At 65.3% G+C, this 57208-nt stretch carries 54 protein-coding genes (2 of these 54 only partly in view); 31 read left to right on the top strand and 23 right to left on the bottom strand.

Annotated elements, in window-relative coordinates; genetic code table 11:
- Positions 1 to 222, top strand: partial view of a dihydroxyacetone kinase family protein gene (locus FA89_RS09710; protein ID WP_036140405.1) — the end only. 1467 nt of this gene lie to the left of the window's left edge; 222 of the gene's 1689 nt are visible here — the last part of the coding sequence; its start codon lies off the left edge, out of view; it ends in the stop codon at positions 220 to 222.
- Positions 223 to 338: 116 nt separating this feature from the next.
- Here FA89_RS09710 and FA89_RS09705 read toward each other — a convergent pair whose 3' ends face one another.
- Positions 339 to 2432 (bottom strand): alpha/beta hydrolase family protein, encoded by a 2094-nt coding sequence (locus FA89_RS09705; protein WP_036140404.1) that lies wholly within the window; start codon positions 2430 to 2432, stop codon positions 339 to 341.
- A 171-nt stretch (positions 2433 to 2603) separates the two neighbouring features.
- Between FA89_RS09705 and FA89_RS09700 the strand changes: the two genes are divergently transcribed.
- From FA89_RS09700 to FA89_RS20150, 7 genes are all read left to right on the top strand, one after another.
- On the top strand, positions 2604 to 3965 hold the full coding sequence (locus FA89_RS09700) for a hypothetical protein (protein WP_036140401.1): 1362 nt from the start codon (positions 2604 to 2606) through the stop codon (positions 3963 to 3965).
- Positions 3962 to 5293 carry an ArnT family glycosyltransferase gene (locus FA89_RS09695; RefSeq protein WP_036140399.1) on the top strand — a complete coding sequence of 444 codons (1332 nt, stop codon included), beginning with the start codon at positions 3962 to 3964 and terminating at the stop codon, positions 5291 to 5293. Before FA89_RS09700 ends, FA89_RS09695 begins: the two co-directional genes overlap by 4 nt.
- Positions 5294 to 5381: 88 nt before the next feature.
- Positions 5382 to 5822, top strand: a complete 441-nt coding sequence (locus tag FA89_RS19615; RefSeq protein WP_036140396.1) for a pilin — start codon at positions 5382 to 5384, stop codon at positions 5820 to 5822.
- Positions 5823 to 6124: 302 nt separating this feature from the next.
- On the top strand, positions 6125 to 6568 hold the full coding sequence (locus FA89_RS09685) for a pilin (RefSeq protein ID WP_036140394.1): 444 nt from the start codon (positions 6125 to 6127) through the stop codon (positions 6566 to 6568).
- Positions 6537 to 8597 carry a hypothetical protein gene (locus FA89_RS09680; protein WP_051938658.1) on the top strand — a complete coding sequence of 687 codons (2061 nt, stop codon included), beginning with the start codon at positions 6537 to 6539 and terminating at the stop codon, positions 8595 to 8597. The genes FA89_RS09685 and FA89_RS09680 overlap by 32 nt, the downstream gene beginning before the upstream one ends.
- A 41-nt stretch (positions 8598 to 8638) precedes the next feature.
- Entirely contained in the window at positions 8639 to 10555 is a 1917-nt protein-coding gene (locus FA89_RS09675) for a hypothetical protein (protein ID WP_343123033.1), read from the top strand.
- 1 nt (position 10556) lies between these two features.
- Positions 10557 to 11780, top strand: a complete 1224-nt coding sequence (locus tag FA89_RS20150; protein ID WP_255349637.1) for a lipopolysaccharide biosynthesis protein — start codon at positions 10557 to 10559, stop codon at positions 11778 to 11780.
- 24 nt (positions 11781 to 11804) lie between these two features.
- Here the strand turns inward: FA89_RS20150 and FA89_RS20940 are convergent, their stop codons facing one another.
- From FA89_RS20940 to FA89_RS09640, 6 genes are all read right to left on the bottom strand, one after another.
- On the bottom strand, positions 11805 to 12650 hold the full coding sequence (locus FA89_RS20940; protein ID WP_441295047.1) for a glycosyltransferase: 846 nt from the start codon (positions 12648 to 12650) through the stop codon (positions 11805 to 11807).
- A gap of 10 nt (positions 12651 to 12660) precedes the next feature.
- A complete protein-coding gene (locus tag FA89_RS19605) occupies positions 12661 to 13629 on the bottom strand; it encodes a glycosyltransferase family 4 protein (protein WP_185754290.1) in 969 nt (322 codons plus the stop codon).
- A gap of 61 nt (positions 13630 to 13690) precedes the next feature.
- On the bottom strand, positions 13691 to 14719 hold the full coding sequence (locus FA89_RS19600) for a class I SAM-dependent methyltransferase (RefSeq protein WP_185754289.1): 1029 nt from the start codon (positions 14717 to 14719) through the stop codon (positions 13691 to 13693).
- A 101-nt stretch (positions 14720 to 14820) separates the two neighbouring features.
- Entirely contained in the window at positions 14821 to 15564 is a 744-nt protein-coding gene (locus tag FA89_RS09655) for a class I SAM-dependent methyltransferase (RefSeq protein WP_081916420.1), read from the bottom strand.
- The gene (locus FA89_RS19595; RefSeq protein ID WP_221174290.1) at positions 15557 to 16678 is read right to left on the bottom strand and encodes a glycosyltransferase family 4 protein; all 1122 of its coding nucleotides are present in this window, start codon (positions 16676 to 16678) and stop codon (positions 15557 to 15559) included. The genes FA89_RS09655 and FA89_RS19595 overlap by 8 nt, the downstream gene beginning before the upstream one ends.
- A gap of 26 nt (positions 16679 to 16704) precedes the next feature.
- A complete protein-coding gene (locus tag FA89_RS09640; RefSeq protein ID WP_036140382.1) occupies positions 16705 to 17565 on the bottom strand; it encodes a glycosyltransferase family 2 protein in 861 nt (286 codons plus the stop codon).
- A gap of 172 nt (positions 17566 to 17737) precedes the next feature.
- Here FA89_RS09640 and pilB point away from each other — a divergent pair, with 172 nt between their 5' ends.
- The 4 genes from pilB (at position 17738) to coaE (ending at position 22454) form a co-directional block, all read left to right on the top strand.
- Positions 17738 to 19465 (top strand): type IV-A pilus assembly ATPase PilB, encoded by a 1728-nt coding sequence (gene pilB, locus FA89_RS09635; RefSeq protein ID WP_036140379.1) that lies wholly within the window; start codon positions 17738 to 17740, stop codon positions 19463 to 19465.
- Positions 19466 to 19609: 144 nt separating this feature from the next.
- On the top strand, positions 19610 to 20875 hold the full coding sequence (locus FA89_RS09630; RefSeq protein ID WP_036140378.1) for a type II secretion system F family protein: 1266 nt from the start codon (positions 19610 to 19612) through the stop codon (positions 20873 to 20875).
- 80 nt (positions 20876 to 20955) lie between these two features.
- A complete protein-coding gene (locus FA89_RS09625; RefSeq protein ID WP_036140377.1) occupies positions 20956 to 21825 on the top strand; it encodes a prepilin peptidase in 870 nt (289 codons plus the stop codon).
- Positions 21822 to 22454 (top strand): dephospho-CoA kinase, encoded by a 633-nt coding sequence (gene coaE, locus FA89_RS09620; protein ID WP_036140376.1) that lies wholly within the window; start codon positions 21822 to 21824, stop codon positions 22452 to 22454. Before FA89_RS09625 ends, coaE begins: the two co-directional genes overlap by 4 nt.
- 15 nt (positions 22455 to 22469) lie before the next feature.
- Here coaE and FA89_RS09615 read toward each other — a convergent pair whose 3' ends face one another.
- Both FA89_RS09615 and FA89_RS09610 read right to left on the bottom strand, forming a co-directional pair.
- Positions 22470 to 23720: a putative bifunctional diguanylate cyclase/phosphodiesterase gene (locus FA89_RS09615; protein WP_036140372.1), complete on the bottom strand. Its 1251-nt coding sequence runs from the start codon at positions 23718 to 23720 to the stop codon at positions 22470 to 22472.
- The gene (locus tag FA89_RS09610) at positions 23717 to 24964 is read right to left on the bottom strand and encodes an HD-GYP domain-containing protein (protein ID WP_036140370.1); all 1248 of its coding nucleotides are present in this window, start codon (positions 24962 to 24964) and stop codon (positions 23717 to 23719) included. Before FA89_RS09610 ends, FA89_RS09615 begins: the two co-directional genes overlap by 4 nt.
- A 225-nt stretch (positions 24965 to 25189) precedes the next feature.
- On the opposite strand from FA89_RS09610, the gene msrA reads away from it, so the two are divergent.
- The gene (gene msrA, locus FA89_RS09605; protein WP_036140367.1) at positions 25190 to 25864 is read left to right on the top strand and encodes a peptide-methionine (S)-S-oxide reductase MsrA; all 675 of its coding nucleotides are present in this window, start codon (positions 25190 to 25192) and stop codon (positions 25862 to 25864) included.
- Here msrA and hutU read toward each other — a convergent pair whose 3' ends face one another.
- Both hutU and FA89_RS09595 read right to left on the bottom strand, forming a co-directional pair.
- Entirely contained in the window at positions 25865 to 27535 is a 1671-nt protein-coding gene (gene hutU, locus FA89_RS09600; RefSeq protein WP_036140365.1) for a urocanate hydratase, read from the bottom strand. It abuts the gene before it with no gap.
- 110 nt (positions 27536 to 27645) lie between these two features.
- Complete coding sequence (locus FA89_RS09595) at positions 27646 to 28056, bottom strand: hypothetical protein (RefSeq protein WP_036140364.1); 411 nt, start codon at positions 28054 to 28056, stop codon at positions 27646 to 27648.
- Between the two features lie 53 nt (positions 28057 to 28109).
- Here FA89_RS09595 and FA89_RS09590 point away from each other — a divergent pair, with 53 nt between their 5' ends.
- The 8 genes from FA89_RS09590 to FA89_RS09555 all read left to right on the top strand — a co-directional run bounded on the left by FA89_RS09590 (position 28110) and on the right by FA89_RS09555 (position 36190).
- Positions 28110 to 29360: an alkaline phosphatase family protein gene (locus tag FA89_RS09590; RefSeq protein ID WP_036140360.1), complete on the top strand. Its 1251-nt coding sequence runs from the start codon at positions 28110 to 28112 to the stop codon at positions 29358 to 29360.
- Between the two features lie 36 nt (positions 29361 to 29396).
- Positions 29397 to 29789, top strand: a complete 393-nt coding sequence (locus FA89_RS09585) for a hypothetical protein (protein WP_036140358.1) — start codon at positions 29397 to 29399, stop codon at positions 29787 to 29789.
- The gene (locus tag FA89_RS09580) at positions 29790 to 30506 is read left to right on the top strand and encodes a biliverdin-producing heme oxygenase (protein ID WP_036140356.1); all 717 of its coding nucleotides are present in this window, start codon (positions 29790 to 29792) and stop codon (positions 30504 to 30506) included.
- The gene (locus FA89_RS09575) at positions 30499 to 32385 is read left to right on the top strand and encodes a PAS domain-containing sensor histidine kinase (RefSeq protein WP_036140354.1); all 1887 of its coding nucleotides are present in this window, start codon (positions 30499 to 30501) and stop codon (positions 32383 to 32385) included. The genes FA89_RS09580 and FA89_RS09575 overlap by 8 nt, the downstream gene beginning before the upstream one ends.
- A gap of 41 nt (positions 32386 to 32426) precedes the next feature.
- A complete protein-coding gene (locus FA89_RS09570; RefSeq protein WP_036140352.1) occupies positions 32427 to 33128 on the top strand; it encodes an arginyltransferase in 702 nt (233 codons plus the stop codon).
- A gap of 65 nt (positions 33129 to 33193) precedes the next feature.
- On the top strand, positions 33194 to 33988 hold the full coding sequence (locus FA89_RS09565; protein ID WP_036140350.1) for a cobalamin-binding protein: 795 nt from the start codon (positions 33194 to 33196) through the stop codon (positions 33986 to 33988).
- Positions 33981 to 35567, top strand: a complete 1587-nt coding sequence (locus tag FA89_RS19185) for a sensor histidine kinase (RefSeq protein ID WP_051938656.1) — start codon at positions 33981 to 33983, stop codon at positions 35565 to 35567. Before FA89_RS09565 ends, FA89_RS19185 begins: the two co-directional genes overlap by 8 nt.
- Complete coding sequence (locus FA89_RS09555) at positions 35537 to 36190, top strand: response regulator (RefSeq protein ID WP_081916417.1); 654 nt, start codon at positions 35537 to 35539, stop codon at positions 36188 to 36190. Before FA89_RS19185 ends, FA89_RS09555 begins: the two co-directional genes overlap by 31 nt.
- Before the next feature lie 19 nt (positions 36191 to 36209).
- Here FA89_RS09555 and pdxH read toward each other — a convergent pair whose 3' ends face one another.
- Complete coding sequence (gene pdxH, locus FA89_RS09550) at positions 36210 to 36797, bottom strand: pyridoxamine 5'-phosphate oxidase (protein ID WP_036140348.1); 588 nt, start codon at positions 36795 to 36797, stop codon at positions 36210 to 36212.
- 77 nt (positions 36798 to 36874) lie between these two features.
- Positions 36875 to 37723, bottom strand: a complete 849-nt coding sequence (locus FA89_RS09545) for an NAD-dependent epimerase/dehydratase family protein (protein WP_036140347.1) — start codon at positions 37721 to 37723, stop codon at positions 36875 to 36877.
- Between the two features lie 7 nt (positions 37724 to 37730).
- Here FA89_RS09545 and FA89_RS09540 point away from each other — a divergent pair, with 7 nt between their 5' ends.
- Genes FA89_RS09540 through hemE form a run of 4 tightly spaced genes read left to right on the top strand, consistent with a single transcriptional unit; the run spans position 37731 to position 40697 of the window.
- Entirely contained in the window at positions 37731 to 38261 is a 531-nt protein-coding gene (locus FA89_RS09540; RefSeq protein WP_036140345.1) for a shikimate kinase, read from the top strand.
- Complete coding sequence (gene aroB, locus FA89_RS09535; RefSeq protein ID WP_036140343.1) at positions 38261 to 39328, top strand: 3-dehydroquinate synthase; 1068 nt, start codon at positions 38261 to 38263, stop codon at positions 39326 to 39328. Before FA89_RS09540 ends, aroB begins: the two co-directional genes overlap by 1 nt.
- 42 nt (positions 39329 to 39370) lie before the next feature.
- The gene (locus FA89_RS09530; RefSeq protein ID WP_036140341.1) at positions 39371 to 39634 is read left to right on the top strand and encodes a WGR domain-containing protein; all 264 of its coding nucleotides are present in this window, start codon (positions 39371 to 39373) and stop codon (positions 39632 to 39634) included.
- On the top strand, positions 39624 to 40697 hold the full coding sequence (gene hemE, locus FA89_RS09525; RefSeq protein ID WP_036140338.1) for a uroporphyrinogen decarboxylase: 1074 nt from the start codon (positions 39624 to 39626) through the stop codon (positions 40695 to 40697). The genes FA89_RS09530 and hemE overlap by 11 nt, the downstream gene beginning before the upstream one ends.
- A gap of 144 nt (positions 40698 to 40841) precedes the next feature.
- Here the strand turns inward: hemE and FA89_RS09520 are convergent, their stop codons facing one another.
- From FA89_RS09520 to FA89_RS09495, 6 genes are all read right to left on the bottom strand, one after another.
- Entirely contained in the window at positions 40842 to 41354 is a 513-nt protein-coding gene (locus FA89_RS09520) for a hypothetical protein (RefSeq protein ID WP_036140336.1), read from the bottom strand.
- Positions 41355 to 41358: 4 nt separating this feature from the next.
- A complete protein-coding gene (mrcB, locus tag FA89_RS09515; RefSeq protein ID WP_036140335.1) occupies positions 41359 to 43692 on the bottom strand; it encodes a penicillin-binding protein 1B in 2334 nt (777 codons plus the stop codon).
- Between the two features lie 97 nt (positions 43693 to 43789).
- Positions 43790 to 44623 (bottom strand): SDR family oxidoreductase, encoded by an 834-nt coding sequence (locus FA89_RS09510; protein ID WP_036140333.1) that lies wholly within the window; start codon positions 44621 to 44623, stop codon positions 43790 to 43792.
- Between the two features lie 5 nt (positions 44624 to 44628).
- Entirely contained in the window at positions 44629 to 46362 is a 1734-nt protein-coding gene (locus tag FA89_RS09505) for a tetratricopeptide repeat protein (RefSeq protein WP_036140331.1), read from the bottom strand.
- A gap of 72 nt (positions 46363 to 46434) precedes the next feature.
- Complete coding sequence (purT, locus tag FA89_RS09500) at positions 46435 to 47616, bottom strand: formate-dependent phosphoribosylglycinamide formyltransferase (RefSeq protein ID WP_036140329.1); 1182 nt, start codon at positions 47614 to 47616, stop codon at positions 46435 to 46437.
- A gap of 48 nt (positions 47617 to 47664) precedes the next feature.
- Positions 47665 to 48042 carry a DUF423 domain-containing protein gene (locus FA89_RS09495; protein ID WP_036140327.1) on the bottom strand — a complete coding sequence of 126 codons (378 nt, stop codon included), beginning with the start codon at positions 48040 to 48042 and terminating at the stop codon, positions 47665 to 47667.
- An 80-nt stretch (positions 48043 to 48122) separates the two neighbouring features.
- Between FA89_RS09495 and FA89_RS09490 the strand changes: the two genes are divergently transcribed.
- A complete protein-coding gene (locus tag FA89_RS09490) occupies positions 48123 to 48740 on the top strand; it encodes an SCO family protein (RefSeq protein ID WP_036140326.1) in 618 nt (205 codons plus the stop codon).
- Positions 48737 to 49186 (top strand): copper chaperone PCu(A)C, encoded by a 450-nt coding sequence (locus FA89_RS09485; RefSeq protein ID WP_036140324.1) that lies wholly within the window; start codon positions 48737 to 48739, stop codon positions 49184 to 49186. The genes FA89_RS09490 and FA89_RS09485 overlap by 4 nt, the downstream gene beginning before the upstream one ends.
- Positions 49187 to 49202: 16 nt before the next feature.
- On the opposite strand, the gene FA89_RS09480 is transcribed toward FA89_RS09485, so the two are convergent.
- Together FA89_RS09480 and FA89_RS09475 are read right to left on the bottom strand one after the other, a co-directional pair.
- Entirely contained in the window at positions 49203 to 49679 is a 477-nt protein-coding gene (locus FA89_RS09480; RefSeq protein WP_051938655.1) for a TlpA family protein disulfide reductase, read from the bottom strand.
- Complete coding sequence (locus FA89_RS09475) at positions 49676 to 50947, bottom strand: YihY family inner membrane protein (protein WP_036140322.1); 1272 nt, start codon at positions 50945 to 50947, stop codon at positions 49676 to 49678. Before FA89_RS09475 ends, FA89_RS09480 begins: the two co-directional genes overlap by 4 nt.
- Positions 50948 to 51030: 83 nt before the next feature.
- Here FA89_RS09475 and wrbA point away from each other — a divergent pair, with 83 nt between their 5' ends.
- The 4 genes from wrbA (at position 51031) to FA89_RS09455 (ending at position 54292) form a co-directional block, all read left to right on the top strand.
- Positions 51031 to 51633, top strand: coding sequence for an NAD(P)H:quinone oxidoreductase (wrbA, locus tag FA89_RS09470; RefSeq protein ID WP_036140321.1), 603 nt, complete (start codon positions 51031 to 51033; stop codon positions 51631 to 51633).
- A complete protein-coding gene (locus FA89_RS09465; RefSeq protein ID WP_051938654.1) occupies positions 51630 to 51989 on the top strand; it encodes a DUF2069 domain-containing protein in 360 nt (119 codons plus the stop codon). The genes wrbA and FA89_RS09465 overlap by 4 nt, the downstream gene beginning before the upstream one ends.
- A 111-nt stretch (positions 51990 to 52100) precedes the next feature.
- Entirely contained in the window at positions 52101 to 53747 is a 1647-nt protein-coding gene (locus FA89_RS09460) for an acyl-CoA dehydrogenase family protein (RefSeq protein WP_036140319.1), read from the top strand.
- A gap of 59 nt (positions 53748 to 53806) precedes the next feature.
- A complete protein-coding gene (locus FA89_RS09455; protein ID WP_036140315.1) occupies positions 53807 to 54292 on the top strand; it encodes an asparaginase domain-containing protein in 486 nt (161 codons plus the stop codon).
- A 13-nt stretch (positions 54293 to 54305) separates the two neighbouring features.
- Here the strand turns inward: FA89_RS09455 and FA89_RS09450 are convergent, their stop codons facing one another.
- On the bottom strand, positions 54306 to 55652 hold the full coding sequence (locus FA89_RS09450) for a S8 family peptidase (RefSeq protein WP_051938653.1): 1347 nt from the start codon (positions 55650 to 55652) through the stop codon (positions 54306 to 54308).
- Positions 55653 to 56266: 614 nt separating this feature from the next.
- On the bottom strand, positions 56267 to 57208 hold the 3' portion of the coding sequence (locus FA89_RS09445) for a M4 family metallopeptidase (protein WP_081916416.1). The gene runs 912 nt beyond the window's last position; the window shows 942 of its 1854 coding nt (coding positions 913-1854); the start codon falls outside the window, past its right edge — the gene reads right to left on this strand; its stop codon occupies positions 56267 to 56269.

Raw genomic sequence — 57208 nt, 5'->3', positions numbered from 1 at the left:
GCTGCGCGGGGTTACAAGGAGGCCCTGGATGCGGGGATGAGTGCATCGCAAGCGCTGGAGGCGATGCATGCCGGTGCGAGTCGGGGGGCTGATGAGACTGCGACGTTGCGTGCTAATGCGGGGCGTGCGGCTTATCTTGGTGAGCGGGTGATGGGGATTGCGGATGGTGGGGCTGTGGCGGTGGCGATTTGGGTGGGTGCGCTCTGCGAATCCAGAGACTGATTCAACTAAACCGGGGCTATTGCGGATTATCCCGATGATCCACCTGTATTGAATCGAACCATCCGCGGAACCCGAGAAGCGGCGCCCGGCAAACCGGCCGCCGCTTCCATAGGTAGCTACTTCGCGCCGGCCGTAGGAGCCGTCCACTCCTTTAACCACGCATTCACCGTCTCATGCCACTGCACACTGTTCTGCGGCTTGAGCACCCAGTGGTTTTCGTCCGGGAAATGCAGCAGCTTGCTCGGGATACCGCGACGCTGCAGGGCTGTAAATGCACCCATCCCCTGTGTCTCGGGAATGCGGAAGTCCTTGCCGCCGTGGATGACCAACATCGGTACGCGCCAGTCCTTCACGTGGTTGATCGGATTGAAGCGCTCGTAGTTTTCCGGATGGTCGAACTGCGTGCCGCCATTCTCCTTCTCTTCGAACCATAGCTCCTCGGTGTCGTAATACATGGCACGCGCATCGAAGACGCCGTCGTGATCGACGAGGCACTTCCAGGGCTGGTTCCAGACACCGGCGATCCAGTAGACCATGTAGCCGCCGTAGCTGGCGCCCAGGGCACAGGCCCGGTCGCCGTCCAGGAAGTTGTACTTCGACAGCGCGGCACTCCAACCGAGCTTCAGGTCTTCCAGCGGTTTGCCGCCCCAATCGCCGGAGATGGCGTCTGTGAACTTCTGCCCATAACCCGTAGAACCGTGGAAGTTGACCGTGACCACGGCGAAGCCCTGGCCCGCATAAGTCTGCGCGTTCCAGCGATAGCTCCAGCTATTGGTCATGGCGCCCTGCGGGCCGCCGTGGATGATGAAGGCAACGGGATAGGTCTTGCCTTTCTTGTAGCCCACGGGCTTGACCACATAGCCCTGCACGGTGTCGCCGTTCGCACCCTTGAAGGTGTAGAACTCGAAGTCGCCGGTCTGCGCGCCCTTTATGCGCTTGGCGTTGAAGTGAGAGACCTGCTTCAGGCCCTTCCCTCTCAGGTCCGCCGTGTACAGGTCGGCCGGTCGCTTGAGGTCGTCGCGGGTCAGCAGGATCTTCTTTGCCGAAAGTGCGAAGCCACCCACGGCGCCATCGGTGACCAGCATCGTCGCCTTGCCGGTCGCCACGTCCATGGCGAACAGCGGATGCTGGCCATTGTCGTCGGTGGTTGTGTAGAGGGTCTTGCCGTCCGGCGATGCCTGCAGCGCGCCCGCCGAGCGATCCCATGACGGGTCCACCTCGCGCTTCTGGCCGGAGGCGAGGTCCAGGGCCCAGATACCGAAGCGGTCGGCCTCGGAGCCGGGCTCCTTCATGGCTGTATAGAAGAGTGTCTTGCCATCCGGGGAGACCAGCGGATTGGCATCCCAGGCCAGATTGTCGGCCGTGAGATTGGTAGGTGCCGCCGAGCCGTCGGTCGGAACGCTGTAGATGTCGAAGTTGGTGGACCAAGGCTCAGTGGTGCCGGCGATGCGCGCGTCGAAATAAACCGTCTTGCCGTCCGGGGAGAAAGTGAACTCGTCCTCGCCGCCAAAGGGCTTGCTGGGGACGTCGCCGTCGATGCCGCGGCTTAGCAGAAGCGGCTGGGAGGGGCCGGCTGCGTCAGCGATGTAGAGCTGGTTGCGGCGACCGTCGGCCCATGTATCCCAGTGGCGGACGAAGAGCTTGTCGTAGACGGTGCCGGTGGATTTGTCCTTCTCGCGGCCGTCGAGGCGCTCCTTGGTGCAGGCCAGGTCCGGGCAGTCGGTAAAGACCTCGTAGCTGAGCAGCAGCTTGGAGCCGTCAGGGGAAAGCTTGAAGGAGCCGACGTCGAGCTGGGCGTCGGTCACGGCATCGCCAGCTCGGACGGTCAGGGACAGGCCCTTGCCATTATCTGCATCGAACGTGCGATACCAGACCTGAGCTACCCCGTCCTTCGGGGCGGAATAGTAGATGGACTGGCCATCGGGGGCCCAACGCGGGGAAGAGCCCTTGTCCACAACCTTGACCGGCTGGGGCGGTTTGTTGAGGTCCATCATGTAGATGGAGGTCGTTCCCTTGTTCGCGGCGTAGTCGGTGGAGCGCACGGTGAAGAGTGCGTAGCGGCCGTCTGGGGAGAGCTGGGGATCGGACACCCGGTCCATCATGACGAGGTCGCGGATGGAGAAGGGGTGAGGGGCGGCGGTGTCGGCGTCGGCGGACAGGGCGGGGCTGGATGCTAGTGCCAAGATCAGCGCTGCGAATAGAGGTCTCACGGGGATTCCCTTTAGGTTGTGCTCGGGAAGGGACGGTACGTAGGTCACACGCCTTACGCAAGCCGCCAGCCAACCGGATGTTGCGGCGCACAGCATCACCAGCGGTGCGGGATCGCGTATTCTCGGCGGTTGAAATACAGCGCGCCGCTGCGCGTTATAAATGGGGGTTCAATGTTCAAGGAAAGCTTGTTGTCGACCCCGCAGGTCACTTCGAGCAGGGCCGCGGTATGGGTCGCCCTGCTCGGTGGCCTGCTGGCTTTGCTCATTCGATGGTACTTCGTCACAAGGGCTCAGGTCATGGCCCCCCTATACGACGCGGGTGGTTGGGGCGACGCCTCAGAGTACTATCGTTACGCGTGGAACTTAGTTCATCACGGACTTTTTTCAGGCGATATCGCGGGTACGGCCCATCCATTGTCCGACAGCTACCGTGACCCCGCCTATCCTACCTACCTCGCCCTCTTCATGTGGGCAACCAGCAATTACGACCAGTGGTACGCATTCGTGCTACTGAGTCATGCCCTTCTCGGCGGCGCCACAGTCACATTTGCAGTTCTGGCGATGCGCCACGCATTTCCCACATGGTTGCTCGCCTTCGCCGCAATTGTCATGGCGTTTTGGCCTCATCTTGTGAGCATAACGGCCTATGTGCTGACCGAAAACCTCACAGCACTTTGCTGCGCACTTGCAGCACTCGCTCTCGCAGAAGCGTCGCGCCGCGTCTCAAAGGCATGGACGGTGGTCGCAGGCCTTTCACTCGCTGCCGCCGCACTTACGAATGCTGTGCTCGCACCTCTCATTTTTCCACTAGTGATTACCCTTGCCTGGAAGAAGTCGATGCCGTGGCGCAACTTGCTATTGCTAGCCGCCATTACGCTCATGCCGCTCCTTGCATGGAATATTCGCGGAAGTTTGATCCACGGTGCGACATCCGCATCACTGCGGGCAGACATCAACCTTGTGCAAGGTTCTTGGCCTACGTATCACGCGGCCGCACAACTATGGGGGCATCACGATCCCGTAGGCATGCAGACGATGGATGCTATTTCCGATGAAATTGCGATCTTGCGCGCTGATCGCGTCCTTGGCCTCAGGGTTATGGCGGACAGAATGAGCAGGACCCCTTGGGCGTATGCAATGTGGTACCTGAGAAAGCCCGCTCTTCTTTGGGGATGGGAAATTGGGCTCGGAGCCGGTGATATCTACGCATATCCCACTCGCCATTCACCCTACATCACAAACCCGTTCATGCGAGCAACTGAGGCAATTGCGTACATGCTAAACGGAGTCCTCGCGATAGCCGCTTTGGCCGGATTGTTACTTGTCATGTCGAATCGCCGCTCGCCCGCCGAATTGTTGTTCCTCGCTGTTAGTTGTGCATGGGTCACCTTGGTCTATTGGATATTGCAGTCCGACTCTCGCTACTCGATCCCTTACCGCACGGCGGAAATCTCTCTCGCATGCGTCACCGTGTGGGCGGCCGTCCAGTACGCAAGAAAGCGCAACCCTCGACTACCGGTATTGAATCGATGAAAAGTGACACGGCGCGATGGACACGCTTTCAGTTCGCCATGTTTGTTCTGGTTGCAGCGGCGGCCATCGCGGTACGCCTTTATTACGTACACACGGCGGTCGTCGACCATCCGCTCCGCGGGGACACGATCCAGTATTTCGCATACGCACTAAACCTTGTCGATCACCATGTTTTCTCGCTTGCGCCACCGGGAGGATCGCCGCTTCCTGATGGGTTCCGCGACCCGGGCTACCCTGCGTTTCTGGCCTTGCTTGTCGCGATGTTCGGTCGTGGACAAGTTTTTTATATCGCTACCCTTGAGGTCCAGGCCGTGCTGTCAGGGCTTACCGTGGCCATTTACGCATTGCTTGCACGCCAGTGGCTTGGGCCGCGCACGGCGATCGCTGTTGGCATTGGGCTCGTATTCTGGCCGCACACGATAACGCTAGCCGGTTACCTCCTAAGCGAAACGCTTATGGGCTTCCTTTTTGCTACAGGCCTGTGGCTGACGAATTTTGCTGCTCAACGCAACCACTGGACTCTCTTCGCTGCGGCAGGAGCATGCCTTGGCATGGCTGCGCTAACCAATGCGACATTCGCACCTATTCCATTCATTTTTGGGGTGATCGCTTTCTGGAAGAACGCGCCCGCGCGTAGATTGTGGGTCGTTTTCCTGATGGCATCACTACTCCCCATGGCCGCTTGGACGTACCGAGCCATGACTCTGCCTGCCGGGCAATCAGCGGGCGACAGAGTCGTGATGAACCTCGTACAAGGGTCGTGGCCCGAGTATCACGACGCGTGGCGAGATGCTCTCCTGGGAGACCCGTCGAGCAAAGCCGTGATGGAAAAAATGGATGCTGAATATGCAGCCTTCCATCGCGGCCGCCTTGAGGGGCTGTCGGTCCTGGCGGCAAGGCTGATGTCTCAGCCCCTGAGGTACACCACGTGGTACCTACGTAAACCCGCCGAGCTATGGGGGTGGCAGATCGGCATAGGTATGGGAGATATATATGTTTTTCCAACTTACTATTCGCCCCTATCGAGCACTGGAGCGCTTCGTATAACCACGGACGCATTGTTCTTCGTATCACCGATCATCCTCATGCTTGCCGCTGCCGGCGTCGTCGTTTTAGCGGTAGACCGCAAACACATGCCGGCAGCGCTCGGGCTGGCTGCAGTTACAGCGACAGTCATCACCTTGACATTCACAACGTTGCAATGCGATGCCCGCTACTCAACCCCCTATCGCGGCATCGAATGGCTACTTGCCGCGGTGGCGGTGCACGCCATCGGCCGTACCTTGCAGCGCCGGAAACTGCATAAACGCTCCATAGACAAAACGTAGGCCGCACCAATTCGGCAATGGAGATGCAGTGAGCCTTATTGGTACGAAGCGTGCTTTTGGTTGGCTTGTCCCACTATGGCCACTTACCATGAGCAACTTCGAACGTCGCACGTCAGGCTTCACGCTCATTGAATTAATGATTGTCGTCGCGATTATCGCGATTCTCGCCGCTATCGCGATACCGCAGTATCAGGATTATCTTATCCGCAGCCAAGTTGCAGAAGGTCTCGAGACCGCTGCGGGCAGCAAGACCGCCGTATGGGAGTTCCGAAATAATACCGGCCGTTTTCCCGCCTCGAATCAATCCGCCGGACTCGCTGCGGCCGATTCAATAAGCGGCAAATATGTTTCGTCGGTCAAGCTGACCTCCGGCAAGATCCTGGTTGCTTATGCCCGTGCTGAAAGTAACAAGAATCTACAGGGACAAACGTTGACCCTTTCTCCCATCGACAACTTTGGGAGTATTGGCTGGAAATGCAGTTCTACCTTGTCGGACCGATACTTGCCCACTTCCTGCAGAGCAAATTGACGCAAAGTGTCACCTTGTGACAAAAGTCGTCACCTCCAACCCATCCCAATTCACTGAATTCGCGAAATTTTCCAGTTGCTCCATAAGTGTGACAAGAGGCACAATCGTCGCACCGGCGTCTATGCGGAAATACGCCGGTCGCGGGGGCCATGGCATGGACAATGCAGGCTTTGCGGCGAGCTTCCTGGTCGTTCCTGACCAAAAGCAAGTGAGGGGGCGTCCGAACCCGGGGGACTGGGCAAGGTGCTAGGGCTCAGGGGGCATCACTTTTTTCGGTTAGTCAACAGTAACGAGGAATTTCCATGAAGAACGTCCAGAAGGGCTTCACGCTCATCGAACTGATGATCGTGGTCGCCATCATCGCGATTCTGGCTGCCATCGCCATCCCGCAGTACCAGAACTACATCATTCGCAGCCAAGTGTCGGAAGGGATGAACCTGGCTGATGGCGCAAAGACGGCCGTCTCCGAGTTCTATAACAATACCGGACGTTTTCCGCCGGCAAACAAGTCGGCTGGTCTCGCTCCTGCTGATTCGATCAACGGCAAGTACGTGACGAAGGTCAACGTTGGCACCACCGCGGGCAAGATCATTGCCACGTTCGGCAAGGAAGCCAACTCCAAGATCCTTTCATCGGTCGTCGTTCTTTCGGCTTATGATCAGGGCGGCTCGATTAGCTGGAACTGCAAGTCGGTCGCTGGTACCAATGTGCCGGATGCTTACCTGCCGACAGCTTGCCGCTCCTAATATCGCTTTACCGATCAACGAGAAGGAGCCGATAATCGGCTCCTTCTTTTTTTGCGGTATCCGCATGCGCAACCTTTCGCGGAATCCCATCGCCTGGTTTGCCACCGGCCTTGCCTTCTTGCTCGCCGTAACGGCGCTGATATACGCGCCGGGCCTGCATGGGCCCTTTATGTTCGACGACTTCGCGAACCTGCCGTCGCTGGGTGCTCAGGGGCCTATCGACAACGGCCAAGCCCTTGTACGTTATCTCGTCTCCGGGAACGCGGACCCCACGGGCCGCCCCATGTCCGTGGCGTCATTCCTTGTGGATGCGCGCGACTGGCCGGCACCATCCTATCCATTCAAACGCGACAACCTGATACTGCATCTGCTTAACGGGTGCCTCCTCGCCTTGTTACTGCGTGACTTGGGGAGGGCTATCAACATCGAAGCAGGCCGCTCGACGATCGCCGCCTTGTTTGGCGCCGGCGCCTGGATGCTTCATCCACTTCTCGTCTCCACCGTGCTGTACGTCGTGCAGCGCGAGGCCATGCTTCCGGCGACGTTCTGCCTTCTGGCTATGCTCACCTGGCTCCGAGCGCGTGCCCGTATCGAACGGGGAGGCAATGCAGGCCTGACTCACATACTCGGTATCTGGTGCTTTTTCGCGGCGGCCGCATTAAGCAAGCCGAACGGGCTGCTTTGTCCCGCCTTGGTCCTTATATCTGAAGCCGCACTATTCAAGGCCAGCAACCGTAACGCACAGCGAGCCAAGCGCTGGACATGGGTCGTAGCGATTCCTGGCACTGTCGTGGTCACAGTCGGCCTGCTTGCGCTAAGCACGCACGAGTTGCTGCGGGGCGTAAACCCAGTACGTGGCTGGTCCGCTGCGCAGCGTTTGATAACGGAGCCATCCATCCTGATGGAGTACATCGGACAACTGGCCCTTGTCGTTCCGTCACCCGCCAGTGTCTTCCATGACCAGTACCAGGCAGCCAGAAACCTGCTCGACCCTTGGTTCACGTTGCCAGCCATCCTTGCCTACATAGCTCTGGTAGCTGGCGCGTGGATGTGTCGACGTCGGGCTCCAGCTGCAGCGCTGGCAGTATTGTTTTTCTTTGTCGGCCACGCCATGGAATCCACTGCCATCCCGCTCGAGCTTTATTTCGAACATCGAAACTACCTGCCTTCGATGCTTCTGTTCTGGCCCTTGGGGCTGGCTATTTCGTCGACCCACAGCTATATGGCACGCCGAGCGATCGCGCTTGTTGTCTTAGCCGCCGCAGCTACCCTCACTTACCAAAATGTCCTGCTCTGGGCCGACCCGGCGAAGCAGGCGGTGTATTGGGCCTCGACACAGCCCGAGTCACCTCGTGCCCAGGCTTATGCTGCCCAGATCGAAGCTGTCAGCGGCCATCCCGAAGCTGCGAGATTACGCATTGAAGCCGCCGCGCGTCTTTTCCCCGACGAGCCGCAAGTCGCCTTTGCGCTTGTCGATATACATTGTACCGAGGGCAGCTTACAACCCGGCGACGCCAGCGTTGTCGGTAGAGCACTGGAACATACGCAACGCGATCCCGGAGCGCTACTCAGTCAGTGGATGGCCCACGCCATAGACAGGGCGAAAGCGCGCTCATGCACCGGCGTTGACCCCGACCTTGTACGCCTCTGGATCAGCATGGCGAGTGCCAATCCGCGAATCAACATCTTGCCCGGCCGCAGGCAGGACATCGCCCATCTATCTGGCGTGGTGGAGCTTGCGGCCAATGCTCCGACACGAGCAGCAAGCTACTTCAGGAAAGCGCTGCTGGAAGATCCAAAACCAGAAGTAGCCCTGAATGAAGCTGCACTATTGGGCGATGCTGGCGAGCCTTCGCTCGGACTCCAACATCTGGAATACTTCGACACATTGCCAAAGCCACCGCCCCCCTCTATCGGCGCAGGAATGTCGTGGCTCCGCAACCGGCTCGATGATAGGCAAGGGTTCTGGACAAATGAATTAAACAACCTTCGCGCGAAGCTTTCCCATCACGTAGCATCTGGATCATGATGACGCCCCCGCGAATGCTTATACCCTGCCGATGGTTTTTCTTGCTCGGCATACTTGCACTCACAGCCGCCGTTTATGGCATGGGTGTAAGCGGCGGATATGTGTTTGACGATTTTCCCAACATTGTCGACAACGCGGGCGTGCAGCCGGAGTCGGCTAGTTTGCCAAACTTAATCAGCGCCGCACTCTCATCCCCAGCCAGCGAATTCAAACGGCCACTGGCTTCACTGAGCTTTGCCGTAAATTATTTATTCACAGGACTTGATCCAGCGGCGATGAAGGTAACCAATATCGTCATTCATCTTTTGAATGGTGTCCTGGTATTCCTGCTGACGCGAATGTTGCTGGGCGCAGAACATGACCAGAGACCAGGCGACGATAAGACTGCCCTGTGGGTTACCGCAGCTTGGTTACTCGCACCAATCAACCTTACGGCGGTACTTTATGTCGTCCAGCGCATGGAAAGCATGGCTAATCTGGCGGTACTGCTCGGACTGATTGGCTATGTTCGCGCGCGGCGCCGGATGAAAGACGGGCAGCATGGACTTTTTTTCGCTATTGCCGCTCTACTTTTTACGGCCGCCCTAGGTGTTTTAGCAAAAGAGACGGCCGTGATGGTGGTGCCTTATGCATTCCTCATCGAGTGCATAATTTTCCGCTGGGCGCGTGGACGTCAACGGTCTGGCGTCGACCGTCGGCTGATCGGCGTTTTCATCGTCATCTTCGCGATACCTCTCGTCGTCGGCGCTTCATGGCTGGCACCTACCGTATTTGATCCAGTTACATGGGACCGCCGCGACTTCAGCTTGGGAACGCGTCTACTGACCGAGCCTCGCGTTATCGCTTCATACCTCTCCTCGATCGTACTTCCTCTTCCGTCGTCTCTGCCTTTTTACTACGACGACTTGGCCATCTCGACTAGTCCATGGCATCCATGGACAACGCTACCCGCGTTTGCATTGATCGTACTTCTGATTGCCACATGCTTCCAGGTTCGTTTCCGTACCCCTATCGTCTCGCTGGGAATAGCGTTGTTTCTGATGGGGCATGTACTCACCGCCACGGTGCTCCCGCTGGAACTGGTTTACGAGCACCGCAATTACTTCGCCAGCTTCGGCGCGTTGCTCGCCTTGATAACGGGCGCCAGGGCCGTTTGCCAACGATCCGTCCACACCGCCCAGCGTGTACTGGTGCGGACCGTGGTACTGGCAAGTACGGTTGGGCTTGCGACATTGGTCACGGCAACGACGGCGCGGGCCTGGAACAGCAATTTGTCACTGGCCAGGGAACTTGCCATTCGGGCGCCCGACTCGCCCCGTGCTCAGTACGAACTGGGCCGCACTTACATCATCCTTGGCGGGTATCGGAAGGAATCGCCGTTCACGGCGCTCGCCTACGCACCATTAGTACGCGCGATGTCCCTCCCAGGTTCCTCGATACTCCCAGAACAGGCACTCATCTTCCTTAACTCGCGCATGGATAGGACGGTTGATCCCACCTGGTGGCGAAGCATTCGAACGAAGCTTCAGAGACGCCCTGCTACAGTTCAGGACGAAAGCTCCCTCGGCTCACTGGCTGACTGCTTGCGTACCGGGTCATGCAAGTTCAAGGAAACAGACCTACTTGACGCGTTCGTTACTGCCATGGGGCATCCGAACCCCAGCGCACGAATGCTTGCAATGTATGCTGGCTTTGCCTGGAATACGCTGGAGGATCGGCTACTGGGACTTACCCTGCAACGTGATGCAGTGAAAAAGGCGCCCACCGAGATGGCGTACCACGTGGTACTTTGCCGGATGGCAGTCGCCAGTGGCGACGTCGAAACCGCTAATACAGAACTAGCCATCCTCAAAGCTAATAATCTGGGGGGACGTCTCTCCCCAGACATTGCATCGTTGACCGCGCTCATTTCGTCGAAGAGTGGCAAGACCCGCTCGGCCTACGACGATCATCCGTAATATGCCGGGCACCCTAACGCGCGGCAGCATCCACACCACTGCGATGCTTGGCATCCGCCTTATGACGCAGGCGTGCAACCTTATCCTTTTAACGCGCTGGATGGGCCCTGCCGTATTCGGTCAGTACACAGCTGCCGCGTCGCTCGCGATGGTCGCATCATTGATTCCCAGCCTAGGAGCCGGGTTCGTATTGATGTCGCGAGAAGCACGAACTCCTGGAACGGGAAAGGATGTCACAGGCTACGCGTGGCCACTAACGCTGGCGCTAAGTAGCATACTTTCCGTGCTTTTCCCACTTGCCGCAGCGCGCATAGGCGGGAACGCCTTCTCAGCATCTGCTCTGTTCATCATCGGCGCCACCGAACTTTTCGTAACGCCTATCCTGATGACCTGCAACGCCGCGCTGCAGGCTAGCCACCAAGCGGCTAAGGGCCAGCTAATACAGTGGCTTCCGCTTGGTATGCGCCTTTTCGTCACCGTCATATGCACAACAGCAATCATTGACATATCTTTAAGCGGCTTCGTCATCTTACATTTAACGGCCGCTGGCTTGGGATTGCTCGCGGGTACTGTCATGACATCGCGGTCGACCCATTTGTCATGGCGCCCCCGATGGCCTTCAGGGCACGAACTGCGTAGCGGATCCGCGTATGCAGCCATGAACGTTGTTGCGGCAAACCCAGCCGAACTCGACAAGGTGCTCGCCATCAGATTCTTAGGTGAGCATGCTGCGGGCATTTACTCAGCTACGGCGCGGGTACTAAACGCAGCCATCACCCCGGTTACCGGAGTCCTGGTGGCGTCGCAGCAAGCACTATTCCAACACGGCGCAAATCCGAAAGCGCAGGGAATACGGTTGATCCGGGTCATTGCTCTTGTCAGCACAAGTTGGGGATTAGCGAGCGGATTAGTGTTGGTATCATGCTCATCCTTGCTGCCGCACCTACTTGGCCCACGATTCACTGAAACTGCGTTAATTATGCCGTGGGTGGCCGCCGCGGCGCCGTTCATGTGCCTTCGTCTCGCCGCAGGAACGATTCTTGTAGCCTTGGGCAAACCGATGCACCGCATGGCGTTTGAACTTACGGGAATAGGCTTCTTAGTGATCTTTCTTGGAGTTGGTGCGGAAGCGGGAGGCCTTAGGGGAATGTCCTTGGGCTTGGCAGCCGCTGAGATGCTGATGGCGGGCATCGGCTGGATCCTCGTCGCCCGCGCTCATCCTTAGCTAGTCGCAGCCCATATCCCGTCATTACAACCCGCGACGGTGCTCCCGATCTCGAACGACTGCCAGCCGGTAGCCTGACCAAAGCCCGCGCCACGGCATCGCACTATGTTCGCGAAGGGATCGGACCAGTGCTCGCGCAAGCAAGTAAATGCCTCTACATAACTTCAGAAACACACGGTCCAAGGGCCCGGTTGCCAAGCGGGTTGCAAGTAACCAATGGGAAGCAGCTACATGCGTTTCATAGAAGTGCGTACGCCTTCCACTACTGGCCGCTACTTCATGATCGACAAGTACAGTGCCCGTGGATTTAACGTGCCAATGCCTTGATCGAAGAAGTCGCCAACCGAGATCGACATCTTCTCCGTACATGAAGAATGCTTCGTCAAATAGCGGCCCTACTGAAAGCGAAGGAGGAAGCAAGAGACAAGCTCCGCTCGGGAACGCAAAAGCACCCGTCATCGGCCGGACAAGTTGAGCGCCCGAGCATCGATGCATATAACGCAGAAACACGGCCTCGCCCGCATGATTGATCCCTGGCGCCACCACGGTATCAGCACGCAAGTGTGCAAGCATGTCAGACAGCCCCCCTGGACGCAGGGTGGCATCATTATTGAGTAGCAACGCTGCCGCTCCCGGCCATCGCGTTTGCATATAAGCCAGGGCTGCATTAACACCGGCGCCGAAGCCTAGATTTCTCGGACTGACAATTAGTTCGACGCGGGGATCGCAAACTTCGATCGATCCCGCTGATTCACCGCCATCGTCGGAGTTATCCCAAATAACCACGCCATCGACTCCCTCATCCAGTGCCGATAGAACGCAGCGTTGAGTACGGGGGGCATCCCGGTAGCTAAGGATGATTGCGACCACCTTCACATGACTAGTTGCAGTCAACGCGCTCACCTAGCAGCGATAGATAAATATTTACGTAAGCCTGGATACTACGTGACTCGTTGAACATGGTGACAGCGCGGCCGCGGCCCGCTGCGCCCAACTCAGAGCGAAGCGCCGGGTCCCTTAGTCGCCGTATGCTTTCCGCCAGAGCAGGCACATCATCACGTGCGACCAATAGGGCGGTCTCTCCATTGACGCAAACCTCGGCCGTACCCGTCGTGTTGAATCCGGCGACGGGCAGCCCACTCGCCATGGCTTCAAGGGCCACGTAGCCAAATGCTTCGTAACGAGTAGGCACCAACGCAATATCGTATTTTCTATAAAGTGAGGGCATATCGGAGACCGGCCTGCCTGGAAGCAGCTTGATTCCACGGTGCGCACCAAACTCAGAGGGAAAAGCCTTGCGGAGGCCGCCCATGCAATGAATCTCGAAGCCTTCTCCCAGCATCGCCGCTAGTTCGGGAAGGATGTCGACACCCTTCCATGCTGACGGATTCCCGATAAAGATCAGCCGAATCACTTCATCGGAAGGTTTCGCACCCGTAGTCAAAGGGCGAAAAAGGTCGGTATCCACCCAGTTGTAGACGACTTCGACCCGTCGCCCAGTTACGGAAAAAATGGCACTCGCAGCATGGTGACTTACCGTCGTGACGCCATCGGCTAGTTGGATTGATCGGTCGGATGCAGGTCCCGTCACCAGCGTCTGGTAGATCGCCTGCGCTCGGCTCCTCCACGGGATAAAAGCAGGGTGGCGAACGTACTGGTGCTCTGTCACTAGCAGAGGTACACCCCGTCTAGCGAACGCGTGACCGATGCCCGCAGATGCATGAATGATGTCGATGCCAGTTGGCATGCGCAGTGGCCGCAACATCCAGCTCGCAAATTCCCATTCATGAGAAAGCCACTGGACAATAGGCTTGTGACCCATACGAAGAAGGCCATCAGCCAGGCGCATTGTGAAGACGTCAGCGCCACTTCGGGTCCGAAGAGCAGGTAGCCAAACCCTGAGTGAGCGACTACCCATCTACCGAACTCTCACGCAAACGGTCAGTTTCACTACCGAGGTCCGATACAGGCGCGTACGCCACCATGACAAGCTCTTCGCCGGCTCCGGCGACCAGCGTCGCGACGAAGTTTGCCCAACGTCGGACCCAACTCGAACCGGCCGCCCTCTTCTCATTAAGAGCGCCCCCGCGTTGCAGAGCAATCGCCGCGCTTTCACGTATGATCTCGCGTGCATGTTGCCCGCGCCGACGAGGCACTGGCCGCTCGAACCCCGCATCTATCAGCAAGCGCATCATCGCAGCTCGGCTCGGAATACATAGGTGTCGAGGCACCTCCAAGCCGCGCCACGATTCGCGAAAATACCTTGCACCAGGTCCCTGCGGATTTGGCCATGCAAGCCAGATCATTCCGCCAGGTCGCAGCCGTTGGCGAGCGCAATTCAGATTAGCCTGGATATCGACCATGTGCTCGATGCTGTGACGGAACACTATGGCGTCGAAAACAGGTTCTACATGAACCGCTTCGCTATCGATGAACCCCAAGTGCACGTCCAGACCCTGCAATCGGGCGGCGGCAACGGCGGAAGCATCAGGATCCAGACCCGTTGCCTTCCAGCCCAATGACATGGCCCGTCGAAGAAAGACACCATTGCCACACCCCACGTCGAGAACATGGCGCTGGTTTGCCCCGGATGAGAGAAACAGGTGGGCACCGAAATAGTCCAGCTTCAACCGCCAAGGCTCGAACAAGGAAAGCAATGCGTATCCAGGCCAGAGGGCTGGCGTCAGATGAACACCGAACCGGCGATTGAGATAGTCGTTTACGTAGGCGGCAGGTCGACCACGAAGACCGGTTCGCCCGCTGGACTCCGGGTCGGCCGCATGGGTGTAGTAGCCAGCGTATGCCGCCCCAATCGATTCATCGGACGGGCGCGGGTCGGGATAAAGGCTTTCGCACGCACAACAACGCCAGACATTCCAGCAATCAGCTCTTCGAGGGTCAAGATGATCGAAGACATCAGAGGCGTGGATTTCCCGCACGCGGCTACCACATGCCGGACAGGCATGTACTCGGACGGTCGAGCCCCCGGTCCAGTGGCTAGCACCTTCAGAACCATGGGCTTGTTCGTGGCCACCCCTCGTCACGAGTCACTACTCGCAACAGGCCGGAGGATGTAAATATGCGTTGGGATAATCCGCCGGAGGCCGTCAATCACTCTATCGGGCAACGAGGAGATGAGGCGCGCGAGACTGCCGCTGGCGCCCTCTATGGCCAATGTCAGCCGAAATGCACAGGCCGATCTGTTGGCCGGATAGAACCCGGCATTACGCGCAAGCGCCTCCAGCTCCCCAAGCTGCAGAGGCTCGCAATCGTAAAACGTTCCCTTGCGCCAAAGCTTGAGCCAAGGCGTACGAAGGCCATGCGGCAGCCAGCTCAGGAATGCAAGTTTGTAATGCGGTTCCACCAGCATCCAACGATTCGGCACTGCTAGATAGACAACACCAGCAGGGCGAAGGACGCGCAGGATCTCTGCAAGGTGTTCAGCCTGGGCCACCCTATCCCCGACATGTTCTATCACGTGATTCGTAATCACAACATCGAAGCTACCTTCGGGAAATGGCAGCTTGGTGGATTCCACACGACGAAAAGTGTACCCGTCACACACCATCCGGGCATCTTCTACGTCCACTGAGGTCACGCGGCAACGTGCGCGCGCCTGCGTGGCAAAGTAATGCGCAATACCCCCGGATCCGGTCCCCACTTCGAGAACGTCGTAGGTCGACGCATCATCCATCTCAAGTAAACGCTCGATTTTTTCGCCCTTGTGTCGGCGCGAAGGAAGATCGCGCACGGCGTGCCCACGACGCCCCGATACGTCAGTCATGGACATCCTCCAACGCGCTGCGCACTCCCTTGCCGAAACGATCCCATGCAAACCCAAGCGCAAAAGTGCGAGCCTTCGTCTCAAAAGCGCCACGACCTTTATCAAGCACGGCACTCACGGCTCGGATAAAGGCAACGTTATCATCGCAAGGCACAAGATGGCCCGATACATTTTCTGCAACAGCATCGGTCACGCCACCCACGGCGGTCGCTACGGTGGGAAGGCCGTTTGCAGCAGCTTCGATCGCGACCATACCGAAGCCTTCCACATCGCCGCGTACATCACGTATGGGAAATACATGGACGTCGCTCGCGGCATACGCTGCAAGTAACTCATCTTCGTTTACCGGACCCAAAAAATGTACGCAGTCATCCAGGCCACGGCGGATAGCAGCGGCTCGCGCCTGAGATCGCTGCGAAGTATCACCGCCCGCGAGTGCGTCCTGGGCATCGTCGCCAATCACGACGAGAATTGCAGGGGAGTGAGTTTGAACAATGCCTGGCAAGACATGATCGATAAAGTTAGCAAGACCTTTACGAGCTGTGAGACGCCCGACCGATAGAAGGATCTTACTTCCAACAAAGCCGTGTTTCTCGCGGAACGCCGCAGCTACTTTGGGCGATACCGTGGCTTCGGGCAGCGACGTGCCAGGGTTGACGATAATCGTGTGCGAGGCGGGGACGCCTACAGCTACCGCAAGGGCAGCTGTGTTTCGACTATTAGCAATAATGCGGTCCGCGCGCCTTACGAAAGGTAACCAACCAGCCCGATAAACGGCATTATCGACGACAAGATCAAGCCCATGAACATAGAGCGCAGCCCGTGCTCGCGACAGTCGTGCGGCTATCCAGACAACAGGTGCCACTAAGCCGCTTCCCCCTAACACCCACGCAGGCCGCCGAGTTACTGCTTCTAAAATGGAGGTGAACATTGCCCACAATAGGAAGCCAGCGAGGCCACCCATCGGGCTTGTGCGCAAGGTAACTCCCTCACCAAGTTGATGGCTGCCTTTCGGCGCCAGCACGGTTACATCGTAGACCAGTGACATTTCCACAGCCAATTGCGCGTTGAGCCGCTCCATTCCGCCGCGTAGCGGCGGAAGGTTGCGCGTCACCAGCAAAAGCCGGGGGCGGCGCGGCATCATTTATCCCCGAAAGGTCGGTACGTTAATGCAGTGATCTGTTCCGAGACCAAGCCAATAAGGAACACGATCACGGCAGCGCTCCACATCAGCGCACTGCCGTTCGTGAGGCGCCCCTCGGCCAGGAACGTCCGCGCGTAATTCGCGCAGCCCAAGAGAAAGAACAGCGCGCTCGCAGGAAAAAATAGCTTCAAGGGCGAATACAGTGTCGCGATCTTGAAGATGATGAGCAGAAAGCGAATCCCATCCTTCAGCGGCTTGATGTGGCTCTTCCCAAGCCGCTGCCCGGCCTTGATCGGCTCGTAAGCCACGCCGTAAGCGCTGCGAAAGAAAGCCATGGTGCTTGTGGTCGGATACGAAAATCCGTTCGGGAGCAGGTGAAGAAACTCGCGGAACCGCAACGCCCGCGCAACTCGAAACCCGGATGTCAGATCGGCAACGACATGGCCGGTCATCCTGCTGGCCAACCAGTTGTAGACCGTATTAGCCACACCTCGCCCCACACCCGCCTGGCTTTCCCAATCGCGCGCGCCCACGACCATGTCGAAGCCCTGATCGAGGCGAGCTAGCAGGCGTTGGACATCCGCAGGATCATGCTGCCCATCCCCATCCATAAAAACGAGGATATCCCCGGAAGCCGCCCTAGCCCCCCGCTTGATCGCCGCCCCATTCCCCATCGAATACGGCGACGACAGACACACAACCCCCGCCGCCGCACACACCGCACGCGTCTCATCCGTCGACCCGTCGTCCACCACGATGATCTCCGCCCCCGGCTGGGCAGACGTCAGGCGTGGAAGCAGGTCTTTCAAGGCGGCCGCCTCGTTCTTGGCGGGCAGGATGATACTTATACGGCTCAAGATAACTCCCCTTTGGTCGTTGAATCATAAGGGATATCCCTCCTCCGAAACGAGGGCCGCACCGATGGTCGCGGGGTGGCTATGTGCCCTGCCGCTTCACGCGCCGGGACGTGACCAAACCCACAATCTAGAGTAGATTCAGGCGCATATCTCGGGGAAGACGGGACCCTACATGGCTTCACAAATGCATTCCCCCATGCTGGCGGGACTGACCGGCATGGCCCGGCGCCTCGTCAACGAGGGTGTCATGGCCGAGGCCGACGTCCGCAAGGCGGTGCAGGATGCCGCCGAGAAGCGATCGTCGCTGTCCGCCTGGCTGGTCGACCACCACCTGGTCGAGAGCGCCAAGCTCTCCCAGGTGGCGTCGGCCGAGTTCGGCATGCCGCTGATGGACATCGGCGCCATGGCCACGGCCAACATGCCCCTGGAACTGGTCACCGAGGCGCTGATCACCAAGCACCAGGCGCTGCCACTGTTCAAGCGTGGCAAGCGCCTGTTCGTGGGCATCGCCGACCCGATGCAGTCCCACGCACTGGACGAGATCAAGTTCCATTCCAACCACATGGTCGAGCCCGTGCTGGTCGAGCGCGGCCAGCTGCGCCGGGTGATCGATACCGCACTGGCGGCCATGAACAACTCGGTGCCGGCCTTCGAGGACGGCGGCCTGGACGAACTGGCCCTGGAAGGCAGCGACGAGGAAGGCGACGTCACCACCGGCATCGACGCCAACGCCAACGACGACGCGCCCATCGTCAAGTTCGTCAACAAGGTGCTGGTCGACGCGATCAAGCGCGGCGCCTCGGACATCCACTTCGAGCCCTTCGAAGCCATCTACCGCGTGCGCCTGCGCATGGACGGCATCCTGCGCATCGTCGCCACGGCGCCCAACAAGCTGGGCAACCGCATCGCCTCGCGCCTGAAGGTCATGAGCGGCCTGGACATCGCGGAGCGCCGCGTGCCGCAGGACGGTCGCATCAAGCTCAACCTGACCAAGACCCGCGCCATCGACTTCCGCGTCAGCACCCTGCCCACGCTGTTCGGCGAGAAGATCGTGCTGCGTATCCTGGACGGCTCCTCGGCCAAGCTGGGCATCGACAAGCTGGGTTACGAGGAAGTCCAGAAAAACCTCTACCTGGACGCCATCGAGAAACCCTACGGCATGGTGCTGGTCACCGGCCCCACCGGCTCCGGCAAGACGGTCTCGCTGTACACCGCGCTGAACATCCTCAACACCGAGGGCCGCAACATCTCCACGGTGGAAGACCCGGTCGAAATCCGCGTCGAGGGCATCAACCAGGTCCAGCAGAACGTCAAGCGCGGCATGACCTTCGCCGCCGCTCTGCGCTCGTTCCTGCGCCAGGATCCGGACGTCATCATGGTCGGCGAGATCCGCGATCTGGAAACCGCGGAAATCGCGGTCAAGGCCGCGCAGACCGGCCACATGGTGCTGTCAACCCTGCACACCAACGACGCGCCGCAAACCATCGCGCGCCTGATGAACATGGGCATCGCGCCCTACAACATCATCTCGTCGGTCACCCTGATCATCGCCCAGCGCTTGGCCCGCCGGCTGCACGACTGCAAGCGACCGATCCAGCTGCCCCCGGCGGCCCTGCTGGCCGAAGGCTTCACCCAGGACGAAATCGACGCCGGGATCACCATCTACGAGGCTGTCGGCTGCGACAGCTGCAACGAGGGCTACAAGGGCCGCGTGGGCATCTACCAGGTCATGCCGCTGGTCGAGGATATCCAGCAGATCATCCTGGAGGGCGGCAACGCCATGCAGATCGCCGACGTGGCGAAGAAAGCCGGCATCAACGACCTGCGCGCCTCCGCGCTGCTCAAGGTCCGCAACGGCGTCACCAGCCTGGCCGAGATCAACCGTGTCACCAAGGACTGACGGTCTCGTCAGCCGACGAGACCGGTAAAGATGTGCGCCAGATGGCAGAAACCCACCCGGCGCTCCGTTCAAACTAGAATAAGAGCAGGGGCCGACCGCACGGCGGCGGCCACCTGAAGCATCCACCCGGGGGAACACCGCGTCATGGCTATCGCCACCGCCAGCAAGAATGCGCGCGCCATGGGCGCCGCGCGAGCCACCGTAAGCGCGCTTGTCATGTACGACTGGATCGCGCTGGACAAGCGCGGCAAGCGCATGAAGGGCGAGATGCAGGCGAAGAACGCCTCCCTCGTCAAGGCGGAGCTGCGCCGCCAGGGCATGAACCCCCAGCAGGTGCGCGAGCGGACCAAGCCGATGTTCGGCGGCTCGGGCAAGAAGGTGAAACCGCAGGACGTGGCCATCTTCAGCCGCCAGATCGCCACGATGATGGCCTCGGGCGTGCCCATGGTGCAGGCCTTCGACATCATCGCGCAGGGCCAGAAGAACGTCCGCTTCAAGAACATGCTGATCGACGTCAAGACCGACATCGAGGGCGGCGCGTCGCTGCACGAGGCCCTGGGCCGTTACCCGGTGCAGTTCGACGAGCTCTACCGCAACCTGGTCCACGCCGGTGAATCCGCCGGTGTGCTCGATACCGTGCTGGACACGGTGGCCACCTACAAGGAGCGGATGGAGGGCATCAAGAAGAAGATCAAGAAGGCCCTCTTCTATCCCATCATGGTGCTGGTGGTGGCCCTGCTGGTGTCGATGATCCTGCTGCTGTTCGTGGTGCCGGTGTTCCAGCAGACCTTTGCCGAGGCCAAGGCCGAGCTGCCCGCGCCGACACAGTTCGTCGTCTCGGCGTCCAAGTTCATGCAGTCGTACTGGTGGCTGGTGATCGGCGGCATCGTCGGCTCCGTCGCGGCGCTCATCTTCGCCAAGAACCGCTCGCAGAAGTTCGCCCACTTCCTGGATCGGTTCTCGCTGAAGATCCCGGTCATCGGCGATCTCTTGCACAAGTCGGCGATTGCCCGCTTCGCGCGTACGCTGGGTGTCACCTTCCACGCCGGCGTCCCGCTGGTGGAGGCCCTGGACGCGGTGTCGGGCGCCACCGGTAGCGTGGTCTACGGCAATGCGGTGAAGCAGATGCGCGACGATATCGCGGTCGGCCACCAGCTGCAGCTGGCCATGCGCCAGACCAACCTGTTCCCGAACATGGTGGTGCAGATGACCGCCATCGGCGAGGAGTCCGGCTCACTGGATTCCATGCTGTTCAAGGTGGCCGAGTTCTACGAGGAAGAGGTGAACACCGCGGTGGACACCCTCAGCAGCCTGCTCGAGCCGTTCATCATGGTGATCCTCGGCGTCCTCGTCGGCGGCATGGTCATTTCCCTGTACCTGCCGATCTTCAAGCTCGCCGGCACGGTCTGACCACGCCACCGCCGCGCCATGCACAATAGGAACCCTTCGCCCTCGCGGGCGGAGGGTTTTTTCTTGACCACGGATCCTCCATGCCCGACATGCCCCTCGCTCTCTGGATCGGCCTTGCCGGCGTCTTCGGCCTGCTGGTCGGCAGTTTCCTCAATGTGGTGATCCTGCGCGTGCCCGCGCGCATGCAGGCCGAGTGGCGCCGGCAGGCGCGCGAGGTGCTGGAACTGGATACGGTGGACGAGCCGCTGCCGCCCGGCGTGGTGGTGGAGTCGTCGCACTGCCCGCACTGCAAGCATCCGCTGGCCGCGCGCGACAACATCCCGCTGCTGGGCTGGCTGCTGTTGCGCGGGCGCTGCCGTTACTGCCGCGAGCCGATCTCCATCCAGTATCCCCTGGTCGAACTGCTGGCCGGACTGGCCAGCGCCGCGGTGGTCTGGCGGTTCGGGCCCACGCCCGGCGCGGCGGCCGGCCTGGTGCTGACCTATTTCCTCATCGCCTTGTCCGGCATCGACGCACGCACCCAGTTGCTGCCGGATGAGCTGAATTACCCGCTGCTGTGGATCGGCCTGGCCCTGTGCCTGGTGCCGGCCTGGCAGCCGCTGCCTGTCGCACCCACGTCGGCCATCCTCGCCGCCCTGCTCGGCTACCTCAGCCTGTGGAGCGTCTACTGGCTGTTCAAGCTGCTGACCGGCAAGGAAGGCATGGGGCACGGCGACTTCAAGCTGCTGGCCGCGCTGGGCGCCTGGATGGGCCCGTTGTCCCTGCTGCCCATCGTCATGCTGTCGTCCCTCATCGGTGCCCTGGTGGGCGGTGCGCTGATCCTGCTGCGGCGCCATGGGCGCGAGGTGCCGATCCCGTTCGGCCCCTATATCGCGGCGGCCGGCTGGGTCTGGTTGCTGCTGGGCGACCGCTTGCTCGGAGCCTACCTGAGCGCCACGGGTCTGCGATGAGCGGCTTCGTGGTGGCACTCACCGGTGGCATCGCCTCCGGCAAGAGCGCCGTCGAGCGCCGCTTCGAGGCACACGGGATTCATGCCTACGACGCGGACGTGGCGGCACGGGCCGTGGTGGAGCCGGGCTCGCCCGCGCTGGCCGAGGTGGCACGCGTCTTCGGTGCCGGCGCGCTCGATCGGGACGGCCGGCTGGATCGTGCGGCGATGCGCCAGCGGGTGTTTGACGACCCGTCGGCCCGGACGAGCCTGGAAGGCATCCTGCACCCGCGCATCCGTGCCAGGCTGCGGGCGGCTGCGGCCGCCGACACCGGGCCGTACTGCATCCTGTCCATTCCGCTGCTGGTGGAGAACCGGGCGCACTACGACTGGGTGAATCGCGTGCTGGTCGTGGATGCGTCGGAAGCAACACGGATCGCGCGGCTGGTCCGGCGCGACGGCATCGACGAGGCGCTGGCGCGGAAGATGATCGCGGCGCAGGCGCGGCGGGAGGACCGCCTGGCGATCGCCGACGATGTGGTGGTCAATGAGGGGGATGAGGGGGCACTGGACGCGGAGGTCGAGGCGCTGGATAGGCGATATCGCGCGTTGGGGTCGCCTGCAGGGCGGGCTCCTACAACGGCACGGTAGGCCGTCGCGAGGGCGTCAGACCATCGCGGCGGCGGCGAGGCGTTCCTGGACGAAGGCTTCGGCGGGCATGGGGCGGCCGATGTGGTAGCCCTGCACGAGGTCGCAGTCCATCTCGACCAGGCGGCGCAGGGTGAGTTCGTCTTCGACGCCTTCGGCGATGGCTTCCAGGCCGAGGCGGTGCGCCACGTCGATCATGGCCTGCACCAGCAGTTCGGTGCGGCCGTCGCCGCGCATGGCGTCGACGAAGCTGCGGTCGATCTTAAGTTCTGTCGCGGGGAAATGGCGCAGGTAGGCGAACGACGCATAGCCGGTACCGAAGTCGTCGATGGCCACGCGCAGGCCGCAGTCGCGCAGGCGGCGCAGCACGCGCACGCTCATGTCCATGTCGGTGAGCAGGGCCGTTTCGGTGATCTCCACGATCACCGACTGTGGCGGCACGCCCCAGATCTCGATGGCGCCCAGCACCTGCTCGGCAAAGCCCTGTTCGACGAACACACGCGGCGACAGGTTGATCGCCACGTCCATCGGACAGCCGCCCCGATGCAACGCGGCTGCATGGCGTAGCGATGCGTTGAGGCTCCATCGGGTCAGCGGCACGATGAGGTCGCTGCGCTCGGCGAACGGAATGAAATCGTTCGGCCCCACGACCACCTGGGCGGCCGTGGTCCAGCGCGCCAGCGACTCCACCCGGCTGATCTCGCCCGTGCGCAGGTCGTGCAGCGGCTGGAAGGCGACTTGCAGCCGGTTGGCCTCGATGTCCTCGCGCAGCTCGCCGTAGAGGATCTCGACGGGGGTCACGTCCGGTTTGTAGATGGCGAAGGCTTCGCCGACACGCAAGGCTTCGTCGTGGGCCAGCTCGGCGCGGCGGTACAGCCATTCGGCGGTGACGCCATGGTCCGGATGGATGGCCACGCCGACCACCGCGCGTCCGTGCCAGGGACGCTCGCCGCGCAGCAGCGCCTTCTCGAACGCGGCCACGATACGCGTGGCGGCCAGCAACGCGTGCGTGCGGTTGCGCACCATCGGCAGCACCACCACGAAGGTGTCGTCGCCGGCGACGAACACGGTATCCACGTGGCGCACCGCGTCCACGATGCGCTCGCGGGACGCCAGCATGACCTCGCTGCCGAAGTCGTAGCCGAAGCGCAGCTGCGCCTCGCGCATGCCCTGCAGGCGCACGATCAGCACCGCGCACGGGCCCGAGTCCACCGATACCCGGTCGAGGATGGCCTGCACCGCCGGCAGGATGTGAGCCCGTTCGCTCATGCCGTGAAATATTCCCGCGGGTCGATGCCGTGGGAATGGGGCGGCAGGGTGCGCATGATTTCCCGGCGGACGATCTCCACCTGGCGCATGAGGTCCACGATCAGGAAATCGTCGAGGTGGGTCTTGTCCGGCCGCGTCAGGATGGCCACCCGCGGCTGCAGCCGTCGCGACTGGTTTTGCACCATCACGATCGCCACCTCGCCGGTGTTGAGCTCCACCAGGGTGCCCGTCGGATACACGCCCAGGCAGGCCTGGAACTGCTCCACCAGCTCGCCCTGGAACTCGCGGTCGCGGCCGGCATACAGTTCGCGCAGCGCGACGTGCTGCGACACCGCCGCCCGGTAGGGCCGCGGCGTGGACATTGCGTGGTAGGTGTCGATGATCGCCGCCATGCGCCCGGCCAGCGGGATCTCGGTGCCGGCCAGGCCCGCGGGATAGCCGGTGCCGTCGAAGCGCTCGTGATGCGTCGCCACCATGTCGCGCACCTCGTTGTCGACCACGCCCGAGTGATCCAGGATGGCGACACCCTCGCCGACATGTTGCCGGGCGATGTCCCACTCGTCGTCGTTCAAGGGGCCGTCACGGCTCAGCAGTTCCTCGGGCAGCTGCGACTTGCCCACGTCCATCAGCAGGCCGCCCGCGGCCAGGCTGACGATGGCGTCGCCTTCGAAGCCCATGTGCCGGCCGAAGGCGGCGGCCAGCGTGCTGCAACCGATCGCGTGCTGGTAGGTATAGCCGTCGCGGCGGCGCAGGCTCTCGATCCAGAAGAAGGCATCGCCGCTGCGCAGCACGCTTTCCACCATGGGCCGCACGGCGTCCTCGACGGCCTGCGGCTCCACGACGCGCCCCTGGCGCAGGTCGTCCACCATCTGCACCGCGAAATCGGCCACGGTATCGAACGCCGCCTTGGCGCGCGGCATCTCGTCGTCGAACGACGCGGTGTCGGCATAGGCGTGGCGGCTGACAAGGCGCAGGCTGACCGCCGCCGGCCGATGGATCACGGCGGGGCGCTTGACGACCACGCTGGGCGGCCGCAGCGAACGATCGGGGGTGACCTGGCGCTGCGTATCCACGAACACGTATTTACAGAATCGGCTGAGCGATTCGATGTCCTCACGAGACGTGATGGGCAGGCCCTGCAACGGGAAGGGGGTATCGGACCAGTCGCAGTCCAGGCGACTGACGTACATGCCGATCTCCAGATCGGTCACGAAGACACGTCGTTCTACCAGGTCATACGCCACGTTATCCCTCCTTTCTCAAGCGGTATTCTCGACGCGCGTGAGATCCCTGCCGGGTGCGTCGCCAAATGAGCGGCGGACTCTACCGTGTCACGCGCATCGGGTGCTTAACGGCGCGTCTGGCCGATTCTGTAGGTACATGAACGTGAAGAAGTGCTTCACATCCTGTCAGGTTTTCGCGGGTACACCGGTCTGGTGTATCAGGTCATGCCGACCGGGAGAAAAGCCATGTTTCGTCGTTCCCTGTTGCCCGCGCTGCTCGTCGCCCTCACCGCCTGCTCGGCCGCGTCCGCACGTGACGAAGGTGTACGACTGCCGGCGCCTGCCGTGGACGCCACACCGGCCTCGGGCGATGCCACCGCCGTTTTTGCCGGCGGCTGCTTCTGGGGCGTGGAGGGTGTGTTCCAGCACGTGCGGGGCGTGAAGAGCGTCCGCACGGGCTATGCCGGCGGCGACGCGCAGCACGCCAACTACGACGATGTGAGCGAGGGCGATACCGGCCACGCCGAGTCGGTGAAGGTGGTCTACGACCCCACCCAGGTCACCTACGGCCAGCTGCTGCAGGTGTTCTTCTCGGTGGCGCAGGACCCGACCCTGCTGAACCGGCAGGGCCCCGACAGCGGCACGCAGTACCGCTCGGCCATTTTCTATAACTCGCCGGAGCAGAAGAAGCTGGCCGATGCCTACATCGCCCAGCTCACCGCGGCCAAGGCGTTCCCCAGCCGCATCGTCACGGAAGTCACCCCGCTGAAAGGCTTCTACCTGGCCGAAGCCGAGCACCAGGATTACATGCGCCTGAACCCGGATGCCATGTACATCGCGATCAACGACCGCCCCAAGGTGCTGGCCCTGCAGCGGATCTACCCGGAGCGGTACGTGACCTCGTGGGCAAACGGACGCTGATTACAGCATCGGCAGGTTGAGGCCCTGCTCCCTGGCGCAGTCGATGGCATCGGCATAGCCCGCGTCCGCGTGACGCATCACGCCGGTGCCGGGGTCGTTCCAGAGCACGCGGCCCAGCCGACGGTCGGCGGCTTCACTGCCGTCGGCCACGATCACCACGCCGCTGTGCTGGCTGTAACCCATGCCGACGCCACCGCCGTGGTGCAGGCTGACCCACGTGGCGCCGCCGGCTACGTTCAGCATGGCGTTGAGCAGCGGCCAGTCGCTGACCGCATCGCTGCCGTCGCGCATGGCCTCGGTCTCGCGGTTGGGGCTGGCGACCGAGCCGGAGTCCAGATGATCGCGTCCGATGACCACGGGCGCTTTCAGCTCGCCGTTGCGGACCATCTCGTTGAAGGCCAGCGCCAGACGATGCCGCTGGCCCAGGCCGACCCAGCAAATGCGGGCCGGCAGCCCCTGGAAGCTGATCCGCTCGCGCGCCATGTCCAGCCAGCGATGCAGGTGCGGATCGTCGGGGATCAGCTCCTTGACCTTGGCATCGGTCTTGTAGATGTCTTCCGGGTCGCCGGAGAGGGCCACCCAGCGGAACGGGCCGATGCCGCGACAGAACAGCGGCCGCACGAACGCCGGCACGAACCCGGGGAACGCGAACGCGTCGGCGAGCCCTTCGTCCTTGGCCATCTGGCGGATGTTGTTGCCGTAGTCGAAGGTCGGTATGCCCTGCCGGTGGAAGGCGAGCATGGCGTCCACGTGCACGCGCATGGACGCCTTGGCAGCCGCGGCGGTACCGGCCGGGTCCGTGCGTCGGCGCTCGAGCCATTGTTCCACCGTCCAGCCGGACGGCAGGTAGCCGTTGACCGGATCGTGTGCACTGGTCTGGTCGGTCACGGCATCCGGCCGCACGCCACGGCGAACCATCTCGGGCAGCACGTCGGCGGCGTTGCCCAGCAGGGCCACCGACACGGCGCGCCCCTCTTTCGCGTAGCGATCCAGCCGCGCCAGCGCATCGTCCAGGTCGGTGGCCTGTTCGTCGACGTAGCGTGTCTTAAGGCGGAAATCGATGCGGCTCTGCTGGCATTCGATGGAGAGTGAGGACGCACCGGCCAGGGACGCGGCCAGCGGCTGCGCGCCACCCATGCCGCCCAGGCCGGCGGTGAGTATCCAGCGACCTTTCAGTGAGCCGCCGTAGTGCTGGCGGCCCATTTCCACGAAGGTCTCGTAGGTGCCCTGCACGATGCCCTGCGAGCCGATGTAGATCCACGAGCCGGCCGTCATCTGGCCGTACATCATCAGGCCCTTGCGATCCAGCTCGTTGAAGTGCTCCCAGTTCGCCCACGCCGGCACGAGATTGGAATTGGCGATGAGCACGCGCGGCGCGTCCGCGTGGGAGGGAAACACACCGACCGGCTTGCCCGACTGCACCAGCAGCGTTTCATCGTCACCCAGTTCACGCAGGCTGCGCAGGATGGCGTCGAAGCATTCCCAGTTACGCGCCGCGCGGCCGATACCGCCGTAGACCACCAGCTCGGCGGGGTTTTCCGCCACCTCGGGATCGAGATTGTTCTGCAGCATGCGGTACGCGGCTTCGGTGAGCCAGCTGCGGCAGGTCAGGTCGGTGCCGCGCGGGGCGCGCACGGTGCGGGTGGTGTCGATGCGCGTGGCAGCCGTCATCGGGAAACTCCGGAATGCGGGGAATCCCGATTATGGGCGTGCCACGCCATTGCCCGCCAGCGGCGACGCAGCAATCGCAGGCCGGGCGGATCGGCGCCGCTTGCAGCGGATCAGCGGCCGGCGGAACCCGTACGTGCCGGCGCCGTACTACCGCGATTGAGCGAATCGTTCTGGTACTGGCGGTCCGCCGCGTCCTGGCGAGCGCGGTTGAGCTGGTCCTGACTGCGCTGCGCATTGTCGATCTGGTTGCGCATGGCCGGGTCGGTCGTGTTGTTGCGCTGGATGGTGCTGTTGTTCTGCTGCAGTTGCTGGCGCACGGCGTTCTGGTTCTGCGTGTTCTGCAACTGCTGGCGATCCACCTGGCGCTGCCACTGCTCCGTGTGCGAGGGCGTGGCGATCACCGCCTGCGGGCGCGGCGGCGGTGCAGCGGCGGGCTTCACCGGCTGGGTCTGGGCGAGTGCCGCGACCGGAATCGCAAGAAAAAGCATCGACAGCACGAGATTGCGTGATGAATTGGTCATGAGACTCCGCCATCATGGTGGGATTGTTCGATAATGAGCCTACGTTTTCCCCCATGAACGCCACGTTTTCCCGCTGCGCCGCGATCTTCACGCTGATCGCCACACTTGTCCTCGCCAGTTGCGTCACCCACCCTGCCGCGTCCGACCGCCCCGCCGTGCTGCTGGTGTCGATCGACGCCTTCCGCCCCGATTACCTGGAGCGCGGTGTCACGCCCAACCTGCTGGCACTGGCCGGCGATGGCGCGCGGGCAACGTACATGTTGCCCTCGTTTCCCTCGCTGACCTTTCCCAACCACTACACGCTGGTCACCGGACGCGTGCCGGACCACCACGGCATCATCAACAACACCATGAACGACCCGGTGCTGGGCAAGTTCAGCCTGGGTAACCACGACGCGACCAGCGACGGCCGCTGGTGGGCGGATGCCGAACCGATCTGGGTCACGGCGCAGAAGGATGGCCTGCACACAGCCACGATGTTCTGGCCGGGCACCGAGGCCGCCATCCATGGCGTGCGTCCCGACCACTGGATTCCCTTCGACGATTCGCTGACCTCGCGAGCCCGCGTCGACAAGCTGCTGTCGTGGATCGACGAGCCGGGCCCGAAGCCTGCGTTCGACACGCTGTATTTCGACGCCGTGGACCACGCCGGCCACGCGTTCGGCCCCGACTCGCCGGAGGTGAACGCGGCCCTGCGCGAGGTGGACGACGCCCTCGGCTACCTGGTGGCCGAATTGCGCCGCCGCGGGCTCTACGATCGGACCAACCTGGTCGTGGTGTCCGACCACGGCATGGCCGACGTCCCGGTGGGCAATATCGTCTTCGCCGACGAGGAAACCGATCTGGACGCCCTGGACCCGGTGGCGTTCGGCGTCGTTTCCGCGTTCAACCCGAAGCCGGGTGTGGATGCGTCGGCCGCCGAGGCCCGCCTGCTGGGCCCGCACGCGCACATGCGCTGCTACCGCAAGCAGGACCTGCCCCCGCGGCTGAACTACGGCAAGCACCCGCGCGTGCCCGCCCTGATCTGCATGGCGGATACGGGCTGGGCGATCATCTCGCACGAGGCGCTGGCAAGGCGCACGGTGCCGATGTCCCGTGGCGAGCACGGCTACGACAACCTGGAGCCGACCATGCGCGCGCTGTTCGTGGCACGCGGCCCGTCGATCCGCCGGGGCGTCACGCTGGCGCCGTTCCCCAACGTCGACGTGTATCCCTTGCTGGCCTACATGCTCGGCATCGACCCGCTGCCGAACGACGGCCACCTGGACGACCTGCGCGCCGCCCTCGTCGTGCCGCCTCACTGAGGCGCGCCGGGGCCGGCAATCCCGTAGAATCCGGCCATGCGCCAGATCTATACCTCACCCCGCCCCGAGAACATCGACCGGATCGTCGCCTTGCTCACCGAGCACGCGATCGAGACGACCGTCACCAACCGATCGACCTGGAACCGCCCCACCTACCAACGCTTCAGCTATTCGCAGCGGCAGTCCGACCGTGACAGCTGGCCGCAGGTGTGGGTGAAGAGTGCCGACGACTTCCCCCAGGCCCGCACCCTGCTCAAGGAGATGGGCATCGAGCCGGTCATCCGCTTCCAGGAAGAGTTGCAGATGCACCGCGATCCGGACCGTCGTCCGGTGGCCCAGCGCACGGCGTCCCGCGTGCGCCTGATGGTGCTGGCCGTGGTCGTGGGCGTCATGCTGATCGTGATCCTCAAGGCCACGCAGGTCCTCTGAGTGCACGACACCGTCGACCATCGCGCCGCGCACCTGCTGTTGCGCGAAGCGACCCGTGACGACCACGAGGACACCGAGGCATCGGGCGGCATGCGCCGGCTGATGGAAGGGATGCTTAGCGAAGCGGGATACGCCACGTTGCTGCGTGCGCAGCTGGGCCTGTTCGAGGCCTGGGAGGCGGAGCGGGGGGCGTGGTTGCGGGGTGCTGCGGCCCGGGCCGGATGGGCGTATGTGTCGCGGGCGGGGTTGCTGCGGCAGGATCTGGGGATGGGGCGTGGCGAGATGGGGCGTGATGACGATCTGGCTATCGCCCACATCGTGGGCTCCTACACGAGCGGGATGCCGCACGCCGGCCACACCCCTGTAGGAGCCCACAATGTAGGCGATCCCCCCCGCGACAACCCCACCAACAAACCCCTCCCCACCGTGCCCCCTGGCGCCGACCACGACACCCCCACCGCCTGGGGCGAACTCTACGTCGTCGAAGGCTCCGCCCTCGGCGGCCGTCTCATCGCACGCCGCCTGCGCGAGCTCTACCCGGATCGCGAACACCGCTTCTACGCCGTGGGCGAAGATGCCCCGTCCGCATGGCGCCGTTTCCAGCACCTCCTCGACACCCACCTGCCCGACGATGCCTCCTGCCGTGCCGCCGTCGACGGCGCACGAGGGATGTTCGCCCGTTTTCGCCGGACGCTGAAGGAACCCACCGATGTCTGAGCTTCCCGACCTCACCGCCTGCGATCGCGAGCCCATCCACATTCCGGGGTCCGTCCAGCCCCACGGCATGCTGATCGTCGTCGATGCGGCAACGCAGGCGATCCTCCAGCTCAGCGAGAACGTGACCCCCTTGCTCGGTGTCGACCTCGCCGCCGCGCTGGGTGCCCCGCTGGACACGTTGCTCGGCCTCCCGTCGGACCTGTTCCTCGACGACGAGCGCCCGGCGCACACGCCGTGGGTCGCGGTGACCTTCCCGCACGACACCGGTCGCGGTGGCTGGCATGCCAGCGTCCATGCCTACGACACCCGCTGGATGATCGAACTGGAACCACGCGAAAGCGCCTTCGACGAGGACCCGCTGCGGATCGCGTTCGACTTCGCGTACAAGCTGGAACTCGACGGCAACGTGCAGCGCGCGGCGTCCCGCGTCGCCCGCACCATCCGTGGCGCACTGGGTTACGACCGGGTCATGGTCTACCGCTTCGACCACGACTGGCACGGCGAAGTGATCGCCGAGGCCCGCGACGACCACCTGGAGGCCTACCTCGGGCTGCACTACCCCGCCACCGATATTCCCTTGCAGGCGCGCGCGCTCTACCTGCGCAACCGCGTCCGCCAGATCAGCGACTGCCGCTACGTTCCCTCGCCCATCCTGCCGGCCTTCGACCCGCAGACCGGTGCCCCCACGGACCTGAGCGACGTCTCGCTGCGCAGCGTGTCGCCGGTGCACCTGGAATACCTGGGCAACATGGGCGTCACCGCCACCCTGGTCGCCTCGATCATCACCAACGGACGGCTCTGGGGCCTGGTGTCGTGCCACCACTACCGGCCGTTCTTCGCCGACCATCGCATGCGTGAAGTGGCCGATGCCGTTGCCCGGACGTTCGCCATGCGCGTGGCGGCCATCGAGGAAATGGACAAGGTGGAGGTGGAGAGCACGCTGCTGACCGTGCGCGAGAAACTGATCACCGCGTTCAACGAAAGCGACCGGATCGATCCCGACCTGCTGGCCACGCTGGCGCCGGAGCTGCTGGAAGTGGTCGATGCCGACGGCGTGGCCATCTTCTCGGGCAACCACGTCATCCGCCACGGCCACCTGCCCGCCGAGGACGCCCTGCTGCGCATTCGCGACGTAGTGGCCACCTCCGACACCCCGACCGGGGCCGATGGCATCACGGGCGTGCTCAACACCGACGAGATCGGCAGGCACTATCCCGAACTGGCGGAGGCCGAGTTCGCCAGCCTGGCCGCGGGCATCATCTTCATGCCGCTGCAGGCGGATTCGCACAACGCGCTGATCTGGACGCGTGCGGAACAGGTGCGCAACGTGCGCTGGGCCGGCAACCCGGCCCTGACCAAGCTCGAGGTCATCCCCGGCGCGCGCCTGTCGCCCCGACAGAGCTTCTCGTCGTGGCAGGAGACCGTACGCGGCCGCTCGCGGCCCTGGTCGCGCCAGCACCTGGACTCCGCGCGTGGCCTGCGCGTGCTCATCGAGATGATGGAGCGCAAGCATTACCAGCAGAGCTTCGCGCTGATGCGCGCCTCGCTGGCGCGTCTTCCCGACGCCATCGCGATCACCGACGCCAGCCACGCGGACTGGCGCGAGTGCCAGATCGTCTTCGTCAACGACGCCTTCGTCCGCGCCACCGGCCATCGCGCCGAGAGCGTGGCGGGCCTGATCATCGGCGACCTCCTGGTCGGCGACCTGGCGCTGCTGGCGCGGCGCACGGGCACGGTGGACGCCGGCGAAGCCGCCCGGATCGCCGTTTCAGTGCGCAAGGCCGACGGCGGGGTGCTGCATGGCCGGCTCGAACTGGAACCGGTGCTGGATGCCGCCGGCGCGATCACCCACTGGATGTCGGTCTACCACCCGGTCTGAGTACGGCCGACATCCCCAAAAAGACGCGATAAGATCGGGCCATGACCGATCGCGTCCGCCTGTTCCAGACCTTGCCGCACGCCTGCGGCTATTTCGCCGAGCGGACGGCACAGAACCTGGTGATCGATCCGGGGGCGCCTCGTCTCGACCAGCTCTACGGCCAGGCCTTGGCGAAGGGATTCCGCCGGGCCGGCAGCCACCTCTACCTGCCCCAGTGCGACGCCTGCCGGGCCTGCGTGCCCTGCCGTATCGACGTGGAGCGTTTCACGCCGGATCGCACCCAACGGCGATGCCTGAAACGCAACGCCGATATCGACGTGAGTGAGGTGATGCCCGGGTTCACCGCCGAACGCCACGCGCTCTACGAACGCTACCTGCGCACGCGGCATGCCGGCGGCGGCATGGACACGGCCGACGAAGAGGATTTCCAGCGTTTCCTGGCCGCGCCGTGGAGTCCCACCGTGTTTCTCGAGATGCGCCGCGAGGGCCGCCTGCTCGGCGTCGCGGTGACCGATATCGCCCTCACCGGCGTCTCGGCGGTCTACACCTTCTTCGAACCCGACGAGGCGGCACGCAGCCTGGGCACCTTCGGCATCCTCCAGCAGGCCGCCCTCGCCCGGCGTCGCGGCATTCCCTATGTCTACCTGGGTTTCTGGATCGCAGGGCACCCGAAGATGGACTACAAGCGTCGCTTCCACCCCCTGGAAATCCGGCAACAGGGTCGCTGGATCGCGATGCCCTGACGGCGGCGTTGGCCGAGGGCGTCCGGAACGGTGACAATCGGGGCCTGTCACGCTCCGGAGTCGTCATGGGCCCCCGCCGCATCGTCTGCCTCACCGAGGAACCCACCGAGACCCTGTACCGGCTCGGCGAGCAGGATCGCATCGTGGGCATCAGCGGCTTTACGGTGCGGCCCCCGGAAGCACGCCGCGACAAGCCCAGGGTCAGCGCCTTCACCAGCGCGAAGATCGACCGCATCCTCGCGCTGCAGCCGGACCTGGCCGTGGGCTTTTCCGACATCCAGGCGGATATCGCCCAGGCCCTGATCAAAGCCGGGGTCGAGGTATGGATTGCCAATCACCGCAGCGTGGAAGGCATCCTCGACTACATCCGCCGTCTCGGCGCCCTGGTCGGTGCGGCCGCTCGTGCGAACCAGCTGGCGGATGAGCTGGCACGCGGACTGGACGACGTGCGCGAGGTCTCCGCACGCTTGCCCTGCCGTCCGCGCGTGTATTTCGAGGAGTGGGACGATCCGCACATCTCCGGCATCCGCTGGGTCTCGGAACTGGTCGCGATCGCAGGTGGCGACGACGTACTGCCCCATCGGGCCAGCCAGTCGCTGGCCCGCGACCGGATCGTCGGCGACCCGGCGGAAATCATCGCCACCGCGCCGCAGATCATCATCGGCTCGTGGTGCGGCAAGCGCTTTCGGCCCGAACAGGTGGCTGCCCGCGCCGGCTGGGACGACGTGCCGGCCATCCGCGACGGCGAACTTCACGAGGTGAAATCGCCACTGATCCTGCAACCGGGGCCGGCCGCGCTCACCGACGGCCTGGCCGCCCTGCGCGGCATCATCCATGGCTGGAGCGTGCGGCATGGGTGAGGCGCGGGCCGCCCGCGACGAGGATGCCGGCCGCGGCGCGATGTGGCTGGGCGGCGTGTTCGTCGGCTGCATGGCGGCGCAGTTGCTGTCGTACGCGCTGTGGAGCCGGCAAGGCGGCACGCACATCGTCTGGTTTCCGGGCGCGGTACTGCTCGGCGCCTTGCTGGCCACGCCGCCGCGTCGCTGGCCGTGGCTGGTGACGTCCGCGTTCGCAGGGCTTCTGGTCGTCTGCGTGGGTCTGTTCCGCCTGCCCCTGGGAGACACGATGGCCGTGCTGGGCGCCGCGCTGGCCCCTACGCCTGCCGCCGCCTGGGCGCTGCGCCATGTGCATGGCGATACGCCGCTGCTGCAGGACATCGGCAAGCTGCTGGTCTGCGGTGCCATCGCCGTCGTCGCCCTGCCAATCGGCTCGGCCCTGCTGATCGGGCTGGTCGCACCGCATACCGCGTTTACCGGATCCGTGCTGGGCGACGGGACCAACCTCGCGCTGGCCCATGCCCTGGGCTACGTGCTCTACCTGCCCGCGTGGACCAGCCTGCGCAGCCCCGATGCCTCCGTACGGCACGCCGGGCGCGTGCCGCCGGTATTCGTGGCCGCGATGGCCTGCGCCATCGCCCTGCTGGGCGTGGTCTGGTACACCGTGGGGGCGCGTCCCGGACTGCTGCCGCTCCTGTGCCTGGCCCCCGCACCCATCCTCGTCGCCGCCTGCCTGCGCGCGCAGATGGCCGGCAGCTCGGCCGCGATGTTCGTGATCGTGGTGATGGCCGCGCAACTGAGCGTCGGCGGCCGTGGCCCGTTCGTCGCCGCCAGCCTGCAGGACACCACGCTCGCGGTGCAGTTGTGGACGCTGGGGGCCACGCTTTGCGCGATCGCGGTGAGCGCCCTCGTGGAACAACGCCAGGCGGGCCAACGCGCGCTGGACAATGCGCGCAACGACATGCGCGAACTGGCCGGGCGGCTGATCGCGACGCAGGAGCAGGAGCGTGCCCGCCTGGCGCGCGACCTGCACGACGACATCAACCAGCGCCTGGCCGCCGCCTCCATCGACCTGAGCGCGCTGCGCCGCCGCGTTCCCGCCGCACAGGCCGGCGAGGTCGGCCACGTGCAGGCACAGGTCATGGCGCTGGCGGAAGACCTGCGGCTCATGTCGCACCAGTTGCATCCCGGCTGGCTCAGCCATGCCGGCCTGCAGGAGGCCCTGCAGGCGCTGTGCGCGCCGACCGGTCGATCGGGGCCGCCGCGCATCGACCTGTCCGTGCCGCCGGACGCCGCCACGCTGTCCGGCGAGGTCGCCCTGTGCGTCTACCGGATCGCCCAGGAAGGGCTGCGCAATGCGCTGGACCATGCCGGGGCATCGCGTGTGACCATCGCGGTGGCGATCTGCACCGACCACGCCACCCTCCACATCGCCGACGATGGACGCGGCTTCGATCCCGAGCGGCTGCCGGTCCACGCGTCCGGTATCGGGCTTATCAGCATGAATGAGCGGGCCAGGTTGCTCGGGGGTCGTTTCGATCTCCGCAGCGCGCCCGGTAAAGGAGTCCAGCTATGCGTCCATCTGCCCCTGGCAAGCCCGTGAACGTGCCGGGCCGTCCACGCCTCGTCTTCGCCGACGACCATCGCATGGTCGCCGAGGGTATCGTCCGCCTGCTCGAACCCGACTACGACATCGTAGCGGTGGTGGAGGATGGCGGCGCGCTGCTGGAGGCCATCGGCCGCGAGGTGCCCGACCTGGTGCTTTCGGATATCAACATGCCCCGCGGCAACGGCCTGGAAGTGCTCAAGACACTGCGCGCCCGCGGCGACACCACGCCGTTCGTGATCCTGACGATGCACGCCGACCCGTCGCTCGCCGACATGGCGACGAAGGCGGGCGCGAACGGCTACGTGCTGAAGATGTCCGCGGGCGAGGAGTTGCTGCTGGCGCTGCGTCGGGTGCGCGACGGCGGTACCTATGTCACGCCGTCGCTCGGCGTGCATGCGGCCGCCCGCCTGCCGAACGAGATGCGCGAGCTGACGCCGAAACAACGCGAGGTGCTGCGCATGGTGGGCCAGGGGTTGCGCTCGCGCGAGATCGCCGAGCGGATGGGTCTGTCGGCGCGCACGGTCGAGGCGCACAAGTACATGATCATGCAGATCCTGGGCGTGCACAGCACGTTGGAGCTGGTGCGCCGATCCGAGGACCTGGGGCTGCTGCTCTAGCCCCGGCCGGCACGCGGATTCAAGGGTAGAGCATCCGGCTGGACCAGGCCGTGCCGCCATCGGTGTGGACGGATCGCTCGTGCAGGCGGTAGCGTGCGCCGTACCAGAACTCCACGCGATCCGGCTGCATCAGGTAGCCACCCCAGTGTGGCGGACGCGGCACGTCGCGGCCTTCGAACTCGGCTTCATAATGCGCCACGCGTTCTTCGAACGTGGCACGGTCGGGCAGTGTCTGGCTTTGCCTGGACGCCCAGGCGCCGATGCGACTGCCACGCGGGCGGCTGGCGAAATAAGCATCCGATTCCGCGTCATCCAGAAACTGCACGCGACCTTCGAAGCGCACCTGCACGCCTTCGCGGATCTGCTTCCAGTGGAAGCACAGCGCGACCTGCGGGTGCTCGGCCATTTCTTGACCCTTGGCGCTTTCGCGATTGGTGTGGAAACGCAGGCCGTGCGCATCGATGCCCTTGAGCAACACGATGCGCGAGTGCACGCGCCCGCTGGCGTCGGCAGTGGCGAGGTTCATCGCCGTGGGCTCGCGGTCGCCGCTGGCCTTGGCCTCGTCGAGCAGGCCCTGGAAGGTATCGAGGATATCGGGTGTGAGCATCGTGGCTGAGCTTCGTGCCAGGGGATCGTTCGATGCTAGCACGCCGGTCCGCGCCCTTCCGGGGCGTTTCGTCGCGGTCAGCCGGCGAGCAACGCGGCGTAACCGGCACGCGCATCCGGCCACCGGCAGCGGAAGCCGGACGCCTGCAGCAAGGCGTTGGACAACCGCTTGTTGCCGATGCCGACCGGCCCCGGCCCATCCGGAGGCAAGGGCACGCCGAGCAGCCCGGCCAGGTGGTCGTACAGCACGTCGATCGGCAGCGGCGTATTGTCCACGCCGACATACACGGGCGCCGGGTCGGGCAGCGACAGCACCAGCGCCAGCGCCGCGGCCGCGTCGTCCACATGGATACGATTGGCATAGACGCCCTGCCCACGCGGCACCCGGGCCTGGCCATCACGCAACCGCTCGAACAACTGCGTGCGCCCCGGACCGTAAAGGCCGGCCAGACGCACGCTCACGCCGCCCACCCCTCGCGAGGCCAGCCACTGCTCGGCGTCGCGCATGACGCGACCACTGAACGCCCCCGGCGCCACGGGCGTGCTTTCATCCACCCAGTCGCCACCATGCTCGCCATAGACGGCCGAGGACGACACGAACACCGTGCGCCGCGGCGGGACCGGCAGCGCGTCGACGATATGGCGCAGGCCGTCGACATAGAGGGCGCGATAGGCGTCCTCGTCGCGGGCGTCGGGCGCGGCGGCGTAGATCAGCGCCTCCACCGATGGCAGGTCGCGCAGGGTGGCTGGCTGCGTCAGGTCGCCCCGCAACCAGCCGATACCGTCGCCGTCGGCCGCCTCGCCCCGACGCAGGGCGAATACGCGATGCCCGTCGGCAAGCAACTGCCTGGCCACGCGGCTGCCCACGTCGCCCGCGCCGGCGACCAGCACGCTCTCGTACCTCTTGGGGTGGCTTGTTGCTAGCATGGTTGCGATGAATCCTTCGCCCAACCTGTTCCTGATCGGCCCCACGGGGGCCGGCAAGACCACGATCGGACAACGCCTCGCGGCGCATTACGGCCTGCCGTTCGTCGATCTGGATGTCCAGATCGAAGCGCGGCTGGGCACGACCCTTGTCAGCCTCTTCGAACGCGAAGGCGAGGCGGCGTTTCGTGCGCTGGAATCGGCGCACCTGGACGAGTCTAGCCGCGCCGACGGCGTCGTGCTCGCCACCGGTGCCGGCGCCGTGCTGGATGCCGACAACCGCGCCCGGTTGATGTCACGCGGCACCGTGCTGCTGCTGTCGGTCGATGTCGCCGAGCAGTTCGATCGCCTCGCGCACGACACCGTCCGCCCGATGATCACCGGCACCGATCGTCGCGGACGACTGGAAAGCCTGGCGGCCGAGCGCAACGCCCTGTACGAAGAGATCGCCGACCTGATCTTCCTGGGTCGCCACGAGCACGTGGACGCCGCCGTGCCGCGCGCCGTCGCCCTCCTCGACCGTCACTGGAGACGCGCCTGATGGAAACCGTCGACGTCGACCTGGCCGGTCGCAGCTACCCCGTATGGATCGGCCCCGGGCTGCTCGCGGACAGTGAGCGCTGGCGACCGATGATCCGCGGGCGTCACGTGCTGGTGGTCAGCAACACCACCGTGGCTCCGCTGTATCTGGACGCGCTGGCCCAGGGCCTGGACGGCCTGCGCTGGGCGTCCTACCTGCTCGACGACGGCGAGATGCACAAGACCTTCGCCAACATCGGCCGCATCCTCGAGGCCCTCGGCGAGATGGGCGCCACGCGTGACGCTTGCATCATCGCCCTGGGCGGCGGCGTGGTCGGCGACATGGCGGGCTTCGCGGCAGCCTGCTGGATGCGCGGCATCGACTTCATCCAGGTGCCGACCACCCTGCTGGCCATGGTCGATTCCTCCGTCGGCGGCAAGACCGGTGTGAACCTGCCCACCGGCAAAAACCTGGCCGGTGCCTTCCACCAGCCGCGCGCGGTGGTGGCGGACACCTACCTGCTCGACACCCTGCCCCAGCGTGAATTCCGGGCTGGACTGGCGGAGGTCGTCAAGGGCGCGGCCATCGGTGATCCCGCGTTCTTCGCCTGGCTGGAAGACCACGCCGACACCCTGGCCACGCGCGAGACCCGTCCCCTCATCGAGGCCATCGCCCGCAAATGCCGTTACAAGGCCGGCGTGGTGGCGCGCGACGAAACCGAACAGGGCGAACGGGCTCTGCTGAACCTGGGGCACACCTTCGGGCATGCCCTGGAGACCGCCGGCAACTACAGCGAGATCCTGCACGGCGAGGGCGTGGCCATCGGCATGGTGCTGGCGGCTCGCCTTTCCGAGCGGCTGGGCATGGCCACCGCCGACGATACGCAACGCCTGATCACGCTGCTGCAACGCCTGGGCCTGCCCACCGAGCGCTCGTCGCGGCATGCGCCCACGCGGCTGCTGGCACTCATGCGGCTGGACAAAAAGAACACGGCGGGCACGTTGCGGCTGATCCTGTGGCGCGGCATCGGCCGCGCGGAGATCGTGTCCGGCGTCGCCGAGGACGACGTGCTCGCGGTGCTGGCCTGACACGCCTACAATGATCGGCCCTGCGCCAGCCCGGATCGTTCGATGCGGATCTACATGCAAACCCTGCCCGAGGTCGCGACGGAAGCGCCCCGCTACGTCCAGATCACCCTGGAGCAGGACCTGTTCGGCGGCTGGACCCTCTACCGCGAAAGCGGCGTCCAGGGCGGCAAGGCCTCGCTCAAGCGCGAGGTGCACATCACGCACGATTCGGCGTTGGCGGCTTTCGAGAAAGCCCGCGACGCCCAACTGAAAAAAGGCTTCAAAGTCATGTTCAGCCAAGGCCAGGAGTCGGCACATGGTCGCTGACGCGCCGCGCAACGATCGCTTCCTCCGCGCATTGCGCCGCGAGCCCGTCGACACCACGCCGGTGTGGGTGATGCGCCAGGCCGGTCGCTACCTGCCGGAATACCGCGCCACCCGCGCCAAGGCCGGCAGCTTCATGGGGCTGGCCACGAATCCCGAGTACGCCTGCGAGGTGACGTTGCAGCCGCTGGCGCGCTTCGACCTCGACGCGGCCATCCTGTTCTCCGACATCCTCACCATTCCCGACGCCATGGGCCTGGGCCTGTCGTTCGAACAGGGCGAGGGGCCGCGTTTCGCGCGCCCCGTGCGCGACGCCGCCGCGATCGATCGCCTGGCGGTGCCGGACATGGACAAGGAGCTGCGCTATGTCATGGACGCGGTACGCCTGATCCGCCAGGAACTGGGCGGCCGCGTGCCGCTGATCGGTTTTTCCGGCAGCCCGTGGACATTGGCCTGCTACATGGTCGAAGGCGAGGGCTCACGCGACTTCGCCCGGGTCAAGGCGCTGGCCTGGAACGACCCGGCGCTGGCGCACCGCCTGCTGGATACCATCGCACGCTCGGTCTCGGCCTACCTCATCGCCCAGGCGCACGCGGGTGCCCAGGCGCTGATGATCTTCGACACGTGGGGCGGCATGCTCGGCCCCGCGCCGTTCCGCGAGTTCTCGCTGCGCTACATGACCCAGGTGGTGGATGCGCTGAAGGCGGACCCGGTCGGCCGTGAGCTGCCGGTGATCCTCTTCTCTAAGGGTTCCAACGGGCAACTGGAAGCCCTGGCCGACACCGGCTGCGACGGCCTCGGCGTGGACTGGACGATCGACATCGGCGAAGCGCGCCGGCGCGTGGGCGACCGCGTGGCACTGCAGGGCAACCTCGACCCCGCCGTGCTGCGTGCCTCGCCCGACATCGTGGCGCGCGAGGCGCGCGCCGTGCTCGACAGCTTCGGCAACCACCCCGGCCATGTGTTCAACCTGGGCCACGGCATCACGCCGGAAGTCGACCCGGACAACGTCAAGGTGCTGGTCGACACCGTGCACGCCCACGGCCGCACCCTCCGCACGTCGTAAAAACGGGCGGGGCGTTACCGCGTAGGAGCCCACGATGTGGGCGATGTGGGCATTCGGGCATCTTGGTGATCCGCGCATTCCGAACGGACCATGCGAAAAGCATCGCGGACATCGTCCGCTCCTACATGTACCTATATCTGTTTATCAGAACCGGTTGGGGCCGGCGATGTGGCACTTGCCGCCTTCCGCCTTGGCGGCGGTGGCGCCGGCCTGGTCGTCGGCCTGCATGCGCATTTCGTACACCGTCTGCCAGTTGCGGGCGCAGAGGCTGCCCGACTTCGGGCCCATGTCGAACGATTGCTTCGCCAACTGCTCAGCGCGCGGGAAGTCCTGCATGCGCACGGCTACTTCGGCGCGGTCCTGGATGAGTTCGGGCGCCTGGGGCGCCAGTTTCAACGCCTGGGCGAGCTTGGCGTCGGCATCCGGGTACCTGCCGGCGCGCTCGTCGGCCGCGGCGGCCTGCTGCAGGCCCTGAACGCCGGGATCGCGCAAGGGCGCGACCTCGATGGCCGACTTCTCGCGCTCTCCGGCGGCGCGGATCTGCGCCACGATGTCGTAGACGGGTTTGCTGGGCCGGGTGGCCTGCGGCGGTGCTGGCTGGCTGCAGGCGGCGACGAGGGTGGCGGCGGCGATGGCGCAGAAACGAAGGCGATGCATGGCGTCAATCCGTAGGATTACTGGGAACGGGCGGTGCGGGCTGTTGGGCTCCGTCGCCGCCGCCGAACATACCCTTGAATCGCTGCCAGAAACAGCCCTCTTCCGCTTCCGGCACGTAACCGGACACGAACGGGAACTGTCGCGAGCCTTCGCACGAGGGGTCGGTGCGCTTGCCCGTCTGCGGGTTCACGTAAGCCATCTCCAGGCCTTCGCCGGGCGCCGCCGAGCGGGGCCGCGTCGGCAGCTTGCGGAACAGCTCCTGCCACACGCGCATGCTTCCGGTGGCGCCGTACAGGCCCGTGGGCTTGTTGTCGTCACGACCCATCCAGACCACCGCCAGGCGGTCGCCGGTGAAGCCGGCAAACCAGCTGTCGCGCTGGCTGTCGCTGGTGCCCGTCTTGCCCGCGGCATGCAGCCAGGACAGGCTGGAATTGCCGATGGCGGCGGCGGTGCCGCTGTTGACCACCTGTTGCATGGCCCACGTGGTCAGCCGCGCGGCGGTCTGGTATTCGCCGTCGCCGCCCTTCACCTCGTAACGCTTGATCGCCTGGCCCTTGTTGTCCATGACGCCACGCACGGCCACCAGTGGGAGCGCGTGGCCATCGGCGGCGATGTACTCGTACAACTGCGCCACCTGCAACGGCGACAGGTCGATCGCGCCCAGCAGCAGCGACGGACTGGGATTGACGCCCTCCAGGCCGAACGATTCCAGGAAGCCCTTGATCCGCGGTACACCCACCTGCATGCCGAGGTTCACCGTGGCGAGATTCCACGAGTGCACCAGCGCGTCCAGCATCGGCACTTGTCCGTGCACTTCGTGGTCGTCGTTCTGTGGCGTCCATGGCGTGCCGTCGGGCTGGCGCATGTTGATCGGTAAATCGTCGACGATCGAGGCCAGCGACCATTTCGACGGCTGCGCCAGCGCCACCAGGTACACCAGCGGCTTGACCAGCGAACCGATGGAGCGGCGGGCATCCAGCGCGCGGTTGAAGCCCTGCTCGCCGGGGTCGCGCGAGCCGACCACGGCCAGCACGCTGCCGTTGGTGGTATCGGTGACCACGGCCGCGGCCTGCGCGGCGGCACCGCGTTTGCCCAGCGATTTCATCGTGGTGATGATCGCCTGCTCGGTGTAGAGCTGCGCGGCGGGGTCCAGCGTGGTGAAGATGCTGAGGCTGCCGTCGCGTAGCGCGGCTTCGTCGAAGTCGGCGGTGATCTGCGAGCGGACCAGCTGCATGAACGCGGGGAAACGGTTGTGCGGCAGCTGCGCGTTCGGCGCGATGCCCAGCGGTGTGGCTTGTGCGGCCTTTGTCTGCGCGTCGTCGAGCAGGCCGGTGTCGTGGAACTGCTGCAGCACGAGGTTGCGGCGCGACAGCGCGCGATCCGGATAACGGCGCGGATCGTAATAGCTGGGGCCCTTGACCAGGCCGATCAGCAGGGCGATTTCCTGCGGGCGCAGGTCTTCCAGGCGGCGGCCGAAGAAGAACTCGCCGCCGGCGGCAAAACCGTGCACGGCCTGGTTGCCCTGCTGGCCGAGGAACACCTCGTTGACGTATGCCTCGAGGATGCGACCCTTCGAATAATGCGCTTCCATCAGCAGCGAGAGGATCGCCTCGTTAACCTTGCGCAGCATGGTCTGGTTGCGATCCAGGAACAGGTTGCGCACCAGCTGCTGGGTCAGGGTGGAGCCGCCCTGCACCGTGTGGCCCGCGCGCAGGTTGGCGAACGAGGCGCGCGCGATGGCCGAGAAATCCAGCCCGATGTGGTTCTTGAAGTCGCGGTCTTCCACCGCCTGCAGGCCCTGCACGAGCAGCGGCGGCACGTTCTCCAGGCGCACGATGCGGCGCTCTTCCTGCTGCGCGCCGTAGAGCGTGGCGATGCGCGCGGGGTCGAGGTGGATCGACGCGATGGGCTTGTTGTTGGTGTCGTCCACCACCGAGGCCACCTGGCCGTCGGCCAGGGCCACGCGGATGCGATGCGGCAGCTCACCGCCGTCCGGTCCGAAATACCCGTGCGAGGCGATGACGAAGCGCGAACCGTTCTTCGAATAACTACCCTGCACCTTGCCGGCGCCCTCGGCCGTGTAGCCGGCGAAGGTGAGTTCCAGCTCCAGCGCGGCGGGCGTCAGCGCCCTGCCCGTTTCCAGCGGCAGCGGTCGCGCGTAGACGCGGGTGGGCACCGCGAACACGAGGTCGTTGAAGCGATCCTGCAAGCGGGCATTGAGGATCAGCGTGTAAGGCAGCAGGAAGCCGAACAGCAGCCCCATGACCAGCCAGAAAGGAATGCGCAGCCACGGCCAGGCCGTGCGCAGGAGGGAGCCGAGACGGTTCAGGAAAGCCAACGCGAAGAAGTCCTGCGGGAGGGGTCGGGGACCGATGATAGGGGCAGTTCACCGGCGATCATCTGAACGGGAGCGGGCAAAGCGAGGGCAATGAAGGTCAGCGCACCGGCCGCCAGGTGGCCGCGACGGGGCGAAACGCCCGCGGGTGCACGTCGAGCAGCGCTTCCAGGTCGCCATTGTCGGCGATCAGGTCGGCATCGAGCCGGGCGACGGGGCCGCGGATCGTGGGTGAAAGGGCCGCCGCCATGTCGAGCAGGACGCGCGGCACGGGCACCGGCAGCACCAGTCCGCCAGCGCTTCGCTGCGTGCGCCGGAACATCTCCGCCGCAGTGATGCGCTCGCCACCGCCGATGGGCAGCGTGCGCCCGCGGGCAGCGGCCGTGCCCAGCGCCGCGACGACCGCCGCCGCGATGTCGTCGGCATGCACGGGCTGGCGCTGTCCACGCCCGGGGGGCAGCGGAAACACGTGACGCCGGCGCGCCGATGCCACGATGGGGGTCAGGCTCTTGTCCATGCCCGCGCCATAGATCAGCGTGGGCCGGAACACCGTCCAGGGCATGCCCCGCGACGCGCAGGTGGCGATCAGGGTGGTCTCGGCATCGCGCAGGCGCCGCGATACCTCGCGCTCCTCGGGCACTGTGGATTCGCGCTTGGTCTCCGCGCTCATCGACGAGGTGGCGATGACGTGCGGCACGCCCGGCAGGCGCATCTCGGCCAGCCAGGCGGCCAGCAGGTCGATCGGCCCTAGCGAGACCACGGCACGTAGCGGCGGCAGGTCGGGCATGCGATCGGGCAACTGGCCACGCACCCAGCGCGTGTCGCCCGGTAGGGGCTGCCGGCTCACCGCCTGCCAGGCATAGCCGGCTGCCTCGAGCCGGGGAAGCAGGAAGTGTCCGATCTGACCGGAGCCGCCCAGTACCAGTACGGTCATCGCGCTCAGCGTCCCGTCGCAATGCGCTCGTAGGCGCTTTGCAGGCGCGGATCGTCGGGCACGTAGCGGCGCGCGTGGTCCAGGGCCTGGAACGCGCCCTGGCGATCGCCGGCGCTGGAGCGCTGCAACGCGTTGTCGATCAGCGCACTGCCCAGGCGATGGCGCATCTCGCCCTGCGAGGCATCGCCGGGGGCGAGATCGGACATCGTGGCGTAGAGGTCTTCGGCGCGCTTGACGTTGCCGCTGGCCACGGCCTGCTGCATCTGCTTCTCGACCTGTGCGGGCAGGCCCTGCAAGCCCGCGCGTGCCGTGGGATCGTTGCCGTCGATGGAGAGGGCGTTGCGATAGAGATCGTAGGCGCTGTCGCCGGGCGGGTCCATGATGTCGCCGCGCGACGTGGCGGCCTGCGCACGACGCACCAGCGCGGCGACCCGCGCTTTCTGCTCCGGGCTGACGGCGAGGGACGCCTCGGACGTGTCGTCGTCAGCGGCGGCGGCCACGGGTGCGCCCTGGGTTGCACGCGCAGGCGGCACGGCAGCATGCGGCGCGCCGGTGTCGCCTCCGCCCAGACGAGCGCGGGCCGCCGCCAACTCGGCCGACTTCGGCGCCAGCTTGGTCGCCTGTTCCAGCAGTTTCGCCGCCTGGGCATCGTCCTCACTGTCCAGCGCCGCATTGGCCTGCACGATCAGCGCCTGCGCCACCTGGCCCAGACCGGCCTTGGCAGCCGCGTTGTCCGGGTCCACGGCGAGCACCGCCTTGAATCGGGCCAGCGCGGTGTCGTCGCCGTCGCCGGTGAAGCGTCCCGCGCGCATGGCGTCGTTGCCTTGCTGGATCAACGCGGCGGTGGCCTGGTCGTCCTGCTTGCGGGTTTCCGCCAGCGATGCCCGCAGCGACGGCAGGTCGCTGTAGCCCGGGACGAGGATGGCGATGCGATCGACCAGGGCATTGGCCTTGGGCCGGTCGTTGGCGGCGATGGCCTGGCGTGCCTGCGCCGCGAGAGCGTCGCCGACCTTGTCCAGGCCGCGCGCCGCCACCGTGTTGTTTCGGTCGGCATCGAGCACGCGGCGATAGAGCGCGCCGGCGCCCTCGTCGCCGTCCAGCTGGCCGGCGGCGAATGCCGCCTGCGCGCGATCGACCAGGGACTCGGTGCGCCCCTGCGGGTTACGCGCTTGCGATAGCTGTTGGGTCAGCCGTTCCACGTCGCTGCCGCCGCCCAGCAGTTCGCGGGCAACGTCCAGTGCCGCCTGCGCCTCGTCGAGGTTGCCGGCGGCGAGGGCCGCGTCCGCGCGTGCCACCTCTGCCATGCCGACGCGGCGCAGGCCGTCACGGGCCTGGTCGCTGTCCGGTTGCTGGTCGCGGGCCTTTTCGAACAGCTCGCGGGCGCTATCGCCCGCCGTACCGTCGAGCTTGCCGGCGGCCAGCGCACGGTTGGCCTGGCCGAGGATGTCGTTGAGTTCCGTGGCGGGCATCAGCGTGCGCAGGCGATCCTGCTGCAGCCAAAGGCCGGTGACGCCACCGATGAGCACCAGCACCAGCACCGGTACCAGCCAGCCGCGCTTGCGCGCACGCTTCGGCGGTGGCGCGGATGGCCCGGGGCGGCGACGTGGCGTGTCCACCACGATATGCGGCAGCCCGTCGTCGACGGGCGGCGCGGGACGGTCGAGGTCGTCCAGCCGCCCGAGGGTCGGCTCGGTGCGACCGCGACGTTCGTGATCGTGGTTGTCTTTGCGTCCGCTCATGGGCGTGGGTCTTACCGGGAAGCGCAGCAGCTTAACATTCGGGCGTGAACGGGCGTTGTCGGGCCCGTGGGATCAGAGCTCGACGCGGATGCGACCGGCGGCGCGCTTCGCCTTGGCGAGGGCTTCCTCCACGGTGGCGGCACGGGCGAGCGTAACCGCCATGCGGCGACGGCCCCGCACCTCGGGCTTGCCGAAGATACGCAGCATCGTGCCGGTTTCCGCCAGTGCCTCGGCCACGCCATGGTAGGTGGGCGCCTGCCCTTCCCCCTCCACCAGCACCGCGCACGACGCGGCGGGAGAGAACGCATGGATCTCCGGCACGGGCAGGCCGAGAATAGCCCGCGCGTGTAGCGCGAACTCGGAAAGATCCTGCGAGATCAGCGTGACCAGGCCGGTATCGTGCGGCCGCGGGCTCACTTCGGAGAAGATCACCTCGTCGCCGCGGACGAAGAACTCCACGCCGAACACACCCCAGCCGCCCAGGGCCGCGGTGATCGTATCCGCCTGTCGCTCGGCGGAGGCGCGGGCCGCGTCGCTCATCGCCTGCGGCTGCCACGACTCGCGGTAGTCGCCGTCTTCCTGGCGATGGCCGATGGGTGGGCAGAACGACACGCCGTCTCGATGGCGCACGGTAAGCAGGGTGATTTCGTAATCGAAGTCGATGAAACCTTCGACGATGACCCGCCCCCGCCCGGCGCGACCGCCGGCCTGGGCGTACTCCCAGGCCGCATCCGCATCCGCCGGCGTGCGCAGCACGCTCTGGCCCTTGCCCGACGAACTCATCACCGGCTTGGCGACGCAGGGCGTGCCGAGCGCGGCCACCGCGTCGACGAATGCTTCGTGTGTGTCGACGAAGCGGTAGGGCGAGGTCGGCAGGCCGAGTTCTTCCGCGGCCAGTCGACGGATGCCCTCGCGATCCATCGTCAGCCAGGCGGCCTTGGCGGTAGGAATGACCCGCAGGCCTTCCTTTTCCATCGCCACCAGCGTGGGTGTGTGGATCGCCTCGATCTCGGGCACGACGAGGTCCGGCTTCTCCTGTTCGATGAGCGCACGCAGCGCATCGGCGTCCAGCATGTCGATGACATGGCTGCGATGAGCCACCTGCATCGCCGGTGCATTGGCGTAACGATCCACCGCCACCACCTCGACGGCGAAGCGCTGCAGCTCGATCGCCACCTCCTTGCCCAGTTCGCCGGAACCCAACAGGAGCACCTTGAGTGCATTGGAAGCGTGCGGCGTGCCGAAGGTCGTCATGCGGGAATCCTGGTGAACGTAGGCGTGCATTCTACCGAACGCGCCGCACTACCGAACGCGGCGCAGCGACAGCCCCACAGCGATCCAGCCGACGATAAATGCCACGCCACCCAGCGGGGTGATCGCGCCGGTCCAGCGCGGTGCTCCCAGCGCCAGCGCATAGAGGCTGCCCGAGAACAACACGATGCCGACGGCGAACAGGGCGATGGCGACCGTGCGCGCCCGGCCCGGTGCCAGGCCGACGACGGCCACGAACAGGGCCAGGGCGTGCCAGAAATGGTATTGCACCGCCGTGTGCCAGACCTGCAGGCCGGCCTCGTCCACGATGCCGCGCAGCGCATGGGCACCAAACGCGCCCAGCGCCACGGCGCTGGCGCCGGCCAGGCCGACCAGGAGGGCATGGGTACCGCTGACAGGTTGTCGCATTCGCAAGGTTCCGCAGTCGGGTGCGCCTGATCGCCGGCGCGGGTGGCGTATCCTGCGCAGGATATCCCGCGGAGTGTCGCATGAAGCCGTTCCTTCCCCGCCGGGTCGTGCTGACCCTCCTCGCCTTCCTCGCCGTGGTCGCCCTCGGTGGTTGTCAGCGCGAGCCGCAGCCCGAGTGGCGCTTGAACGACGTAGCCGGCCACCTGCCGGATCTCGACTTCAAGCTGACCGACGACAACGGCAAGGCGGTCACCGGTGCCGACTACCGCGGCAAGGTCACGCTGATGTATTTCGGCTACACGCACTGCCCCGATGTCTGCCCGCTGACGCTCACCCAGTTGCACGTGGTGTTGGGCCGCCTGGGCCCCGCCGCCGACAAGGTGCGCATCCTTTTCGTGAGTGTCGACCCCGCGCGGGACACGCCGCAGATCATGCACGACTACGTCAACGCCTTCGACAAGCGTGCGGTCGGCCTGGTCGGCTCGGGCGCGGATGTGGAAGCGCTGGCCAAGCGCTATCGCTCGGCCTTCACCCGCGAGCCGGACAAGGGCGACGGCGCCTACGACGTCAGCCACAGTTCGGCCATCTATGTCTTCGACGCCGCGGGCAAGGCGCGCCTGCTTGCCACGCCGTCGTCCTCGCAGGACGACATGGTCCACGACCTGACCCTGCTCACCTCCCTGGAGCCGCACGCATGACGTTTCGCTCGCTCGCCGCCTCGTTGTTCCTGCTTGTCGCCAGCACCGCCGGCGCCACCGATACGCCGGCGGTGGAAGCCAGCGCGGGTTGGATACGCGTACTACCGGGCAGCCTGCCGGCCGGTGCCTATGTCACCTTCCGCAACCACTCCACCAGCGCGCTGAAGATCGTCGGCGCGGAAAGCGCCGATTACGCGGAGGCGATGATCCATCGCAGCAGCACCGAGGGTGGCATGGGCCGCATGGAGATGGTGGACAGCGTGGACCTGCCGCCCGAAGGCACAGTGTCCTTCACGCCCGGCGGTTACCACGTGATGCTGGAGAAACCGACGCACGCCGTGAAGCCGGGCGACCGGCTCACCATCACCTTCGAACTGTCGGACGGCAAGAAACTGCCGGCGACGTTCGTCGCGCGGCCAGCCAACGCGACCGGCCCGACGAACTGACCGGCTGACGGCGAGGTCAGCCGCCCTTGGCGATGGCCTCGCCCAGCTTCTCGCCCGTCACCGGCCCGATGAACGTCTTGGCCACATGGCCGTCGGGCGCGATCAGGTACGTGGTGGGCAGGCCCTTGGGCGCGTCGAAATCCTTCGGCGGCGCCGTGACGTCCACCTGCGCGATGGGGTACGACACGGGATGCTTGTCGACGAAGGCCTTGATCTCCTTCGCGTCGGTGTCCTCGAACGCCAGGCCGATGGCGGCGACATCCTTGCGGCTTTTCACGAAGGCCGAAATATCCGGCATTTCCTTGATGCACGGCACGCACCACGTGGCCCAGTAGTTGACGATCACCCACTTGCCCCGCTGCGCGGCAAGATCGAAGGGCTTGCCGTCGAGCGTGACGACCTTCAGTTGCGGGCTGGCGGCCGTGGCGGCCACGACGACCGTGGGCGACACGGCGAGGGCCAGGGCGGCGAAGGCAAGGGTGCGCAGGATCATGCAGGGGAATCCTCGATGGAGACGGGTGCCGGGGTCGGCGGAAACAGGTGGTCCAGGCGTGCGCCCAGCGTGGCGTCGAGCGCTGCCGCCAGATGGTCCAGCAGCGCCAGCAGGTCGGGTGGCAGCGTAATGCCCATGCGCTCGACCTGCTCGCGCGGATGCAGTGGTAACCGGTACTGCGTGCAGCGATAGACGCGAACCAGTTCGGTCGTATCCAGGCTGCGGCTGAGCAACCAGCCGCCGGCCTCGCCGCGCTGGATCATGTCCGCGCGCTGCAGGTCCTCGAAATAGCTGGCGATCGCGTTGGACGGCAGGTAGGGCTCACGCACGCGGATGGTGGCCGGATCGATGCTGTCGCCGCAGCGCTGTGCCTCGACGAAGTGCTGGAGCACCACCAGCAGGCCGATGAACTCCGCACCGTCGGGAAGCGCCTCGGTGGGCAGCACGTACTCGAAGGCGGAGATGGACGCGGCGATGGAGGCACCCAGGATCACGATGATCCACGACAAATAGATCCACAGCAGGAAGATGGGGATCGCCGCCAGCGCGCCGTAGATTTCCTCGTAGTTGGGCGAGTTGCGAATGAACTGGGCAAAGCCCCAACGGGCGAACTCGAACAGGATGGCGCCCAGCAAGGCGCCGATGGCCGCATGCCGCCACGACACGCGCCGGTTGGGCACCATGGTGTACATCAGCACCAGCGTCACGAAGGTGATGACGAAGGGCAGCAGGCTGATCAGGCGGAACTGCGAGGCGATCTGGTCGGCGGCCGCGTGCAGCATCGGAAACGCAGTGATATACGACGACAGCGCCAGCCCGCCGACGACGAGGATCGGCCCCAGTGTCAGCGCCGCCCAGTAAAGCAGCAGGCGCGACGTCCAGCCGCGCGGCTTGCGCACGCGCCAGATGCGGTTGAGGCGATCCTCGATGCTGATCATCATCGACACGGCGCTGAACAGCATGACCAGCACGGAGATGCCGGTGAGCTGGCTGGCCTTGTCGGCGAAGGCCATCATGTATTCCTGGATTTTCATGCCGGTGGCTGGCACGAAATTCTGGAACGCATAGGCAGCCAGCGCGCCCCGCCATTCGGCGAACACGGGAAAGGCCGACAGGATGGCGAACACGGCGACCGTCAGGGGCACCAGCGAGACCAGGGTGGTGTACGACAGCGCGCCCGCGGTTTCGAAGCATTTGTCGTCGACGAAGCGCAGCCAGGTGAACCGGGTGAAGCTCAGGGCGCGGTCGCGGTCGAAGCGAAACGGCATGGGGGTCCTTGGATCCTTGTCCCGATGGTTTGGGATCGTGAACAGTTCTGCGAGACTAGTGCCTTCGCAAAGGCACTCAATCCATGTCCCACGACGTCCTCGTACTCTACTACAGCCGTAGCGGGCACACGGCCCAGCTCGCCCGACTCGTCGCCCGCGGCATCGAGGAAGTGCCCGGCATGCGTGCGCGCCTGCGCCAGGTGCCACCGGTCGCGCCGGTGACCGAAACGGCGATGCCGCCCGAGCCGGACGAGGGCGCCCCCTACGTCACCCGCGCCGACCTGGTCGAGTGCGTGGCCCTGGCGATGGGCAGCCCTACCCGCTTCGGCAACATGGCTGCGCCGTTGAAACACTTCCTCGACACCACGGGCGCGGAGTGGGCCTCCGGTGCCTTGGCGGGCAAGCCCGCCGCCGTCTTCACCGCGTCCAGCACGATGCACGGCGGGCAGGAATCCACGCTGCTCACGATGATGGTGCCCCTGCTCCACCACGGCATGCTGATGGTCGGCATTCCCTATACCGAGCCGGCCCTCACCAGCACCACCACCGGTGGCACCCCGTACGGCGCCAGCCATGTCGCCGGCCCTCGCGGCGAGAACGCGATCAGCGAGCACGAGCGCGACCTGTCCCGCGCCCTGGGCAAGCGGCTGGCCGACATCGCCCGCCGGCTCGGCACGCCCGCATGACAAAGCACGCCGCCGGGTGGCCCACGGCACTGAGCGGCAGCCAGAAGACCGGACTGGCGGCCTGGGCGGCACTGCTGGCCATCCAGGTGCTCTGGTACACGCTGTATCCCCCGGTATCGATTCCCACCTGGGTGGCGTTTGCCCTCACGGTGCCACCGCTGCTGCTGCCGCTGCTCTCATTGCCCAGGGTCACCCGCGCCCTGCTGTGGGTCGGCATCCTGGCCCTGTTCTATTTCTGCCACGGCGTGGCGGAGGCCTGGAGTTCCACGGGCGACCGCTGGCTGGCCGCCGTGGAGATCGTCGTCACCCTGCTGCTGATCGGCACGCTCGGCGTGGGCGTGCGTCGGCGGGGCTGACAACGCCATCCTCGAGCGCGGCCGGCCGACCGGCATGCTGCGCAGCACATCGACGCGCGCGCGCGGTCCGGGCAGGCTGGGGCCTTCGCTCCGTTTTCGAGGAACATCACCATGGCATTCGTGCAGGACGCCCCCCGGCTGGCCCAGCCCTATCGCCACGATCGCGTACTTCGCGCCTGGCTGGCCCAACGGCTGCCGCCGGACCGCGTCGCCGCGCTGCATGGCGATCTGGATGCCCTCGGTGATTACGCAGTCATGGCGTGGGAAAGACGGCAGCGCGCACCGCGTACGGAGCCGGTGCTCACCGCGTGGGACGCCTGGGGCAACCGTGTCGACCGCATCGCGCTGACGCCGGCCTGGGAGGAAGGCCCCACGATGACCACGCGGCATGCGGTGCTCGCGGCCGGCCATGAGCCCTCGCCCTGGGCGCGCGTGGAAGCGTTCGCCCGCGTCTACCTCTACCACATCGCCAGCGAGTTCTATTGCTGCCCGCTGGCAATGACCGACGGCGCTGCGACGGCGATCCGCGCCTCCGGCAACGCCGCGCTGGCGGCACGCGCCCTGCCGCATTTCCTCAGCCGCGACCCGTCCACCTTCTGGCTGTCCGGCCAGTGGATGACCGAAACACCGGGCGGCTCGGACGTAGGCCGTTCGGAGACCACCGCGCGGCAGGACACGGACGGCCAGTGGCGGCTCTACGGCCGCAAGTGGTTCAGTTCGGCGGTGGTGGGCGAGGCGGCGCTGGCCCTGGCGCGCCCGGAAGGCGCCGGCGCGGGAACGGCGGCGCTCGGGTTGTTCTACGTCGAGACCCGCGACGAGTACGGCGCATGGCGCGGGATCACCATCGACCGGCTGAAGAAGAAACTGGGCACGCATGAGTTGCCGACCGCCGAGATCCACCTCGACGGCCTTCCCGCCCTTCCCGTGGGACCGGTCGATCATGGCGTACGCCAGATTGCGCCGATGCTAAACGTCACGCGTACCTGGAACGCGGTGTGCGCCGTGGCCAGCATGGCGCGTGCGGTGGCGCTCGCCCGCGATTACGCAACCCGACGCCAGGCGTTCGGCCGGCGCCTCATCGATCACCCGCTGCACGCGCGCACGCTGGCCGACATGCAGGCCGAATACGAGGCCACTTTCGCGCTCACCTTCCACGTGGCCGAACTCCTGGGTCACGTCGAGCACGGCGAAGCCGGACCAGCGGACGTCGCCCTGCTGCGACTGCTCACACCACTGGCCAAGCTATGGACGGCCAAGGTGGCGATCCGCGTGGTGTCCGAAGCCCTGGAGTGTTTCGGCGGCGCGGGCTACATCGAGGACACCGGCCTGCCGCAGCTACTGCGCGATGCGCAGGTCTATGCCATCTGGGAAGGCACCACCAACGTGCTTTCGCTCGACATGCTGCGTGCGCTCGGCGGGGCCGGCATCGCCCCGCTGCGCACCACCGTGGCCGGGCTGGTGCCCGAAGGCGACGCCACGCGCCGGGCCATCGACCGCAGCCTGGACGCGACCGAGACCCTGCTCGCGGATGTCGCCTCCGACCGTTCCTCGCTGGAAGCCTCCGCCCGCGGTATCGCGTTCACGCTGGCACGCTGCATGGCCGCCGCCCTCTTGGCACGGTCGGCAGCAGGCGCCGCCGACGGCGATACGCGCCCCGCGGCGGCCTGCCGGCGGTTCGTCGCGCGCGGCCTGGACCGGTTGTCGCTGCCCGGGAACGATGACGACATGCTGTTGGCCACGGCGCCGGTCCATCCCTGAAGGCGAAGCCGACACCATGTAAGATGGGCGCCCGTTTCACCCCGCTTCGCAGGTCAACCATGCAGCAACTCACCATCGTCACCACCGGCGGCACGATCGACAAGGTCTACTTCGACGACAAGTCGGATTACCAGATCGGCTCCCCGCAGATCGGCGACATCCTGCACCAGCTCGGCGTCGCCTTCCGTTTCGAGGTGATTCCGATCCTGCGCAAGGACAGCCTGCACGTGACCGACGAAGACCGCGCCCTCATGCGCAGTACCATAGAGGCCCAGCCCCATCGCCACGTGCTGGTGACCCACGGCACCGACACCATGGTGGAAACCGCGCACGTGCTGGCCGGCATCCCGGGCAAGGTCATCGTGCTGACCGGCGCCCTGAACCCCGCGCGGTTCCAGGGTTCGGACGCCGTCTTCAACATCGGCTGCGCGGTGGGTGCGGTGCAGTCGCTGGCCGATGGCGTGTACATCGCCATGAACGGCCGCGTGTGGGATCCGAAGACCGTCCGCAAGAATCGCGACGCCAACCGCTTCGAAGCGGTGTGATCGCCCGCGCCGGTCAACCACCGGCGCGATCCTCGACGACGGCATCCACCGTCGCCCCCGCATCCATGAGACCTGCGCCACAGCCCTTCGGGCACGGGCCCGGCAGCGGTCGTGCGTTATCCACCAGCTGGCGGGTAATGGTATCCACCGCGATGGAGGGGTCTGCCGAACGCATCAGTGCGACCAGGGCGGATACCTGCGGCGCCGCCATCGAGGTGCCGGCGTAGTAGGCCAGCATCGGCCGCTCGCGACCCTGCTTGCCGGCATCGACGGTGGAGAGGATATCGTCGACACCGAAGGCTCCCAGCGTGCCACCCGGCGCGGACAGCGTGACGCCGTCGCCGTGGTTGGAATAACGGGCCATCGAGCCGTCACGCGCCAACGCACCCACGCTGACTACGCCGGCGCAATTGGAAGGCGACACCGCCGACGCACGAATGCCGTCGTTGCCCGCTGCCGCGACCACTGCCGTACCACGCGAGCGCGCCGCCGCGATCGCCTCCGCCAGCGTGCGCCCACATGCTCCGGGCGTGCGCAGGCTCAGGTTGATCACGTCGACTCGTCGGTCGATCGATGGAACACCCGCCAGTTCGCCACCACTGGCCCACGCGATGGCGTCCACCACATCGGAAAGCCGGCCTCCGCATTTCGCCATCACACGCACGGGCACCACCTTCGCCTCCGGTGCCACGCCGAGCACGCCGCGACCATCCGGCGAGCGCGCCACTATCAGGCCGCTGACATGTGTACCGTGCCACGACGAAGCCGACGGCTTTTCGGACTTGCACTCACCGGCCTCGTGCCAGTCGCCTTCATCGGTAGGATCGGCATCGCGCCCGTCGCCGTCACGCGCCGCGGTCGCGTCGCTGACGAAGTCGTAGCCGGGCAGCAGCTGGCCGTCCAGTTGCGGATGCGCCGTGACGCCGGTATCGAGCACGGCCACCACGGCACCCGCGCCGCGGGTGTAGCGCCACGCCACCTCCGCGTCGATGCCGACGCGCGGATCGTGCATGTACCACTGCCGGTGCCACAGCGAGGTCAGCCCGCGCGCAGGCGTCACGATCCGATCCTCCTCGACATCGACCACGCCCGGCAGCGCAGCCAGGCGCGCCGCATCGCCATCGCTCACCTCGAAGACGTCGCCTCCAGAGGCCAACGACCGCACATGGCGGACGCCGCCGGCACGCGCTGCGACGACACGGGACGGCGATGGCGATGTACTTCGCACCGCGGTGGCCGCCGAACGCTGACTGTCGAAGTGCACGATGAACCGCGCTGGCGTCGTGTCCACGGCAAGGGACGCAAGCGGATAGATGGCCACGGCGAGGAAGACTAGGGATGAACGGTGGGGAGAGCGCATGTCGATGTCCTTCGAGTCGCGGGATTGCCGCGGGTAGGACAACGTAGGTCGATACCTCCATCGCAAACATGCGTTGCCGCCCTTGCGCTTTCGTAGGGGATGCGACCAGCAACTGCGGGACAGGATCGCAGGCGTTGGCGACACGGCGAGGAGGCGTCGGGTGGTCACCCTCTGCGCTCGGGCAGCGGCCGCAAGCGGCCGAACTCGCTCAGAGGGTGACCACCCGACGCCTCACTGGCGACTGAGGTTGCGTGCCGGGAAAGCAACGCTCGCAGCATAACCCGGAGCGGCTACCCCATAACATGCGTATCCATTAGACCGGGTCAAGCTCATCTCCCGATGGGGCCCGTATCGTACGAGGTCGCCAACGCTTTGCTCTCCATCCACTCCGCCTCTGTCGTCGCAGAGGTGCTGGGTGGTTACGCTCTGAGCGAGTTCGGCCACTTGTGGCCGCTGCTCGAGCGCAGAGTGTGACCACCCAGCGCCTCACCGCCGCGCCTTACGAGCGACGAGGTCTTCTGCTTCTGCTTCGGCTTCCAAACAGTCCCCAGCCATGCACGAAAAAGCCCGGACGTCTCCGCCCGGGCTTTTTTTCCACACTGATCAGACCGTACTTACGGCGTCCACGTCGCCTTCAGCGAAATGCCGGAGAACGTCGAGTAACCGCGAACCTTCACGTAGTACGTGCCCGCCTGGGGCGCGGCGAAGGTGCAGGTCTCGTTGTTGCCCGACACGTACGGACGGCAGTTGTAGCTGGACGTGGTCGGCGCGGAACCGAATTTCACATACAGGTCCGCATCGCCGGAGCCGCCGCTGGTCACGATGTTGAGGTTGGACGCACCCGCGGCCACCACCACCGTGTAGCTCAGTTCCGTGCCCGCGCTACCGGCCAGGCCGGTCTTGGCCACGCCGTTCTGCAGGGCGGTGCCACCGGTGTTGCCACCGCCGCCCGTCGAGCAGGTGACGCCCACGCCGTTGAAGGCCGTGGCGACATCGGCTGCGGTGTAGCCCAGGTCGGTCGCCGCGCTGGCGACACCGCAGGCGCCGCTGTTGAACGTGGAGCTGGCCGTCCAGTACAGGGCGTTGGCGCGAGCGAACACCTTGAACGCCTTGACCGTGCCCCAGCCGCTGGTCTTGGCCAGCAGGCAGAACGCCTTGTTGTACACGCCCGAGGAGTAATGCACGTCGAGGCCGCTGGTGTATTGGGACGCATTGTCGATGGACCCGCCGTCCTGCGACGGTGTGCACATGTAACGCAGCGCATTGCCGATACCCGCGCTGGTCTTGACGATGTCGGCACCGACCAGGAAGTCGTTCGTGCCGCGGTCGTAGAACTCCGCCGCTTCACCGGCGATGTCCGAGTACGCCTCGTTCATGCCGCCCGACTGGCCGCTGTACGCGAGGTTGGAGTGCTGCTCGGTGTAGCCGTGACTGATTTCGTGCGAGGTCACGTCCAGGGCCACCAGCGGATAGAACGTGCTGGCGCCGTCGCCGAAGGTCATCGAGCTGCCGTCCCAGAACGCGTTCTCGTACGCGTTGCCGTAGTGCACCTTCAT

It is taken from the genome of Luteibacter sp. 9135, from assembly GCF_000745005.1.
Taxonomy (GTDB): domain Bacteria; phylum Pseudomonadota; class Gammaproteobacteria; order Xanthomonadales; family Rhodanobacteraceae; genus Luteibacter.
Note: the sequence above shows the minus strand (reverse complement) of the source record. Positions and strands in the feature narration are given on the sequence as shown.

Coding starts and splice junctions, on each gene's coding strand:
- FA89_RS09700 (WP_036140401.1), top strand. CDS start 2,604: ATGTTCAAGGAAAGCTTGTTGTCGACCCCGCAGGTCACTTCGAGCAGG.
- FA89_RS09695 (WP_036140399.1), top strand. CDS start 3,962: ATGAAAAGTGACACGGCGCGATGGACACGCTTTCAGTTCGCCATGTTT.
- FA89_RS19615 (WP_036140396.1), top strand. CDS start 5,382: ATGAGCAACTTCGAACGTCGCACGTCAGGCTTCACGCTCATTGAATTA.
- FA89_RS09685 (WP_036140394.1), top strand. CDS start 6,125: ATGAAGAACGTCCAGAAGGGCTTCACGCTCATCGAACTGATGATCGTG.
- FA89_RS09680 (WP_051938658.1), top strand. CDS start 6,537: ATGCTTACCTGCCGACAGCTTGCCGCTCCTAATATCGCTTTACCGATC.
- FA89_RS20150 (WP_255349637.1), top strand. CDS start 10,557: ATGCCGGGCACCCTAACGCGCGGCAGCATCCACACCACTGCGATGCTT.
- FA89_RS19605 (WP_185754290.1), bottom strand. CDS start 13,629: ATGCGCCTGGCTGATGGCCTTCTTCGTATGGGTCACAAGCCTATTGTC.
- FA89_RS09655 (WP_081916420.1), bottom strand. CDS start 15,564: ATGACTGACGTATCGGGGCGTCGTGGGCACGCCGTGCGCGATCTTCCT.
- pilB (WP_036140379.1), top strand. CDS start 17,738: ATGGCTTCACAAATGCATTCCCCCATGCTGGCGGGACTGACCGGCATG.
- FA89_RS09630 (WP_036140378.1), top strand. CDS start 19,610: ATGGCTATCGCCACCGCCAGCAAGAATGCGCGCGCCATGGGCGCCGCG.
- FA89_RS09625 (WP_036140377.1), top strand. CDS start 20,956: ATGCCCGACATGCCCCTCGCTCTCTGGATCGGCCTTGCCGGCGTCTTC.
- coaE (WP_036140376.1), top strand. CDS start 21,822: ATGAGCGGCTTCGTGGTGGCACTCACCGGTGGCATCGCCTCCGGCAAG.
- FA89_RS09615 (WP_036140372.1), bottom strand. CDS start 23,720: ATGAGCGAACGGGCTCACATCCTGCCGGCGGTGCAGGCCATCCTCGAC.
- msrA (WP_036140367.1), top strand. CDS start 25,190: ATGTTTCGTCGTTCCCTGTTGCCCGCGCTGCTCGTCGCCCTCACCGCC.
- hutU (WP_036140365.1), bottom strand. CDS start 27,535: ATGACGGCTGCCACGCGCATCGACACCACCCGCACCGTGCGCGCCCCG.
- FA89_RS09595 (WP_036140364.1), bottom strand. CDS start 28,056: ATGACCAATTCATCACGCAATCTCGTGCTGTCGATGCTTTTTCTTGCG.
- FA89_RS09590 (WP_036140360.1), top strand. CDS start 28,110: ATGAACGCCACGTTTTCCCGCTGCGCCGCGATCTTCACGCTGATCGCC.
- FA89_RS09585 (WP_036140358.1), top strand. CDS start 29,397: ATGCGCCAGATCTATACCTCACCCCGCCCCGAGAACATCGACCGGATC.
- FA89_RS09575 (WP_036140354.1), top strand. CDS start 30,499: ATGTCTGAGCTTCCCGACCTCACCGCCTGCGATCGCGAGCCCATCCAC.
- FA89_RS09570 (WP_036140352.1), top strand. CDS start 32,427: ATGACCGATCGCGTCCGCCTGTTCCAGACCTTGCCGCACGCCTGCGGC.
- FA89_RS09565 (WP_036140350.1), top strand. CDS start 33,194: ATGGGCCCCCGCCGCATCGTCTGCCTCACCGAGGAACCCACCGAGACC.
- FA89_RS19185 (WP_051938656.1), top strand. CDS start 33,981: ATGGGTGAGGCGCGGGCCGCCCGCGACGAGGATGCCGGCCGCGGCGCG.
- FA89_RS09555 (WP_081916417.1), top strand. CDS start 35,537: ATGCGTCCATCTGCCCCTGGCAAGCCCGTGAACGTGCCGGGCCGTCCA.
- pdxH (WP_036140348.1), bottom strand. CDS start 36,797: ATGCTCACACCCGATATCCTCGATACCTTCCAGGGCCTGCTCGACGAG.
- FA89_RS09545 (WP_036140347.1), bottom strand. CDS start 37,723: ATGCTAGCAACAAGCCACCCCAAGAGGTACGAGAGCGTGCTGGTCGCC.
- FA89_RS09540 (WP_036140345.1), top strand. CDS start 37,731: ATGAATCCTTCGCCCAACCTGTTCCTGATCGGCCCCACGGGGGCCGGC.
- aroB (WP_036140343.1), top strand. CDS start 38,261: ATGGAAACCGTCGACGTCGACCTGGCCGGTCGCAGCTACCCCGTATGG.
- FA89_RS09530 (WP_036140341.1), top strand. CDS start 39,371: ATGCGGATCTACATGCAAACCCTGCCCGAGGTCGCGACGGAAGCGCCC.
- hemE (WP_036140338.1), top strand. CDS start 39,624: ATGGTCGCTGACGCGCCGCGCAACGATCGCTTCCTCCGCGCATTGCGC.
- FA89_RS09520 (WP_036140336.1), bottom strand. CDS start 41,354: ATGCATCGCCTTCGTTTCTGCGCCATCGCCGCCGCCACCCTCGTCGCC.
- FA89_RS09510 (WP_036140333.1), bottom strand. CDS start 44,623: ATGACCGTACTGGTACTGGGCGGCTCCGGTCAGATCGGACACTTCCTG.
- FA89_RS09505 (WP_036140331.1), bottom strand. CDS start 46,362: ATGAGCGGACGCAAAGACAACCACGATCACGAACGTCGCGGTCGCACC.
- purT (WP_036140329.1), bottom strand. CDS start 47,616: ATGACGACCTTCGGCACGCCGCACGCTTCCAATGCACTCAAGGTGCTC.
- FA89_RS09495 (WP_036140327.1), bottom strand. CDS start 48,042: ATGCGACAACCTGTCAGCGGTACCCATGCCCTCCTGGTCGGCCTGGCC.
- FA89_RS09490 (WP_036140326.1), top strand. CDS start 48,123: ATGAAGCCGTTCCTTCCCCGCCGGGTCGTGCTGACCCTCCTCGCCTTC.
- FA89_RS09485 (WP_036140324.1), top strand. CDS start 48,737: ATGACGTTTCGCTCGCTCGCCGCCTCGTTGTTCCTGCTTGTCGCCAGC.
- FA89_RS09480 (WP_051938655.1), bottom strand. CDS start 49,679: ATGATCCTGCGCACCCTTGCCTTCGCCGCCCTGGCCCTCGCCGTGTCG.
- FA89_RS09475 (WP_036140322.1), bottom strand. CDS start 50,947: ATGCCGTTTCGCTTCGACCGCGACCGCGCCCTGAGCTTCACCCGGTTC.
- wrbA (WP_036140321.1), top strand. CDS start 51,031: ATGTCCCACGACGTCCTCGTACTCTACTACAGCCGTAGCGGGCACACG.
- FA89_RS09465 (WP_051938654.1), top strand. CDS start 51,630: ATGACAAAGCACGCCGCCGGGTGGCCCACGGCACTGAGCGGCAGCCAG.
- FA89_RS09460 (WP_036140319.1), top strand. CDS start 52,101: ATGGCATTCGTGCAGGACGCCCCCCGGCTGGCCCAGCCCTATCGCCAC.
- FA89_RS09455 (WP_036140315.1), top strand. CDS start 53,807: ATGCAGCAACTCACCATCGTCACCACCGGCGGCACGATCGACAAGGTC.
- FA89_RS09450 (WP_051938653.1), bottom strand. CDS start 55,652: ATGCGCTCTCCCCACCGTTCATCCCTAGTCTTCCTCGCCGTGGCCATC.